General features: G+C 36.5%; 63 protein-coding genes and 6 tRNA genes (2 of these 69 running past the window's edge). 58 read left to right on the forward strand and 11 right to left on the reverse strand.

The window, feature by feature from the left end:
- The 3 genes from BN1208_RS02195 to BN1208_RS02205 form a co-directional block, all read left to right on the forward strand.
- A protein-coding gene (locus BN1208_RS02195; protein ID WP_231854586.1) for a queuosine precursor transporter crosses the window boundary here: on the forward strand, positions 1-171 show its 3' portion. 540 nt of this gene lie to the left of the window's left edge; the window shows 171 of its 711 coding nt (coding positions 541-711); its start codon lies off the left edge, out of view; the stop codon is at positions 169-171.
- A gap of 21 nt (positions 172-192) precedes the next feature.
- On the forward strand, positions 193-1,212 hold the full coding sequence (nagZ, locus tag BN1208_RS02200) for a beta-N-acetylhexosaminidase (RefSeq protein WP_046487460.1): 1,020 nt from the start codon (positions 193-195) through the stop codon (positions 1,210-1,212).
- Positions 1,213-1,294: 82 nt separating this feature from the next.
- Positions 1,295-1,981 (forward strand): Bax inhibitor-1 family protein, encoded by a 687-nt coding sequence (locus BN1208_RS02205; protein ID WP_046487462.1) that lies wholly within the window; start codon positions 1,295-1,297, stop codon positions 1,979-1,981.
- Positions 1,982-2,013: 32 nt separating this feature from the next.
- Here the strand turns inward: BN1208_RS02205 and tadA are convergent, their stop codons facing one another.
- Both tadA and BN1208_RS02215 read right to left on the reverse strand, forming a co-directional pair.
- A complete protein-coding gene (gene tadA, locus BN1208_RS02210) occupies positions 2,014-2,475 on the reverse strand; it encodes a tRNA adenosine(34) deaminase TadA (RefSeq protein ID WP_046487465.1) in 462 nt (153 codons plus the stop codon).
- Between the two features lie 8 nt (positions 2,476-2,483).
- Positions 2,484-2,951, reverse strand: coding sequence for a phosphate-starvation-inducible PsiE family protein (locus BN1208_RS02215; protein ID WP_046487467.1), 468 nt, complete (start codon positions 2,949-2,951; stop codon positions 2,484-2,486).
- 85 nt (positions 2,952-3,036) lie between these two features.
- Between BN1208_RS02215 and BN1208_RS02220 the strand changes: the two genes are divergently transcribed.
- Both BN1208_RS02220 and BN1208_RS02225 read left to right on the forward strand, forming a co-directional pair.
- Positions 3,037-3,633 (forward strand): nitroreductase family protein, encoded by a 597-nt coding sequence (locus BN1208_RS02220; protein ID WP_046487469.1) that lies wholly within the window; start codon positions 3,037-3,039, stop codon positions 3,631-3,633.
- Positions 3,634-3,663: 30 nt separating this feature from the next.
- Positions 3,664-4,053 carry a thioredoxin family protein gene (locus BN1208_RS02225; RefSeq protein WP_046487472.1) on the forward strand — a complete coding sequence of 130 codons (390 nt, stop codon included), beginning with the start codon at positions 3,664-3,666 and terminating at the stop codon, positions 4,051-4,053.
- Here the strand turns inward: BN1208_RS02225 and BN1208_RS02230 are convergent.
- Genes BN1208_RS02230 through BN1208_RS02255 form a run of 6 tightly spaced genes read right to left on the reverse strand, consistent with a single transcriptional unit; the run spans position 4,031 to position 8,913 of the window.
- Positions 4,031-4,972, reverse strand: coding sequence for a peptidoglycan DD-metalloendopeptidase family protein (locus BN1208_RS02230; RefSeq protein WP_162197756.1), 942 nt, complete (start codon positions 4,970-4,972; stop codon positions 4,031-4,033). The genes BN1208_RS02225 and BN1208_RS02230 overlap by 23 nt on opposite strands.
- A gap of 23 nt (positions 4,973-4,995) precedes the next feature.
- Entirely contained in the window at positions 4,996-5,745 is a 750-nt protein-coding gene (surE, locus tag BN1208_RS02235; RefSeq protein WP_046487477.1) for a 5'/3'-nucleotidase SurE, read from the reverse strand.
- A gap of 1 nt (position 5,746) precedes the next feature.
- Positions 5,747-6,082, reverse strand: a complete 336-nt coding sequence (locus BN1208_RS02240; protein ID WP_046487480.1) for a DUF2069 domain-containing protein — start codon at positions 6,080-6,082, stop codon at positions 5,747-5,749.
- Entirely contained in the window at positions 6,079-6,672 is a 594-nt protein-coding gene (gene wrbA / locus BN1208_RS02245; protein ID WP_046487484.1) for an NAD(P)H:quinone oxidoreductase, read from the reverse strand. Before wrbA ends, BN1208_RS02240 begins: the two co-directional genes overlap by 4 nt.
- Positions 6,672-8,042, reverse strand: a complete 1,371-nt coding sequence (purB, locus tag BN1208_RS02250; protein WP_046487487.1) for an adenylosuccinate lyase — start codon at positions 8,040-8,042, stop codon at positions 6,672-6,674. Before purB ends, wrbA begins: the two co-directional genes overlap by 1 nt.
- Positions 8,043-8,073: 31 nt before the next feature.
- Positions 8,074-8,913 carry a 23S rRNA (adenine(2030)-N(6))-methyltransferase RlmJ gene (locus BN1208_RS02255; RefSeq protein WP_046487489.1) on the reverse strand — a complete coding sequence of 280 codons (840 nt, stop codon included), beginning with the start codon at positions 8,911-8,913 and terminating at the stop codon, positions 8,074-8,076.
- A 75-nt stretch (positions 8,914-8,988) separates the two neighbouring features.
- Between BN1208_RS02255 and BN1208_RS02260 the strand changes: the two genes are divergently transcribed.
- The 41 genes from BN1208_RS02260 (at position 8,989) to pqqA (ending at position 41,913) form a co-directional block, all read left to right on the forward strand.
- Positions 8,989-9,621 carry a uracil-DNA glycosylase gene (locus BN1208_RS02260; protein WP_046487492.1) on the forward strand — a complete coding sequence of 211 codons (633 nt, stop codon included), beginning with the start codon at positions 8,989-8,991 and terminating at the stop codon, positions 9,619-9,621.
- A gap of 2 nt (positions 9,622-9,623) precedes the next feature.
- Positions 9,624-9,803, forward strand: coding sequence for a tautomerase family protein (locus tag BN1208_RS02265; protein ID WP_046487493.1), 180 nt, complete (start codon positions 9,624-9,626; stop codon positions 9,801-9,803).
- Between the two features lie 4 nt (positions 9,804-9,807).
- Positions 9,808-11,604, forward strand: a complete 1,797-nt coding sequence (gene uvrC / locus BN1208_RS02270; RefSeq protein ID WP_046487495.1) for an excinuclease ABC subunit UvrC — start codon at positions 9,808-9,810, stop codon at positions 11,602-11,604.
- A gap of 13 nt (positions 11,605-11,617) precedes the next feature.
- Positions 11,618-12,196: a CDP-diacylglycerol--glycerol-3-phosphate 3-phosphatidyltransferase gene (gene pgsA, locus BN1208_RS02275; protein WP_046487497.1), complete on the forward strand. Its 579-nt coding sequence runs from the start codon at positions 11,618-11,620 to the stop codon at positions 12,194-12,196.
- 69 nt (positions 12,197-12,265) lie between these two features.
- Positions 12,266-12,341: transfer RNA gene (locus BN1208_RS02280), tRNA-Gly, on the forward strand.
- Positions 12,342-12,396: 55 nt separating this feature from the next.
- A tRNA-Cys gene (locus tag BN1208_RS02285) sits at positions 12,397-12,470 on the forward strand.
- Positions 12,471-12,539: 69 nt separating this feature from the next.
- Positions 12,540-12,626, forward strand: a tRNA-Leu gene (locus BN1208_RS02290).
- 22 nt (positions 12,627-12,648) lie between these two features.
- Positions 12,649-13,572 carry a hypothetical protein gene (locus BN1208_RS07185; RefSeq protein WP_156157763.1) on the forward strand — a complete coding sequence of 308 codons (924 nt, stop codon included), beginning with the start codon at positions 12,649-12,651 and terminating at the stop codon, positions 13,570-13,572.
- On the forward strand, positions 13,562-15,244 hold the full coding sequence (recJ, locus tag BN1208_RS02300; RefSeq protein ID WP_046487500.1) for a single-stranded-DNA-specific exonuclease RecJ: 1,683 nt from the start codon (positions 13,562-13,564) through the stop codon (positions 15,242-15,244). Before BN1208_RS07185 ends, recJ begins: the two co-directional genes overlap by 11 nt.
- A 69-nt stretch (positions 15,245-15,313) precedes the next feature.
- Positions 15,314-16,066 carry a triose-phosphate isomerase gene (gene tpiA / locus BN1208_RS02305; RefSeq protein WP_046487503.1) on the forward strand — a complete coding sequence of 251 codons (753 nt, stop codon included), beginning with the start codon at positions 15,314-15,316 and terminating at the stop codon, positions 16,064-16,066.
- Between the two features lie 18 nt (positions 16,067-16,084).
- Positions 16,085-16,435 (forward strand): preprotein translocase subunit SecG, encoded by a 351-nt coding sequence (gene secG, locus BN1208_RS02310; RefSeq protein ID WP_046487505.1) that lies wholly within the window; start codon positions 16,085-16,087, stop codon positions 16,433-16,435.
- A gap of 19 nt (positions 16,436-16,454) precedes the next feature.
- Positions 16,455-16,539, forward strand: a tRNA-Leu gene (locus BN1208_RS02315).
- 39 nt (positions 16,540-16,578) lie between these two features.
- On the forward strand, positions 16,579-16,935 hold the full coding sequence (locus BN1208_RS02320; protein WP_046487507.1) for an NADH-quinone oxidoreductase subunit A: 357 nt from the start codon (positions 16,579-16,581) through the stop codon (positions 16,933-16,935).
- A 3-nt stretch (positions 16,936-16,938) separates the two neighbouring features.
- Entirely contained in the window at positions 16,939-17,415 is a 477-nt protein-coding gene (locus BN1208_RS02325; RefSeq protein ID WP_046487509.1) for a NuoB/complex I 20 kDa subunit family protein, read from the forward strand.
- 3 nt (positions 17,416-17,418) lie between these two features.
- Positions 17,419-18,012, forward strand: coding sequence for an NADH-quinone oxidoreductase subunit C (locus tag BN1208_RS02330; RefSeq protein WP_046487510.1), 594 nt, complete (start codon positions 17,419-17,421; stop codon positions 18,010-18,012).
- Positions 18,005-19,255 carry an NADH-quinone oxidoreductase subunit D gene (locus tag BN1208_RS02335; protein WP_046487512.1) on the forward strand — a complete coding sequence of 417 codons (1,251 nt, stop codon included), beginning with the start codon at positions 18,005-18,007 and terminating at the stop codon, positions 19,253-19,255. The genes BN1208_RS02330 and BN1208_RS02335 overlap by 8 nt, the downstream gene beginning before the upstream one ends.
- Positions 19,256-19,259: 4 nt before the next feature.
- Positions 19,260-19,733, forward strand: a complete 474-nt coding sequence (nuoE, locus tag BN1208_RS02340; protein ID WP_046487515.1) for an NADH-quinone oxidoreductase subunit NuoE — start codon at positions 19,260-19,262, stop codon at positions 19,731-19,733.
- Between the two features lie 6 nt (positions 19,734-19,739).
- Positions 19,740-21,053, forward strand: a complete 1,314-nt coding sequence (gene nuoF / locus BN1208_RS02345; RefSeq protein WP_046489216.1) for an NADH-quinone oxidoreductase subunit NuoF — start codon at positions 19,740-19,742, stop codon at positions 21,051-21,053.
- Positions 21,050-23,440, forward strand: coding sequence for an NADH-quinone oxidoreductase subunit NuoG (gene nuoG, locus BN1208_RS02350; RefSeq protein ID WP_046487517.1), 2,391 nt, complete (start codon positions 21,050-21,052; stop codon positions 23,438-23,440). The genes nuoF and nuoG overlap by 4 nt, the downstream gene beginning before the upstream one ends.
- Positions 23,441-23,453: 13 nt before the next feature.
- Entirely contained in the window at positions 23,454-24,473 is a 1,020-nt protein-coding gene (gene nuoH / locus BN1208_RS02355; RefSeq protein WP_223259258.1) for an NADH-quinone oxidoreductase subunit NuoH, read from the forward strand.
- Positions 24,474-24,965, forward strand: a complete 492-nt coding sequence (gene nuoI, locus BN1208_RS02360) for an NADH-quinone oxidoreductase subunit NuoI (protein ID WP_046487522.1) — start codon at positions 24,474-24,476, stop codon at positions 24,963-24,965.
- A gap of 3 nt (positions 24,966-24,968) precedes the next feature.
- A complete protein-coding gene (locus tag BN1208_RS02365; RefSeq protein ID WP_046487526.1) occupies positions 24,969-25,586 on the forward strand; it encodes an NADH-quinone oxidoreductase subunit J in 618 nt (205 codons plus the stop codon).
- A 5-nt stretch (positions 25,587-25,591) separates the two neighbouring features.
- The gene (gene nuoK, locus BN1208_RS02370) at positions 25,592-25,897 is read left to right on the forward strand and encodes an NADH-quinone oxidoreductase subunit NuoK (RefSeq protein ID WP_046487528.1); all 306 of its coding nucleotides are present in this window, start codon (positions 25,592-25,594) and stop codon (positions 25,895-25,897) included.
- Positions 25,898-25,900: 3 nt separating this feature from the next.
- A complete protein-coding gene (gene nuoL / locus BN1208_RS02375) occupies positions 25,901-27,904 on the forward strand; it encodes an NADH-quinone oxidoreductase subunit L (protein ID WP_046487531.1) in 2,004 nt (667 codons plus the stop codon).
- 1 nt (position 27,905) lies between these two features.
- Entirely contained in the window at positions 27,906-29,408 is a 1,503-nt protein-coding gene (locus BN1208_RS02380; protein ID WP_046487534.1) for an NADH-quinone oxidoreductase subunit M, read from the forward strand.
- Positions 29,409-30,860, forward strand: a complete 1,452-nt coding sequence (gene nuoN / locus BN1208_RS02385) for an NADH-quinone oxidoreductase subunit NuoN (RefSeq protein ID WP_046487536.1) — start codon at positions 29,409-29,411, stop codon at positions 30,858-30,860.
- Positions 30,861-31,148 carry a DUF2818 family protein gene (locus tag BN1208_RS02390; protein WP_046487537.1) on the forward strand — a complete coding sequence of 96 codons (288 nt, stop codon included), beginning with the start codon at positions 30,861-30,863 and terminating at the stop codon, positions 31,146-31,148.
- Positions 31,139-31,987, forward strand: a complete 849-nt coding sequence (locus BN1208_RS02395; protein WP_052734614.1) for a sugar nucleotide-binding protein — start codon at positions 31,139-31,141, stop codon at positions 31,985-31,987. The genes BN1208_RS02390 and BN1208_RS02395 overlap by 10 nt, the downstream gene beginning before the upstream one ends.
- 40 nt (positions 31,988-32,027) lie before the next feature.
- Positions 32,028-32,104: transfer RNA gene (locus BN1208_RS02400), tRNA-Val, on the forward strand.
- 81 nt (positions 32,105-32,185) lie between these two features.
- A complete protein-coding gene (thrS, locus tag BN1208_RS02405) occupies positions 32,186-34,093 on the forward strand; it encodes a threonine--tRNA ligase (protein WP_046487538.1) in 1,908 nt (635 codons plus the stop codon).
- Positions 34,094-34,139: 46 nt separating this feature from the next.
- The gene (infC, locus tag BN1208_RS02410; RefSeq protein WP_082092823.1) at positions 34,140-34,694 is read left to right on the forward strand and encodes a translation initiation factor IF-3; all 555 of its coding nucleotides are present in this window, start codon (positions 34,140-34,142) and stop codon (positions 34,692-34,694) included.
- 55 nt (positions 34,695-34,749) lie between these two features.
- On the forward strand, positions 34,750-34,947 hold the full coding sequence (gene rpmI / locus BN1208_RS02415) for a 50S ribosomal protein L35 (RefSeq protein WP_028817792.1): 198 nt from the start codon (positions 34,750-34,752) through the stop codon (positions 34,945-34,947).
- 10 nt (positions 34,948-34,957) lie between these two features.
- Entirely contained in the window at positions 34,958-35,320 is a 363-nt protein-coding gene (gene rplT / locus BN1208_RS02420; RefSeq protein WP_028817793.1) for a 50S ribosomal protein L20, read from the forward strand.
- Between the two features lie 60 nt (positions 35,321-35,380).
- Positions 35,381-36,364: a phenylalanine--tRNA ligase subunit alpha gene (pheS, locus tag BN1208_RS02425; RefSeq protein WP_046487544.1), complete on the forward strand. Its 984-nt coding sequence runs from the start codon at positions 35,381-35,383 to the stop codon at positions 36,362-36,364.
- 12 nt (positions 36,365-36,376) lie between these two features.
- On the forward strand, positions 36,377-38,728 hold the full coding sequence (gene pheT, locus BN1208_RS02430; RefSeq protein WP_046487546.1) for a phenylalanine--tRNA ligase subunit beta: 2,352 nt from the start codon (positions 36,377-36,379) through the stop codon (positions 38,726-38,728).
- A 35-nt stretch (positions 38,729-38,763) separates the two neighbouring features.
- Complete coding sequence (locus tag BN1208_RS02435) at positions 38,764-39,066, forward strand: integration host factor subunit alpha (RefSeq protein WP_046487548.1); 303 nt, start codon at positions 38,764-38,766, stop codon at positions 39,064-39,066.
- Positions 39,050-39,490, forward strand: a complete 441-nt coding sequence (locus BN1208_RS02440; protein WP_046487550.1) for a MerR family transcriptional regulator — start codon at positions 39,050-39,052, stop codon at positions 39,488-39,490. The genes BN1208_RS02435 and BN1208_RS02440 overlap by 17 nt, the downstream gene beginning before the upstream one ends.
- 20 nt (positions 39,491-39,510) lie before the next feature.
- Positions 39,511-39,587 (forward strand) — tRNA-Pro (locus BN1208_RS02445).
- A gap of 169 nt (positions 39,588-39,756) precedes the next feature.
- Positions 39,757-40,968, forward strand: a complete 1,212-nt coding sequence (locus BN1208_RS02450; RefSeq protein ID WP_231854587.1) for a nucleoside recognition domain-containing protein — start codon at positions 39,757-39,759, stop codon at positions 40,966-40,968.
- Between the two features lie 19 nt (positions 40,969-40,987).
- Complete coding sequence (locus BN1208_RS02455; protein WP_046487555.1) at positions 40,988-41,287, forward strand: hypothetical protein; 300 nt, start codon at positions 40,988-40,990, stop codon at positions 41,285-41,287.
- 554 nt (positions 41,288-41,841) lie between these two features.
- Positions 41,842-41,913 (forward strand): pyrroloquinoline quinone precursor peptide PqqA, encoded by a 72-nt coding sequence (pqqA, locus tag BN1208_RS07190; RefSeq protein WP_012777389.1) that lies wholly within the window; start codon positions 41,842-41,844, stop codon positions 41,911-41,913.
- A 58-nt stretch (positions 41,914-41,971) separates the two neighbouring features.
- Here the strand turns inward: pqqA and BN1208_RS02465 are convergent, their stop codons facing one another.
- Positions 41,972-42,976, reverse strand: a complete 1,005-nt coding sequence (locus tag BN1208_RS02465; RefSeq protein WP_046487558.1) for a Gfo/Idh/MocA family protein — start codon at positions 42,974-42,976, stop codon at positions 41,972-41,974.
- Positions 42,977-43,095: 119 nt separating this feature from the next.
- On the opposite strand from BN1208_RS02465, the gene BN1208_RS02470 reads away from it, so the two are divergent.
- On the forward strand, positions 43,096-43,476 hold the full coding sequence (locus BN1208_RS02470; RefSeq protein ID WP_046487561.1) for a surface-adhesin E family protein: 381 nt from the start codon (positions 43,096-43,098) through the stop codon (positions 43,474-43,476).
- 4 nt (positions 43,477-43,480) lie between these two features.
- On the opposite strand, the gene BN1208_RS02475 is transcribed toward BN1208_RS02470, so the two are convergent.
- Complete coding sequence (locus BN1208_RS02475; RefSeq protein ID WP_046487563.1) at positions 43,481-43,795, reverse strand: hypothetical protein; 315 nt, start codon at positions 43,793-43,795, stop codon at positions 43,481-43,483.
- Between the two features lie 222 nt (positions 43,796-44,017).
- Here BN1208_RS02475 and BN1208_RS02480 point away from each other — a divergent pair, with 222 nt between their 5' ends.
- From BN1208_RS02480 to BN1208_RS02500, 4 genes are all read left to right on the forward strand, one after another.
- Positions 44,018-45,250: a tyrosine-type recombinase/integrase gene (locus BN1208_RS02480; protein WP_046487565.1), complete on the forward strand. Its 1,233-nt coding sequence runs from the start codon at positions 44,018-44,020 to the stop codon at positions 45,248-45,250.
- A 956-nt stretch (positions 45,251-46,206) separates the two neighbouring features.
- Positions 46,207-47,229 carry a DNA cytosine methyltransferase gene (locus BN1208_RS02490; protein ID WP_052734616.1) on the forward strand — a complete coding sequence of 341 codons (1,023 nt, stop codon included), beginning with the start codon at positions 46,207-46,209 and terminating at the stop codon, positions 47,227-47,229.
- A complete protein-coding gene (locus tag BN1208_RS02495; protein WP_162197757.1) occupies positions 47,226-48,260 on the forward strand; it encodes a DNA cytosine methyltransferase in 1,035 nt (344 codons plus the stop codon). The genes BN1208_RS02490 and BN1208_RS02495 overlap by 4 nt, the downstream gene beginning before the upstream one ends.
- Entirely contained in the window at positions 48,241-49,395 is a 1,155-nt protein-coding gene (locus tag BN1208_RS02500) for a hypothetical protein (RefSeq protein ID WP_156157765.1), read from the forward strand. The genes BN1208_RS02495 and BN1208_RS02500 overlap by 20 nt, the downstream gene beginning before the upstream one ends.
- Positions 49,396-49,421: 26 nt before the next feature.
- Here the strand turns inward: BN1208_RS02500 and BN1208_RS02505 are convergent, their stop codons facing one another.
- Complete coding sequence (locus BN1208_RS02505) at positions 49,422-51,365, reverse strand: DUF2779 domain-containing protein (RefSeq protein WP_046487573.1); 1,944 nt, start codon at positions 51,363-51,365, stop codon at positions 49,422-49,424.
- An 882-nt stretch (positions 51,366-52,247) separates the two neighbouring features.
- On the opposite strand from BN1208_RS02505, the gene BN1208_RS02520 reads away from it, so the two are divergent.
- The 7 genes from BN1208_RS02520 to BN1208_RS02550 all read left to right on the forward strand — a co-directional run.
- On the forward strand, positions 52,248-52,439 hold the full coding sequence (locus BN1208_RS02520; RefSeq protein ID WP_046487577.1) for a hypothetical protein: 192 nt from the start codon (positions 52,248-52,250) through the stop codon (positions 52,437-52,439).
- On the forward strand, positions 52,432-53,400 hold the full coding sequence (locus tag BN1208_RS02525) for a helix-turn-helix transcriptional regulator (protein ID WP_046487579.1): 969 nt from the start codon (positions 52,432-52,434) through the stop codon (positions 53,398-53,400). Before BN1208_RS02520 ends, BN1208_RS02525 begins: the two co-directional genes overlap by 8 nt.
- Before the next feature lie 192 nt (positions 53,401-53,592).
- Positions 53,593-54,501 carry a tetratricopeptide repeat protein gene (locus tag BN1208_RS02530; protein ID WP_046487581.1) on the forward strand — a complete coding sequence of 303 codons (909 nt, stop codon included), beginning with the start codon at positions 53,593-53,595 and terminating at the stop codon, positions 54,499-54,501.
- Between the two features lie 19 nt (positions 54,502-54,520).
- Entirely contained in the window at positions 54,521-54,712 is a 192-nt protein-coding gene (locus BN1208_RS02535; RefSeq protein WP_046487583.1) for a hypothetical protein, read from the forward strand.
- 2 nt (positions 54,713-54,714) lie between these two features.
- Complete coding sequence (locus BN1208_RS02540) at positions 54,715-54,894, forward strand: hypothetical protein (protein ID WP_156157766.1); 180 nt, start codon at positions 54,715-54,717, stop codon at positions 54,892-54,894.
- A 21-nt stretch (positions 54,895-54,915) separates the two neighbouring features.
- Positions 54,916-56,103, forward strand: a complete 1,188-nt coding sequence (locus tag BN1208_RS02545) for a DNA cytosine methyltransferase (RefSeq protein ID WP_046487586.1) — start codon at positions 54,916-54,918, stop codon at positions 56,101-56,103.
- Positions 56,104-56,106: 3 nt separating this feature from the next.
- Positions 56,107-56,931 carry the 5' portion of a Bpu10I family restriction endonuclease gene (locus tag BN1208_RS02550; protein ID WP_046487589.1) on the forward strand. The gene runs 45 nt beyond the window's last position, so the window shows 825 of its 870 coding nt (coding positions 1-825); it begins with the start codon at positions 56,107-56,109; the stop codon falls past the right edge of the window.

The following is a 56,931-nucleotide window of genomic DNA, read 5'->3' on the forward strand; positions in this document are numbered from 1 at the left end:
ATTCCAAATGACAAAATCATCCTAGTAGTGATTGCACAGTTCGTTGCCAAAACGCTGATAGAAATTTTATTTACCCCAGGGATATATAAGATTGTTGCTTTCTTAAAAAAGAAAGAAAATCTAGATCATTTTGATACACGCACCAATTTCAATCCTTTTATTTTTAAATGATATGAACGTTATTCAATCAAAATGAAGCTGGGCCCATTAATGATTGATGTTGAAGGGCTTGTATTAAGCGATGCGGACATTAAAAGAATTTCGCACCCCTTGGTTGGCGGACTTATTTTATTTTCAAGAAACTATCAAGACACTGCTCAATTAAAGACATTAACAGATGCTATTAGAAAGATAAGGGGCCATGACTTCTTAATCGCTGTCGATCATGAAGGTGGCCGCGTCCAAAGATTTAGAGAAGGCTTTACTGCGATCCCTGCTATGAGAAAGTTAGGCGAAATTTGGGATAATGACCCCAAAAAAGCAAATCACTTAGCTTTTTTAATTGGCCAAATTATCGCGATTGAATTAAGAATATTTGATATCGATTTTAGTTTTACACCGGTTTTAGATATTGATTACAGCGAAAGTACCGTAATTCGAGATAGAGCCTTTCATGGCGATATTGAAGCCATTAAAGCTTTGGCATCTCACCTTTTGGAAGGTTTAAACGAAGGCGGCATGCATGGCGTTGGAAAACACTTTCCAGGGCATGGGTATATAAAGGCCGATTCACATCTAAGTATTTCGGAGGATACGAGAACGCTCGACGAGATTGGGTCTAAAGATATGAGTATTTTTATATCATTAATCAAGCATGGATTAAATGCAGTGATGCCTTCCCACGTTCTATACTCTGCCGCAGATAAAGATCCGGCTGGGTTTTCGCAATTTTGGCTTAAAAATCAATTGAGAGAAAAAGCTCATTTTAAAGGCGCTATTTTTAGCGATGATATGAGTATGAAAGGGGCTGTTCTTGGTGGTGAAATGAAGGATAGAATTATCAAAGCGCTTGAGGCTGGCTGTGACATGGTTTTGTTATGTAATAGCCCGCAATTGGTAGATGAAGTTTTACTTCAATTAGACTGGAAGATGTCATCTGAAAGTATTGAAAGGCTTCTTAAGATGAAAGGCTTTAAAGAGCCTCATATAGCCCTAAAAACATCACAAGAAAAAGGTTTCAAGGGTATGACAACTCAAATTATGACTATGTAAAAAAATTTAAATGAATATTGAAACTATTTGGTAAGTTATATAATCTATTACATGTATTAAAAACTTTATAAAAGGAAAACATATGCAAGAAAATATAAGAATTGAAAGCCAGTCGCAATCAGTATTAGCGACAAACAAAGTCCTTAGAAATACTTATGCTTTACTTGGTTTATCGCTTATTCCAACCGCAATCGGCGCTTACATAGGTATGAGCATGAATTTCTTATTTGCTCAACAGCATCCTATTATATTTGCCATTATGCTTTTAGCAGGTATGTTTGGTTTATTTTTCGCAATTCAAGCAAATCGAAATAACAGCTTAGGCGTTGTTTTCTTACTAGCACTCACTTTATTTTTAGGTGTGATGTTAGGTCCGATTCTTCAAGTAGCTTTTAGTTTAAGTAATGGCGCTCAAATCGTGGGTCTAGCAGCAGGAGGCACAGCTGCAATATTTTTAACGTTAGCTACGATCGCTACTACCACTAAAAAAGATTTTAGCTTTATGGGAAAATTTTTGATGATTGGTATCATTCTTCTCATCTTAGCTTCGCTTGCTAATTTATTCTTCCAAATACCTGCGATGGCTTTAGCATTGTCTGGTGTTGCAGTGTTATTATTCTCAGGATTCATTCTGTACGATGTAAGTCGCATTGTGAATGGTGGAGAAACGAACTACATCATGGCAACGTTAGCGCTTTATATGAATATCTATAACTTATTTGTAAATTTACTCCAGTTATTGATGGCTCTTCTAGGTAACAGAGACTAAATCATTTTTGTTTTTAAAAAAGCCGTAGTTTTCTACGGTTTTTTTCTTTTTGAAAGAAAGAAATCTTTTAGTATTTGGCTGCATTCTTTTTCTAAGACGCCACTCATAGCTTCTGCATGATGGTTAATCTCTTTGATACCTATGAGATCAACCATGCCTCCGCAAGCACCCGTCTTGGGGTCCGTAGCGCCATAGATAATTTTCCCAATACGCGCATGTTGAATAGCGCCTACACACATAGCACAGGGCTCAAGAGTCACATAAATTGAGCAGTCTTTTAATCTATAATTTTTGATGAGTTTAGCCGCTTCTCTTATGGCATTAATCTCAGCATGCGAAGTGGGGTCATGGTCGCCAATTGATGTATTCGTCCCTCTACCAATAACTTCACCATCCTGAACAATGACGGCACCTACCGGCACCTCATCTTTTAATTCAGCTTTTTTAGCTAGCTCTAAAGCTAGCCTCATAAACTTAAGATCTTCATCAGTCATGAAGAAGTTTATTTTCTCTTAAAGTCAGGGATTGTTTTTCTAAAGCGAATCACGAGGATATAAAGAACACCAATTAAAAATGCACCTCCTACCCAAATGCCAACTTCTTCGAGGGTTGGCTTTGCATCCTGAACTGGAAGCACGATGAGCTTTCTGAGAAAAAGCACCATCACAACCTCAATGAAAGTTTCAACTTCCAGTTTACTTCCATTGAGATAGCGCATTACAGCTGAAATAAGAGCCGATATCGACCAAAGCAACATGAGTGTGCCAAGCGCATGAATAAAGCCATGAATGAGATTGTTGGCATGCGCTGCGGCACTGATTTCAACGAAGAAAAGCCAAGTAAACATGATGATAGATGTCGCCAAAGCCAAACCAATCACAATATGAGCAAAGCCGTTTAAATAGAGCATAGCTTTGATAGCAAATCGATTAATGCCTTTGAATTCGGACGGGAGTTCAGTTTGAATCATCATAGAATCCTTATTAATTAAATTTGAAGGAAGTGAAAACTATCTTTATTATAGAGATAACTTTAAATATAAAGATAGTGTCCCAATGAAAAAACCAGCGATTACCGAACAGCCCATTCATGTCATTTTAGCCGACAGATGGAGTTCAAGAGCTTACGATCCAACTCAATTTGTTTCTCAGGAATTACTTTTATCCCTTATGGAAGCAGCGCGATGGAGTCCTTCATGCATGGGAGATCAGCCGTGGCAATTTATTGTATTTAATAAGAAAGATGCAACACCCTGGACGCAGGCACTTAATTGTTTGTCTATTGGTAATCAAAATTGGGCTATGGATGCATCTATTTTAATTTTGGCTTGCGCTCACCAAAACTTCTCGAATAATGAGAAAACTAACCGATGGGGCCAGTACGATACAGGCGCTGCTTCAGAAAATATCTGTCTTCAAGCCACAAGCTTGGGTATGGTGGCTCATCAAATGGGTGGATTTGATGTTGAAAAAACGAGACAATTATTTCAAATTCCAAGCCAGTATGATTTAATGTCCTTTATTGCGATTGGTTACCCACTCGCTATAGAGAAGGTAAATGCTGAAGCATTAGCTAAAGAAAAAGAAGCTAGAAAGCGCAAACCCTTAAGAGAGATTTTTTATACCAATCAATGGGGCGAGCAATCGTTATAGTTTTTCAATCGAATATTACTAGGATACTAGATGGCAACTGTAAAACTTACAAAAAAGAACTTTAAAAAAACAATCGAAGATAATGATTTTGTTATTGTTGATTTTTGGGCGCCATGGTGTGAACCTTGTATTGAATTTACGCCGATATTTGAAGCAGCCTCAGAAAAAAATAAGGATATTTTATTTGGGATGGTCGATATAGAAGCAGATACAGAAATTGGTGAATATTTCCAAGTTGAAAAAATACCAGGCCTTCTTATTATTAGAGAGCAAGCAGGCATTCATACTCAAATCGGTCAAATTGGCGCCTCGGCCCTTGATGAAATTATCAAGTGGGCAAGAGAACACGATATGTCAACTGTCAGAGATTATTATGAAAGAGAAGCTAAAGGCGAAATTAAGGCTGCCCAAGAAAAGTAGTCGGATCAACTGACTGACCTTGTTTTCTAATTTCAAAGTGAAGCTTCACTTTGTCAGCTCCAGAGTCACCCATCGTTGCGATCTTTTGCCCCTTCATAATGATCTGACCTTCTTTGACGAGAAGTTCTTTGTTATGAGCATACACAGACAAATAAGAGTTATTGTGTTTAATGATCACAAGCTTGCCATACCCTTTTAAATCTTCTCCGCTGTAAATAACCTTGCCCGGACCAGCTGCTTTAATTTCTTGACCGAGCGTTCCTACAATATCAATTCCCTTTTGACCTTGCGCCTCATTAAAAAGATTTTCTAACTTACCTTTAGCGGGCCATTGCCAATCTAATTTATCTTCTAAAGCAATAGGTGTAATTTCTTTAGATGTTATTGATGGAACGTTATTTGTAGTTTGCGGTGTTGTCGTCTTAAGGTTATAGGCTTCATCTGTATATTTTTCTCTAAAAGCTTTTGGGTTATCTAAATGACTGATACCACTTGTGACTGGTTTTGTTTGAGGCTGGGGTGAGGTTTCCGTATTGGCAGCTACTTCTTCATTATTTTTTAATGGTGTAGTGACGACATCTTCGTTTTTTTTCATTTCATTTGTAGTGACAACAGGATTGTTTGATTTAACTTGATCGAATTTTATTTTTTCGCCTACTTTAATCGCATAAGGCTCTTTAATATCATTTGCCTGAGCAACTTCTTTGTAATAAAAACCACAATCAAGACTTAAGCTATAAAGGGTATCGCCTGGTTTGACAATATAAACATCTGGGCATGGCTGAGTCGAGTCTCTTTTGGCTCTCGCGACAGATTTATTTTTTTGTATTGTAGTTGATTTATCTGCAGGAATTTTTTTCTCAGTGACTGGCGCTGGCGCATTGGATGCGCAACCAGCTATCAAAGAAAATAGTGCCATATTTATAATAAAAAAATTCAATCTCATTTAAAGTTATTCATCCAAGTTTTTAAATCATTAATTTGATTATGTCTTGTAAGGTCTGCATGAATAGGTGATACAGATACAAAGCCACGGCCAACTGAATAGAAATCAGTACCTTCTCCTCCATCATTTGGTAAGCCGGCAGCACCGACCCAATAAGAAGTATTGCCATCAACATCTTGTGTTTTATTGACAGGCTCAGCTTTATGTCTTTTTCCAAGCCTTGTGATATGTATACCTTGAATTTTTTCTAAGGGCACATCAGGTACATTAATATTTAAGAGCATAGCTTCTTTGGGTTTATTATTTTGGTAATGCAAAATAAGATCATTTGTAATAGATGCGGCCGTTTCAAAATAGGTTGCATCGTTTTGTGACATTGAAATAGCAAAGGAAGGAATGTCCAGTAAGAAGCCTTCCATAGCAGCTGCTACCGTACCAGAGTAAATGGTGTCATCACCCATGTTGGCGCCATTATTAATACCAGAAATCACCATATCTGGCACCTTATCTAACAGCCCTGTTAATGCTAAATGCACGCAGTCTGTTGGCGTGCCATTAATATAGTAATAATCTTTTTCAACTTCCGTAACTGTCAATGGACGATCAAGCGATAAAGAGTTACTCGCGCCACTTCTGTTTCTATCAGGCGCGACAATAGTCACATGTGCTATTTTTTTTAAATAGCTTGCAAGCTTTTTAATACCAGGTGCGTTGTATCCGTCATCGTTAGATAAAAGAATATTCATATTACGGACGACTGACTTTCAGATAAAACGTTACACATAGAAAAAATACAACACTTAAAAAAACTTCAAGGAGTGCTATTTTAGATGATAGACCGAGATCGGAATAGGCTCTTACAACACCTTCAATAAAATAAATGAATATGAGTAAGCCAGACCATTTATAAGTATAAATTTTTCCTTTAAGAATACCCATCATTGAAATGAGAAGAGGGACGACTTTAAGGACCAGCCACGAACTCTGGCTTTTAAAGGGCGCCAAAAATAACTCCCAAGAGCACAAAAGAAAAATAAGACAAATAAGACTAACGGAAGCTCCTAATTGGAGATAATTTTTCATGCTGAAAGTTTAAGCGCGGTTTCAGCTAGTCGCTTACCCATAGCAAGACATATTTTTTTCTCGTCCTCAGATATTGGTGCTTTATTAGATTCACCAGCCACATGAGAAGGTCCATAAGGCGTGCCCCCTGTTTTGGTGCTACTTAATTCTGGAACTGAGTAAGGCACACCCATAATCACCATGCCTAAATGAAGTAGTGGAAGTTGCATGCTAAGAAGTGTTGATTCATTACCGCCATGAAGAGAACCTGAAGAAGTAAATACACAAGCAGGTTTTCCAATAAGGTTTCCACTTAACCATAAAGATATAGTGCTATCGATGAAATATTTAAGAGGCGCTGCCATATTACCAAATCTCGTAGGACTTCCCATGGCTAGACCTATACATTCTTCAAGATCTTTGTGGTCCACATAAGGAGGGCCTTCGCTTGGGATACTGTCTTCCAGAGCCTGAATGGTGGATGTCACTTTAGGCACAGTTCGAATTCTAGCTTTAACACCAGGAATGGATTCAATACCTCTCGCAATAAATGTGGCCATTTCTCCAACCGCACCCCCGTGAGAGTAGTAAAGAACTAAAACTTCTTTCATTAGATTTTTTTTGCCAACTGAGAAGCGTCACCGACATAACTTGCCGGTGTTAATCGAAGCAATCCATCTTTGGCTTCTTGAGGAATTTCAAGTTGCTGAATGAAAGTTTGAATGACTTCTTTAGTTATATGATCTTTTCCACGCGTTAACTCTTTAAGTTTTTCATATGGATTTTCAATGCCATACCTTCTCATGACAGTTTGAATGGGTTCTGCTAAAACTTCCCAAGCGTGATCTAAATCATCAGATAATTTTTTTGCATTAATTTCTAATTTATTAAGACCTTTAAGACAAGAGTCAATAGCAAGGATTGTATAACCAAAACCTAGACCAATATTTCGAATGACAGTAGAGTCAGTTAAGTCTCTTTGCCATCTTGAGATAGGAAGCTTTTCTGAGAAGTGGGCTAACAATGCATTTGCAATACCAAGATTACCTTCTGAATTTTCAAAATCAATAGGATTCACTTTATGAGGCATGGTAGATGAGCCTACTTCATTTTTTTTTAATTTTTGTTTGAAATAACCAAGTGAGATATAACCCCAAATGTCTCGATTGAGATCGATCAGAATCGTATTCATTCTTATCATATTTTGAAAGAGCTCTGCCATGTAATCATGCGGCTCAATCTGTGTTGTATAAGGATTGAAAGTAAGACCAAATGACTCTACAAATGTTTTTGAAAATGCCTGCCAATTGAATGTAGGATAAGTTGTGATATGTGCATTGAAATTACCTACAGCACCATTTATTTTACCTAGAATCTCTTGTGCTTTAAATTGATCTATTTGTCTTTGCAGCCTATAAGCGACATTAGCCATTTCTTTACCCATCGTTGTTGGGCTTGCAGCTTGACCATGGGTTCTGGCCAACATAGCGTGATCACTTAAATCATGTGCTAGATCTTTTAATTTTTTAATGATGTTTTCAACGCTGGGTGTTAAAACAGTTTCCTTGGCATGTTTAATCATGAAGGCATGGGATAGATTATTAATATCTTCAGAGGTGCATGCAAAATGAATAAATTCTGAAATGCTTTTAATTTCTTGATTGTCTTTAAATTTATTTTTTAACCAATATTCAACTGCTTTTACATCGTGATTTGTTGTCTCTTCAATTTTTTTAATTTCAGCGGCATCAACTTCGCCAAAGGATTGAATAGTTTTTTGGAGTGATTCTCTTGCGGATTTGCTTAGAGCTGTAACTTCTTTAATGGCTTTTTCATCAGACAATGAAATGAGCCATTTAATTTCAACTTCAACACGGAATTTAATGAGAGCAAACTCACTAAAGTACTGGCGCAAATTATCGACTTTTTTAGCGTATCTTCCATCTAAGGGAGACAGGGCATTCAGCGTTGATAATTGCATGTAAAAATCCTATGAGACATATACTGTTATTTTAACTCGTTTTTACATCAATTTCATAAGAACCGTGGCCATTAAGACCTAATTGCTGGGTTAAATACGGCATGATTTCTTGTAATTGTTCTTTGAGTTTCCATGGTGGATTAATGATAAAAAGATAGCTACCGAACATCCCAATATCATCACTTGATTTAGCAATCGAAAGGCTTACATAAAGCCATTCTCTAACGTTCAATTTTTGAAGTTGTTTGAGCATTGTTAAGGGTTCAGGTCGATCAATCAAAGGGCACCAAACCATATAGATACCTGTTTCAAAACGTTTTAAACTGTCTTTTAAGGATTCCACCACTTTAAGGTAATCGTTTTTAATTTCGTAAGAGGGATCGGTTAAAACAAGTCCTCTTTTTGGGGGTGGCGGAATAAGGGCTTTTAATCCATTAAAGCCATCCTCACCATAGATTTTGGTATTCGGCTTTTTACCTAAAGTATGAAGAAGCGAAGTTAAGTCGGTAGGGTGTAATTCAAAGAGCCTAATTCTGTCTTCATGAGATAACATCTGACTCGCGATCCAAGGGGAGCCAGGATATTGTTTCAACTGATCGCCACCATTGAGCTTTCGAATAACTTCAGTATATTTTGCTAAAGCTAATGGTTTTTTTTCGTCATGAAAGATTTTTTTAATACCATCTAGATGTTCGGATGTTTTATTAGAAAACTCACTTTCAAGCGAATACTTTCCCGCCCCTGCGTGCGTATCAATAAACCAATAAGGTTTATTTTTTTGTTTAAGGTAATCTAAGATCAGTGTAAGCACAATATGTTTTAACACATCTGCATGATTACCTGCGTGAAAGCCGTGTCGATAACTAAGCATGGATAGAGGACATGATGAACATGGGCTATTATAGAGTTTATAAATAAAATACGTGAATTCTCACGATATAAAATAATGACACAATATAAAGAAGACTGCAGAGAATGTCCTCGACTTGCTACATTTCTAGATCAAGTTAAATTAGAGCAGCCTAATTATTTTTGTAAGCCTGTACCGCCTTTTGGCGATACATCGATTCGTTTATTGATTGTAGGTTTAGCCCCCGGTATGCACGGAGCAAACAGAACAGGTAGGCCCTTTACTGGCGATTTCGCAGGGATTCTTTTATATAAAGCCTTGTTTCACTTCGGATTTTCGAACCAACAAGAGTCAATCGCAGCTGATGATTCATTAAAGCTCATTCATTGTAGGATTACAAATGCTGTTAAATGTTTGCCTCCACAAAATAAACCCGAACCTAAAGAAATAAAACAATGTAATCACTATTTAAAGTCGGAATTAGATTTACTTCAGCCTCGCACATTAGTATTGGCTTTAGGAAGTATTGCGCATCAATCTGTTTTATCGGCCTTTCAATTGAAAAAATCTGATTATGTGTTTTCACATGGCGCTCGTCATGATTTACCTAATCAGTTAGTTTTGTATGATAGTTATCATTGCAGTCGATACAATACGCAAACAAAAAGACTTACCGAAGAAATGTTTTTTAGTGTTTTTCAATCAATCAAAAAAGAAATGGAGAATTAAAAATGCCTTACATTAATATTAAATTAGCAGGAACCTTAAACCGCGATCAAAAAGAAACTATCGCAAAAGAAATCACAGTGCTTATGGAAAAAGTAGCTCATAAACCAGCGTCGTATACCTACATTGTATTTGATGAAGTTAAAGGTGAGGATTGGTCAGTAGGGGGTAGTTTGTTAGGCTAGTTAGATGGACATTAAACCCTTTTTAAAAACACTCCCTAATTTACCTGGTGTATATCGAATGATTAATCAGGCTGGGGAAGTCATTTATGTCGGGAAAGCCAAAGACCTAAAGAAAAGGGTTTCATCTTACTTTGTTAAAACGATTGCAAGTCCTAGAACAAAAATGATGGTGGGTCACATTGACCATATTGAAATCACAGTGACGCACTCGGAAACTGAGGCTTTGATCTTAGAAAATAATATGATTAAGTCTCACATGCCGCGTTATAACGTTATTTTTAGGGATGATAAGTCTTACCCATACATTGTTCTCACTGGCGAAAAATATCCGCGTTTAGCTTTTCATCGAGGCGCTCAGAAAAAAGGAAACCAATATTTTGGACCCTTCCCGAATACAAATGCAGTAAGAGAGAGCATTCAGCTCTTACAAAAAGTTTTTAAATTAAGAACATGCGAAAACTCAGTATTCAAAAATAGATCAAGACCGTGTCTTCAATATCAGATTCATCGCTGCACTGCACCATGTGTCGATCTTATTCGAGAGGATGAGTATAAAAATGATATTAAACATGCATCACTTTTTCTAGAAGGCAAGGACAGTGAAGTTATAAGCCAACTTACAAACCAAATGAATGAAGCAGCTACTTCACACGCATATGAACATGCAGCTTTATATCGCGATCGCATTCAAAGTTTAAGACAAGTTAGAACAAAACAATTTGTCAGTGACTTTAGTGCTAGCGATGCTGACATTATTGCTTGTGTTGAAGAAGAAGGTGAATATTGCCTGAACTTAGTCATGATTCGTGCAGGCAGACATTTAGGTGACAAAAGTTTCTTTCCAAAAAACGCTACGGATGTTGAAACTCAAGATGTGATTGAAACCTTTATTGCTCAATACTATACAAATCAAACTATACCTAAATTAATCGTGACCCAAGAACATGTGAATCAATCGCTTATGTCTGAATTTTTTAAATTAAATTACGACATCGAAGTGAAGGTGATTAATAAAGCAATCGGTGATAAACGTGTATGGCTCACTATGGCGCAAAAGAATGCGCAGATTGCTTTAAAACAAAAACTGATGCAATCAGAAAGCCAGGAAAATAGGGTGGAAGCATTGAAAGCTATTTTCAATCTATCGGACTCATTTTCCAGAATCGAATGTTTTGATATTAGCCATACCATGGGCGAGGGCACGGTAGCTTCTTGTGTAGTGTTTGATAAAGGTAATCTTCAAAATAAAGAATATAGACGTTTTAATATTGAAGATATTACGCCAGGCGATGATTATGCCGCCATGCGAGAAGTATTAATGCGTCGCTACAAAAAAATTGCAACAGGTGAAGGTGTGAAGCCTGATCTTATTTTTATTGATGGGGGCAAGGGCCAGCTCAATATAGCCATTGAGGTGATTCAAGAATTAGGCTTGAGCGATATTATGCTTGTGGGTATTGCTAAAGGTGAGGGGAGAAAGCCAGGATTGGAACAACTTTTTTTAGAAGGTAAAACTGATCCCATCATTGTAAAAAAAGATAATGTTGGATTTCATCTAATCCAGCAAATAAGAGACGAAGCGCATCGTTTTGCTATTTCAGGCCACAGAGCGAAGCGTGCTAAAAAAAGAATTACTTCATCTCTAGAGGATATTGAGGGTATTGGTGCACAAAAGAGAAAAAATCTACTCGTCTATTTTGGCGGTATAGAGCGTATTAAAAATGCTAGTATTGAAGAAATTATCATGGTTGATGGTATTAATAAGAAATTAGCTGAAAAAATTTACGACTACTTTCATTGAAAAATAAATACATATGAAAATTAATGTTCCTAATGCACTTACTTTTTTCAGGGTGTTTTTGATTCCTTGTTTTGTGGGTATTTATTACCTACCTCATACTTTAATTGGTCAGCCTTTAATGAATTGGATAGGTGCTGGCATTTTCTTATTTGCGGCAATCACAGACTGGTTAGATGGATTCTTTGCGCGGTATTTAAATCAAGTCTCTAAATTCGGTGCTTTTTTTGATCCCGTAGCAGACAAATTGATGGTAGTGGCTGCCCTTCTTGTGTTGGTAGAGCTTGATCGGGTCAATGCGATTATCTCTTTAGTGATCATTGGTCGCGAGCTCTCCATTAGTTCTTTACGCGAATGGATGGCAACAATTGGCAAGCCAGGTGGTATGGCGGTAATGTTTGTAGGTAAGCTTAAGACTACGATCCAAATGATTGCTATTTTAATGCTCCTTTACTGGGACAATCTATGGTTTATCAATGTAAAGTGGATAGGTAATATATTGATTAATATAGCCGCACTGCTTACTGTAATTTCGATGGGTTATTACATTCGCATGGCATGGCCTACCTTGAGAAAGAGTATTAAAATAAGGTAAACCTCAGGGTTTGGACGAGACTTTAAATTGACACTAGCTCAAAAAACGCTAAAATACTCGCTTCTTTACGCGGGAATAGCTCAGTTGGTAGAGCGCAACCTTGCCAAGGTTGAGGTCGCGAGTTCGAGACTCGTTTCCCGCTCCAAATCAAAATCGGGGAAGCATCGTCTTCCCCTTTTTAATTTTGGAGATATTGATGTGGCGCGATAGCAAAATGGTTATGCAGCGGCCTGCAAAGCCGTAGACGCCAGTTCGATTCTGGCTCGCGCCTCCACTTATTAGTAGTTAAGCCTATTTGAGAATAATTTAGTGATAAAATTCGCTCTTAGTTTTATTTCAAAAGGCCCGGGTGGTGAAATTGGTAGACACAAGAGACTTAAAATCTCTCGCTCGCAAGGGCGTGCCGGTTCGATTCCGGCCCCGGGCACCACATTTTATTATTTCCTTGTAGTTTGAATACAACACTTCTTTGCAAAGCTTCTCTTGAGCGTGATCATCCAATACTTGATCGGTTTTTAACGATAGGAGATGTGGAGTTTTTAAATTTTTCCTACGAAGAATTTTTATGCCATTTATTGGGCATAAAGCCTAATCCAGATTACCCATTAGCTTCGATCGATTATCAGAAAAATCAAACACTTTATTATCTTTATGCAGACCCTGTGTATTTAAGTCTTCAAAGAGATACATTTTTTTTGGAAAAAAAATTAACAGGTAATTTTACTCAAAACGAAATCGAAAGTTTATGCGATGCCCTTAATGAAACATTTAAGGATGACGCTCGTGCATTTGTTTTCAATGATCAAGGGCAGTTATTTCTTGAGTTAAAAAAACAGCCTCATATTAAAACGACATCGATTGCACATATCAAGCGTCAGTCAATTGAATTATTTATGCCGCAGGGTAATGAAGCTATGACATGGCATGCATTTATGAATGAAATTCAAATGTTTCTTTTTGATCATCCTATAAACCAAGATAGGCTTCGTCGAGAACTTCTGCCATCTAATAGTATTTGGTTTTCAGGGGGCGGTGTCATACCTCAAGTGATTAAAAATTCATATACAACTATTTTTTCTAATACTGAATTTTTAAAGAAAGTACTATCGATTGGTATAAATACCTCTCTTCAGTCTTTAGATAATTTTCATCAAGATGATGTCAATCAAGACGCATTAATTGCTTTTGAAGATGATGGGGAAATAGATCACATTTTAGAAGTGATATGGAACAATTTTAAAAAACGAAAAATAAAGAATTTGAATATTTATTTGAATTACCAAGATCAGCTTTTGCATATTAACAATCGATTCATACAGCTATTTAAAGTATGGAAAAAAACTCACACAGTAAAAAACTATTTCAATGTTCATTAAATCAAAAAAAATTGACCATACTGCTTTAAATGCCCTCGTTAATTCAGGACTTAATCGTCATTTGGCAAAGTTTTATTCAGCCCGCGGTATTAAGCATATAGATGACGCCACACTCTTAATTGAGAAAATTATTCCTCCGGAAGCTTTAACCAATAACACATTGATGGCATCTATCTTAGCGGACGCTATCTTACAAAAACATAAAATTCTTATCATTGGTGATTATGATACGGATGGTGCAACCTCAACGGCTGTCGGGGTAAGGGCGCTTAAGATTATGGGCGCTGATGTAGATTATCTGGTTCCTAATCGATTTGAATTTGGTTATGGTTTGACGCCTGAAATTGTTGATTTAGCAAAAGAAAAAAATCCTAAAATTATTATTACTGTCGATAACGGCATCGCAAGTGTAGAGGGTGTAAATCAAGCAAATCAATATGGTATTGATGTATTGGTTACAGATCATCATCTTCCTGGCGAAACATTACCTAGTGCTAAGTGTATTGTGAATCCTAATCAGCATGGTTGTGACTTTCCAAGTAAATATTTATGTGGCGTAGGCGTTATTTTTTATGTGATGCTAGCCTTGAGAGCTGAACTTAGAAAACGAGATTATTTTAAAGATAATATAGAGCCTAACCTAATGCAGTTAATCGACCTTGTAGCTCTAGGTACGGTTGCAGATCTAGTACCTTTAGATCGTAATAATCGTACTTTAGTTGAATATGGTATTCGAAGAATCAGGTCAGGTCAGGCCAATCCTGGTATTCGAGCACTGATGGCATTAGCTAAAAAAAATCCATCGCAATTTCATACTTCTGATCTTGCTTTTAGTATTGCACCAAGACTGAATGCTGCAGGAAGATTAGATGATATGACTTTAGGTATTCAATGTCTTTTATCTGATAGTTATGAGGATGCTCGATTTATTGCATCATCACTCGAAGCTTTAAATCTTAAAAGAAGATCAATTGAGTCTGAAATGAAAGATGGCGCCTCCATTCAATTACATGATTTAAATTGTGAGGCTCAATTTAGTATTGCGCTCTATGACCCTTCGTGGCATCAAGGTGTGATTGGAATTATCGCTTCTCGAATTAAAGACAAATATCATCGTCCCGTCATTGTATTTGCTAAGTCTGAAGAAGGAATCCTCAAAGGCTCAGGGAGATCCATTCAATCACTCCATTTAAGAGATGCTCTTGATCTTATTTCAAAAAAGGATCCAAGCATTCTTATCACATTCGGTGGTCATGCCATGGCTGCTGGGCTCACTATAAAAGAAAAGGATTTTGATCGCTTCGTCCATTTCTTTGAAGAAACAGTCAGAGGTTTAATTACATCAGACGACCTCGAATTAACTATTGAAGTTGATGATGCGCTTAATTTTTCAGAAGTGACTTATGAAGATGTAGAGCACATTAATTCGCAAGTTTGGGGGCAAGGTTTTCCTCTTCCTATTTTTGAAGGTGAATTTGAAGTTGTTGAGCAAAGAATCCTTGCAGATAAACATTTAAAGTTAAATCTCTTATTACAAAACAAGGTATTTGAAGCTATTTATTTTAATCACAGTGAGCACCTCCCTCGTAAGATAAAAGCGATCTATCAGGTTGATTCTAATGAGTTTAATGGCAATAAAAAAATTCAAATTCAATTAAGGATGTTGACCTAAAGATGACATCCTTAATTGCCCATCCTGCCCCAACAAAGTAAAATTCAACAAACTATTTAAGAGACTGTCATGAGACGTAAAATCGTTGTTGGTAATTGGAAAATGAATGGTTCTTTGGCGTCTAATGAAAGACTTCTTAAAGCCTTGGTAGAAAAGATACCCCAAGCAATTTCGGTCGATATTGTCGTCTGTGCCCCTTATCCTTATTTGTTTCAAACACAATCCCATCTAAAGCATTCACCTATTTTTTGGGGCGCCCAGAACGTGGCTAAGTATGAATCAGGCGCTTTTACAGGCGAAGTGAGTGTTTCCATGCTCAAAGAGTTTGGTGCAAGCTATGCGATTATTGGCCACTCAGAGAGAAGTACGGCTTATTGCGAGTCCGATGAAAATATTGCTACCAAATTTATGATGGTTAAAAAAGCAGGTATGACGCCGATTCTATGTGTGGGTGAAACTTTAATTGAGAGGGAAGCTGGCATCATGGAAAAAGTAGTATCTAAGCAGCTTGATACGATTATTGAAATGTACGGCGAAGAAATTTTTGATGAGACCGTAATTGCTTATGAGCCTATATGGGCTATTGGCTCTGACTTAGCAGCCTCTCCTGAGCAAGCGCAAGCAATGCATCAATTTATTCGTGAGAAATTATCCTCAAATACTGAGGTCATAAAGAGCCTCAAAATCATCTATGGAGGAAGCGTAAACCCTCAAAATGCGATACAATTATTCTCTATGCCAGACGTAGACGGCGGACTCGTAGGACGAGCATCTTTAAATGCAAGTGATTTTGAGTCTATTTGTCATTCAGCCGAAATATAAATCAAAGAAAATAGGACTATGGAAAATTTAGTAACAATTATTCATGTGATTGCATGCTTAGGCGTCATTGGTTTGGTGCTGATGCAACACGGTAAGGGCGCGGATATGGGTGCGGCTTTCGGAAGCGGATCATCAGGTAGTTTATTCGGCGTAAGTGGCTCATCGAATTTTTTAAGTAGAACAACAGCAATATTTGTTTTAGTCTTTTTTCTGACCAGCATTTCCTTGGCGTTCATCGCAGGTCAAAAATCAGGCACCGGAAGTGTGGTGAAAGAAACTGAGTCATCAGAAGTGCAAAAATCTTCTGAAACTAAAAGCAGCGAAGCTCAGTCAAATTCATCAAGTGGCGCTCAAAATATCCCAAAATAGAGACTGTTAAATCTATAAAGCCGTCGTGGTGGAATTGGTAGACACGCTATCTTGAGGGGGTAGTGACGAAAGTCGTGAGAGTTCGAGTCTCTCCGACGGCACCAAATTAAGAAAATCATGTGGTATTTGTTTAAGGAATCGCTGTGCTGGAAAATTATTTTCCAATTTTATTGTTCATATGCGTAGGACTTGCGGTTGGTGCAGGGCCTCTTCTCATCGGCAGCATTCTCTCACCTAATAAACCTGATAGCGAAAAAAACTCTCCATACGAATGTGGCTTCGAAGCTTTTGAAGATGCGCGTATGAAATTTGATGTGCGATATTATCTTGTCGCCATTCTCTTTATTTTATTTGATCTTGAAATAACATTTCTTTTTCCCTGGGCAGTCGTCATTCAAAAAATTGGTATGTTTGGATTTCTTGCCATGATGATTTTTCTAGCTATTTTAGTAGTTGGATTTATTTACGAATGGAAGAAAGGGGCCCTTGATTGGGAATAGCGAATGAGCATTGAAGGCGTTATGGAAAAAGGATTTGTCACTACAAATCTAGATACCCTTATTAATTACACACGCACAGGCTCTTTATGGCCTATGACTTTTGGCTTGGCTTGTTGCGCTGTTGAAATGATGCATGCGGGTGCGGCTCGATATGACCTAGATCGATTTGGTGTTGTATTTAGACCAAGTCCGAGGCAGTCAGATGTCATGATCGTGGCAGGAACATTAGTGAACAAAATGGCACCTGCACTAAGAAAAGTCTACGATCAGATGGCAGAGCCTCGCTGGGTGATTTCGATGGGCTCTTGTGCAAATGGCGGTGGTTACTATCATTATTCTTATTCAGTTGTTCGTGGTTGTGATCGCATTGTTCCTGTTGATGTGTATGTACCTGGTTGCCCACCCACAGCTGAAGCTCTTATGTTTGGCATTATTCAGCTTCAAAATAAAATTAAACGAACCAATACGATTGCACGTTAATCCATGAGCTCAGTTGAAACTTTACTTAAAGAAACAAAATCTATTTTTGGTAAAGAAATAACTCGTGCATCCATTGAGCATAATGAACTCACAATTGAAGTAAAGATCGACGATCTCCTAATAACTTTAAAAACCTTAAAACAACACAAAGCATTTGAATTCGTTCAGCTCATTGATCTTTGCGGTGTTGATTACAAAGATTATGGTGAGGGTACTTGGACGAAATCTCGCTTTGCCGTTGTTTATCATTTTTTGTCGATAGAACATAATCATCGGATTCGCGTAAGAACTTTTTCTAAAGAAGAAGACTTTCCATTATTTCCATCGATTATAGATTTATGGCCAGCTGCTAATTGGTATGAGCGTGAAGCTTTCGATTTATTTGGTTTTATGTTTACCGACCACCCTGACCTAAGACGCATACTGACTGATTATGGATTTGTAGGTTATCCATTCCGTAAAGATTTTCCGATGATTGGTAAAGTTGAAGTGCGTTATGACGATGTACAAAAACGCGTGATTTACCAACCTGTTTCGATCGATGAAAGAAATAACGTCCCAAGAATCATTCGTGAAGAAGGTTTCCACAATGGCTGAGATTCGAAACTATACGATGAATTTTGGCCCCCAACACCCTGCAGCTCATGGCGTGTTGCGATTAGTATTAGAGCTTGATGGCGAAGTCATTCAGCGTGCAGATCCTCATATTGGATTACTTCATCGCGGCACAGAAAAGTTAGCTGAGAATAGAACGTACTTACAAACCGTTCCTTATATGGATCGTTTAGATTATGTATCCATGATGGCGAATGAGCATGCTTATGTTTTGGCTATTGAAAAATTATTAAATATAGATGTGCCACTTCGTGCTCAATATATCCGCGTGATGTTTGATGAAATTACACGTATCTTAAATCATTTATTATGGTTAGGCGCGCATGCACTTGATGTAGGCGCTATGACTGTTTTCTTATATGCATTTCGAGAAAGAGAAGATCTCTTTGATTGTTATGAAGCGGCATCAGGTGCCAGAATGCATGCAGCATATTATCGTCCTGGCGGTGTTTATCGTGATCTCCCTGATCGCATGCCTCAATTCGAATCTAGTTTGAAAAACAAAAAAGAATTAGATGGTTTAAATCAAAATCGTAGCGGTTCACTTTTAGATTTTATTGAAGATTTTTCAAATCGCTTTCCAACATATGTAGATGAATATGAAACGTTATTAACAGATAACCGTATATGGAAACAGCGCACAGTTGGTATTGGTGTTGTGGATCCTGATCGAGCAATAGCGCTTGGTATGACAGGACCTATGTTAAGGGGATCAGGTATTGCATGGGATCTAAGAAAAAAACAACCTTATGAAGTATACGACCGGCTTGATTTTGATATTCCTATTGGTGTTAATGGAGATTGTTACGACCGATACCTCGTTCGTATAGAAGAATTTAGACAATCTAATCACATTATTAAGCAATGCATAGACTGGTTAAGAAAAAATCCAGGCCCTGTAATTAGTGATAATCATAAAGTAGCACCTCCGACCCGATCTGCTATGAAGGAAGATATGGAAGCTATGATTCACCACTTTAAATTATTTACAGAAGGTTTTCATATCCCAGCAGGTGAGGCATACGCTGCAGTCGAACACCCCAAGGGTGAATTTGGTATCTATTTAATTTCAGATGGTGCAAATAAGCCTTATCGGTTAAAAATACGGGCCGCAGGATTTCCGCATTTGGCAGCATTAGATGAAATGACACGTGGTCATATGATATCTGACTTGGTTGCCATTATTGGCACGCAAGATATTGTGTTTGGTGAGATTGATCGGTAAAAAAATGATACACACTGACGATATTAAATTAATTGATAAAGAGTTAAAGAAATTTCCGGACAACCAAAAACGATCTGCAGTCATCTCCGCATTGCGCATAGTTCAAACGAGACATGGTTGGTTGTCGCATGAACATATTTCTGATGTGGCTCATTACCTTGAAATGCCAGAAATCGCAGTGATGGAAGTTGCAACTTTTTATAATATGTTCAATTTAGAATCAAAGGGTAAGTATCAAATCACTATATGTACCAATATTTCATGCATGTTAAGAAATTCTGATGAAATTGTGCAGCACTTAGAAAAAAAATTGGGCATTAGTTTTGGTGAGTTAACTAAAGATAAAAAGTTTTCACTGAAAGAAGGGGAGTGCATGGGAGCATGCAGCGGCGCACCCTTATGCTTAATTAACAATCACACCATGCATGAGCATTTGACTACTGAAAAAATTGACAAGCTTATAGCGAGCCTTAAATAAATGGTAATGCAAATAGATACTATTAAGCCCCATAAAATTTTTCCTAATCAAGATTTGGTTTGTCTAAGAACTATGGTTCATGACGACCCAGGTTCAATAAGCACCTATTTGAAATTAGGTGGGTATGAACAATTTAAAAAAATTCTTAAAAATAAAATAAAACCCGAAGCAATTCTTGCTGAATTAAAAACTTCAGGATTAAGAGGTCGCGGTGGTGCAGGATTCCCAACTGCTATTAAATGGTCTTTTATGTCTCGCGATTATGATGGGATTAAATATCTTGTATGTAACTCAGATGAGGGTGAGCCTGGCACATTTAAAGATCGTGACATTCTTAGATACAATCCACATCAACTTATCGAAGGCATGCTGATAGCTGCTTATGTGATGGGCACTCGCACTGGTTATAACTATATCCATGGTGAGATCTGGCGTGAGTACGAGATTTTTGAAAAAGCACTCGATGAAGCAAGATCCCATGGCTTTTTAGGTGAAGATATTTTGGGCTCACATTTTAGTTTTGATTTGTATGCAGTGCATGGATATGGTGCTTACATATGTGGCGAAGAAACAGCTCTCATTGAATCGATTGAAGGTAAAAAGGGACAGCCGCGATATAAGCCACCTTTTCCAGCAACTTATGGTATTTATGGCAAACCTACTAATGTGAATAATACTGAAACATTTGCATCAGTACCTTGGATTTTAGAGCATGGTGGCCAGGCATTTCAAGATTTAGGCGTTGAAAACTCAGGCGGTGTTAAATTATTTTCTGTTTCAGGCCACGTTGAAAGGCCAGGTAATTATGAAATTAAAATGGGTACACCTTTTAGTGAATTATTAAATATGGCTGGCGGTATTTGGCATCGAAGGAAATTAAAAGCAGTGATTCCTGGCGGGCCCTCCACAGCCCTTGTTCCAGCAGCACTCATTGAAAATGCAACGATGGATTATGATGGACTGCAAAAAATTGGGTCGAGTTTAGGAGCTGGCTCCGTGATTATCATGGATGATTCTACTTGTATGGTCACCGCTTTAAAGCGTCTTTCTTATTTCTTTTATGAAGAGTCTTGTGGTCAATGCACACCTTGTCGTGAAGGAACAGGTTGGGTTTATCGAGTCATCAAAAGAATTGTGGATGGCAAAGGCACCATGGAAGATCTTGATCTTTTAACGGATGTTAGTAAAAAAATTTCTGGCAGAACAATATGTGCTTTAGGCGACGCAGCCGCGACACCTGTATTAAGTTTTATTAAACACTTTAGACCTGAGTTTGAATATTTTATTGAACATGGTCATTCTATGATTAAAGCTAAATGACAATCACAATTGAAATTGATGGCAAGAAAATAAAAGTAGAAAAAAATACGACGATCATTGCCGCTGCAGATAAAGCAGGCATTCCGATTCCTCGTTTTTGCTATCACAAAAAATTATCGATCGCAGCAAATTGCCGTATGTGTTTGGTGGAAGTAGAAAAATTTAATAAACCATTACCCGCATGCGCTACCCAGGTTGCAGATGGAATGAAGGTTTCAACAAAATCTAAAATTGCTGTCGATGCACAGCAAAGTGTCATGGAATTCTTACTTATTAATCATCCTCTAGACTGCCCAATTTGCGATCAAGGCGGTGAGTGCGAGCTTCAAGATACTGCTGTTGCATTCGGTGGCGGTCAAACGCGTTATAAGGAAGAAAAACGTGTGGTATTTAATAAAAATATAGGCCCACTCATTTCAACAGATATGACCCGATGTATTCAATGCACGCGATGTGTGAGATTTTTGCAGGAAGTCGGCGGAATGATGGAGCTAGGCATGGTCGGTCGAGGCGAGCATTCTGAAATTACCGCTTACGTTGATCGCTCCATTCAATCAGAACTCTCTGGCAATATTATTGACTTGTGCCCTGTAGGCGCACTTACAAGTAAACCATTTAGATATAAAGCGCGTACATGGGAGTTAATTAGAAGACCAACCTTTGCTCATCATGATAGTCTTGGCTCACCTCTTGAAGCGCATATTAAACAGAACAAAGTGATTAGAGTGCTGCCTCGTGAAGAGGAGTCAATTAATGAATGTTGGATTTCTGATCGTGATCGTTTTTCATATGAAGGCTTGAATAGTGAAGATCGCTTACAAGTTCCTATGATTAAAGAAAAAGGCCAATGGAAAGAGTCAGATTGGGAAACCGCTCTAGCACTTGTAAGTGAAAAATTAAAACATATCGTAGACCATCACGGCCCTGAGGAATTAGGTGTCTTAATATCGCCTCAAAGCACAATTGAAGAGGGGTTACTTGCTAAGAAAATAAGTAGCACATTAAAGTCACCTCATATTGATCATCGTATGCGTCAATCTGACTTTTCAATAAAACATCAAAACTCTCCCTGGTTAGGAAGTCGGATTGATGCAATCGGTCTCTTTGATCAATACCTTTTAATTGGCAGCAATATAAGAAATGAACAGCCACTTTTAGCATCAAGAATTCGTAAGGCTGTGAATCATGGTGCCAATCTTTTTATAGTCAACTCAATAGATGCAGATCCTCTTATGACTGTGTCTGAGAAAATGATTCAGGCCTCGCACATACTCCCTCAAGCCCTTGCAAAAATTTTAAAATCGATGACAGAAATAAAGGGTGTATTAAAAAAAGATATTAAATTTATTAAAGCTGATATTGAAAAAGTTAAAACAGATAAAACAAGCGACGCAATAGCCGAGCATTTAATGAAAAATGTTTTAGCAGGTAAAAAAAATAATACATCTTTGCTTTTAGGCCAGGTAGCAGAAGAACATCCAGACTTCTCAACCATCTATAAACTTGCTTTTGAAATTTCAAAATTATCTCAGGCTACTTTCGCTGTTTTACCCAGTTATGCAAATAGTGTCGGACTTCATGCCGCTAATGTTCTCCCTGAAGAAGATGGCTTAAATGCACGTTCGATGTTGGAGAAAAAATTAAAAGCTTATGTTTTCTTAAATATTGAGCCTCAATTAGATGGATCAAGTGCTCAGCTAATAGAAAATGCCATTGTTTCTTCAGATTTTACTGTTGCATTAACCTCATACAATTCGGAATACCTTAAAAATGTGGATGTGCTTCTGCCCATCTCACCATTTACAGAATCATCAGGTACGATCGTTAACATGGAAGGACGAGTTCAAAGCTACGCAGCGGTTACCCAGCCTCTAGGTCAATCGAGACCTGCCTGGAAAGTACTAAGAGTGCTAGCTAATCATCTTGATTTAAAAGGTTTTGATTATGAATCTAGTTTAGATGTCAAAGAAGCTCATATTAAATTTAAAAAACAATTTATCTCAAAAGAGCTTTCTAATGAAATTGATATCGTAAGTGATTACAAAATACGTAACACTAAACCTAAGCAATTTTCGCGTATTGGTGAAATGCATCAATACCTTATAGATCCAATTGTAAGACGAGCGCCCTCACTTCAAACAGCAATTAGAAAATCAAAAGCATTTGCAAAGCTGCATCCACTAGAGATGAAGACGTTAAGACTTAAAGAGAATGACAAAATTAAAGTCATGCAAGGTAACCAATGGGTAAATCTTTTAGTCATTGAAGATATAAGTATCCCGGAAGGATCTATTTACATACCAAGTGGTATTGATGAAACAGCCAATCTGTCTGATATTTATGGCGATATCACAGTTAAAAAAGTAATTTCAAAGGGCGCATCTTAAGATGGATGGTTTGATGACATCCACATTTGGAGTTTGGTGGCCTGACATTGCCAAAACATTATGGATACTCTTAAAAATTGTAGCTGTCGTTTTGCCTTTAATGATATCTGTGGCTTACCTTACTTATTTCGAAAGGAAAGTTATTGGATACATGCAAGTTCGTATCGGACCTAATCGTGTCGGTTATTTTGGATTGCTTCAGCCTATTGCGGATGCATTAAAGCTTTTATTCAAGGAAATTATTCTTCCTACAGCCTCAAATAAAGTTTTATTTTTCTTGGCGCCAATTTTGGCCATTGCTCCAGCTTTTGCAGCCTGGGCTGTGATCCCTTTTGATCTCAATTTGGTGATCGCAGATATTGATGCAAGTCTTTTGTATATCTTAGCCATGACATCTATCGCCGTGTATGGAGTTATTATTGCTGGTTGGGCTTCAAATTCTAAATATGCTTTTCTAGGAAGTTTACGTTCCGCAGCTCAGATTGTGTCTTATGAAATTGCAATGGGATTTGCTTTAGTAGGCGTTTTAATGTGTGCTAATAGTTTAAATCTAGGAAAAATTGTCATGGGACAAGAGGGTGGATTTTGGCATTGGTATATTTGGCCTTTATTTCCTTTATTTATCATCTACTTTATTAGTGCTGTAGCCGAAACAAATCGAGCGCCTTTTGATGTGGCTGAAGGTGAGTCAGAAATTGTGGCTGGATTTCACGTAGAGTATTCAGGCATGGGCTTTGCAGTTTTTTTCTTGGCAGAATATGCAAATATGATTTTAGTATCGATGCTTGCAGCATTGATGTTCTTAGGTGGATGGTTATCACCTATTCCATTTATTCCAGATAGCTTCTTATGGCTTTTAGTAAAAGTTGCATTTTTATTATTTTTCTTCTTATGGTTTAGAGCGACATTTCCTCGTTATCGATATGATCAGATCATGCGACTGGGTTGGAAAATCTTTATTCCAATCACTATTGCCTGGATTGTATTTATTGGAGGCATGATGCAAACCTCATGGGGATATTTATTTCACTAAATGATTAAAAAAACCAAACAATTCTTATCAAGTTTGATGCTCATTGAGCTTCTTAAAGGCATGCTCCTTACTGGCCGCTATTTCTTTGCAAGAAAGATTACCGTGCAATATCCGGAAGAAAGAACGCCCCAATCAAATCGCTTTAGAGGTCTTCATGCACTTCGTCGTTATGCAAACGGAGAAGAGCGATGTATTGCATGTAAATTATGTGAAGCAGTGTGCCCTGCCATGGCAATCACTATTGAATCCGAAGAGCGCGAAGATAAGACGAGACGTACGACACGTTACGACATTGATCTTACTAAATGTATCTTTTGTGGTTTCTGTGAAGAATCTTGCCCAGTAGACTCGATTGTTGAAACAAGAATTTTTGATTATCACGGTGAATCGCGAGGCGATTTGCTTTATACAAAAGAGATGTTACTTGCGGTGGGCGACAAATATGAAAAACAAATTGCAGAAGACCGTGCTCAAGATGAGAGGTTTCGATAAATTATGATTGAATTTAAGAGTCTTGTATTTTACGTTTTGTCTTTTGTTCTTATAGCTTCAGGACTCAGTGTAATTACTTCTAGAAATCCAGTCACTGCAGCACTTTCTTTGGTTCTAGCATTTTTTAATGCCGCAGGCATTTGGCTTCTTTTGCATGCTGAATTTTTAGCGATTGCGTTAGTGCTTGTTTATGTTGGCGCTGTGATGGTCTTATTTCTTTTTGTGGTCATGATGCTTGATATTAATCTTGATAAATTAAGAGAAGGCTTTTGGGATTATCTTCCGATGGCAGGATTTATTGGTGTCCTTATGATGATTGAAATGGTTATGGTATTTAAAACTAAACAATTTAATCTTTTGCCTGTGACAGAACCAATTTCTAATACATCGAATACGGAAATGATAGGGAATACCCTGTATTCAGATTATGTGCTTCCTTTTGAGTTAGCTTCTGTCGTATTGCTTATTGCAATTATTTCAGCGATAGCTTTGACGCTTCGCGATCGCAGGGATAGTAAGAAGACAAATCCTGCTGATCAGGTGGCCGTTAAACGTGCAGATCGTGTGCGAATAGTTCAAATGAAGTCGGAAGAAAAGTATCTAAAGCCTAAAAGGAGGTAGAGAACATGATTGGTTTATCGCATTATCTCATCCTAGCCGCGATTTTATTTACAATCAGTGTGGTAGGTATTTTTCTTAATCGAAAGAATATCATTATTTTACTTATGTCGATTGAGCTTATGTTGCTCGCAGTTAATATTAATTTTATTGCTTTCTCACATTATCTAAATGATATTACGGGTCAAATTTTTGTTTTTTTTATTTTAACTGTCGCGGCCGCAGAATCTGCCATAGGTTTAGCAATCATCGTTTTAATTTTCAGAAATACACGTTCTATCAACGTAGACGATTTAAATCGTCTAAACGGATAATCATTGAATTCTATCTATGCATATCTAGCCGTTCCTTTACTACCCCTCATAGCCTCTTTTTGCGTGGGTATTTTGGGTCGAAAATTGCCAGAGGTTTTTGCTTCGAGCATGACGATCACGTCTGTCTTCTTTGCATTTGTGCTCTCATGTATCACTTTAAACCAGACTTTAAGTGGTTTAGTTTTAAATCAAACTATATATCAATGGCTTCTCACAGGCCACTATCAATTTGAAGTCGGGTTCTTAATTGATAATTTAACAGCCATGATGATGGTGGTCGTGACTTTTGTATCACTGATGGTTCATATTTATACGATGGGCTATATGAAAGGGGATCCAGGCTACCGAAGATTTTTTAGTTATATCTCCTTGTTTACCTTTTCAATGTTGATGTTAGTCATGAGCAATAACTTTATGCAGCTCTTTTTTGGATGGGAGGCTGTAGGCCTGGTGTCTTATCTTCTTATTGGATTCTGGTTTGAGAGACCCACCGCAATCTATGCAAACTTAAAAGCCTTTTTAGTAAATCGTGTTGGTGATTTTGGTTTTATTTTAGGTATTGCTTTGATTCTCTATTGGACTGGCTCTCTCGATTATGTAACTGTATTTAAAAGTACTGGCATTATGGCGGCGCACACAATGGAGTTATTTGGCCAGCCTGTTAATGTGGTCACCGTCATATGTATTTTGTTATTTATTGGAGCTATGGGCAAGTCCGCACAAGTACCACTTCATGTGTGGCTTCCAGATTCGATGGAAGGTCCGACGCCTATATCAGCGCTGATTCATGCTGCAACGATGGTGACCGCTGGTATTTTTATGGTCGCACGGACATCGCCTTTATTTGAGCTTTCTGACACAGCACTTTCATTCGTAATGATTATTGGTGCTATCACGGCTTTGTTTATGGGCTTATTGGGTATCATTCAAAATGATATTAAGCGTGTCATTGCTTATTCAACACTTTCGCAATTGGGTTATATGACAGTGGCATTAGGAGCTTCAGCTTATTCGGTGGCTATGTTTCATTTAATGACACACGCATTCTTTAAAGCCTTACTTTTTCTAGGGGCTGGTTCAGTCATTATAGGGATGCATCACGATCAAAATATTCAAAATATGGGTAACTTAAAAAAATATATGCCTATTACTTGGATAACTTTTTTAATTGGCTCCCTAGCATTAATAGGCACGCCGCTATTTTCAGGATTCTATTCAAAAGATAGTTTGATCGAAGCTGTCAAATTGTCCGACATTTCAGGAAGTCACTTTGCTTACTTTTCCGTATTGGTAGGTGTCTTTGTAACAGCTTTTTATTCATTTAGACTTTATTTCCTTGTGTTCCATGGCAAAGAGAAATGGCGTCTTCAAAAACTTACACATCATGACGATCACCATCATGGCTTAACGTCAAAAGACAATCCACACGAAAGTCCTCTAAGCGTCACCTTACCTTTAGTGCTCCTTGCTATTCCTTCCGTTGTGATTGGCTTCATGACAATCGAACCAATTTTATTTGGTAGTTTTCTTTCAAAAAGCATTTTCCTGGATATTGAAGCGCATCCAACGATGGAATTACTAAGCCATCACTTTCACGAAATTTATCATGGGCCTTTTGGCATGGCATTGCATAGCATCACAAGCCTACCTTTCTTATTTGCATTGAGTGGTGTTGCCTTTGCTTATTACTGTTATGAAGTGAATTTAAATTTACCCAAAACTATTTTTAATCGCACACAGACGATTTACCGCGTATTAGAAAACAAATATGGCTTTGATTCATTTAACGAAAAGTTTTTTGCATTCGGCAGTCGCTTCTTAGGCGACAAATTCTGGCAAATAGGGGATGTCAAAATTATTGATGGATGGCTTGTTAATGGAACAGCTAAATCAATTAGTAAGCTTGCAGAAAAAATACGTGTTATTCAATCAGGCTATATTTATCACTATGCTTTTGCAATGGTCATAGGTGTATTTTTATTCTTAACTTTTTTTATAAAAATATAAGATGAATTTAACCCACATATTAAGTTTCTCAATTTGGACACCTATCTTTTTAGGCGGCCTTATACTTTTATTAAGTGGAAAAATAAGCGATACACAAGCCAAATGGTTTTCACTTATCAGTAGCCTGATTTCATTTTTAATTACCATCCCACTTTACACAGCATTCGATTTTTCCTTTGGACAGTTTCAGTTCCAAGAATTCTTCCATTGGATTCCTGCCTTTCATATTAATTACCATTTAGGCGTAGATGGTTTCGCAGTCCCTTTAATTCTTTTAACAAGCTTCACAACAGTTATTGTTGTCATGGCTTCATGGCGATCGATTAAAGATAGAGTTGCACAATATATGGCAGCTTTCTTGATAATGTCAGGTCTCATGATTGGGGTATTTAGTGCGCTTGATGCCATGCTCTATTATATTTTTTGGGAGGCAATGCTTATCCCTATGTTCTTGGTGATTGGTATTTGGGGTGGACCTAATAGAATTTATGCCACGATTAAATTCTTTTTATATACTGTTTTAGGTTCTTTATTAATGTTGGTCGCGTTCATTTATCTTTACTTGCAAACTCATTCGTTCGAAGTCGTCAATTTTTATAATGCCGGCCTAGGTCTCTATCCTCAGATCTTCATCTTCTTAGCTTTCTTCATGGCTTTTGCAGTCAAGATTCCAATGTGGCCTTTGCATACATGGCTACCTGATGCTCACGTTGAAGCGCCGACTGGCGGATCGGTCGTTTTGGCAGCAGTGATGTTGAAATTGGGTGCCTATAGTTTTATGCGATTTGCAATGCCGATTGCACCAGATGCCGCGATTTATTTAAAAGATTTTATGGTGACGTTGTCACTGATTGCTATTTTATATATTGCATTGATCGCCCTTGTGCAAAAAGACATGAAAAAACTGATCGCTTATTCATCCATATCACACATGGGTTTTGTCACTCTAGGTCTATTTATGTTTAATTCAATCGGTATTGAGGGCGCATACGTTCAAATGATTTCTCACGGCTTTATTTCTGCAGCGATGTTTTTATCTGTTGGCGTTTTATATGACAGATTGCACACGAGAGAGATTGGAGATTATGGGGGTGTCATGCATACGATGCCTACCTTCGCAGCTTTCGCAGTATTTTTTGCTATGGCCAATTGCGGGCTTCCAGGTACTTCAGGTTTTGTAGGTGAATTTATGGTGATCATGAGTGCGATGCAAAATAATTTTTGGATTGCTTTGATAGCTGCAAGCTCACTCATCTTTGGTGCAGCTTATTCCTTATGGATGGTGAAGCGTGTATTTTATGGGCCACCACGCAATCAAAAAATTAGCGCATTAAAAGATATCTCTTGGCGTGAATTTTCTATTCTTTCTATTTTGGCAGTCCTTATTATTATAGTGGGCGTTTACCCAAAGATTATTACTGATATGACAAATGCCACGACAGTTCAATTTCTAGAGCATATGCACTTAATAAAACCTATCACCTCATTGCCCATGGATGTATAAATGAATCAACTTATTCAATCTGATCTTTTTTTAATCTTGCCAGAAATTCTTGTGCTTTCAATGGCAATGGTTGTGCTTATGACAGATTTATTTATTAAGCCATCTCAACGTTGGATTATTTTTGCTTTATCTCAATTGACTTTATTAGGCAGCGCTTATCTAACTAGTCAGAATTTTAGTCATGAAACGCAATTTGCTTTTTCAAATATGTTTGTGCGTGACAGTTTTGCAGATTTTTTAAAAATGATGAGTTATGTTGGTACGTCACTCATTTTTTTCTATAGCCGGTCCTATATGAAAGACCGTAATTTGTATCGAGGCGAATACTTTGCGCTTGTTCTATTTGCATTGCTTGGCATGATGATTATGATCTCAAGTCATAATATGCTTCTTGTTTATATGGGATTAGAGCTTCTCTCTTTATGTTTATATTCCCTGACAGCGCTTGATCGTGACAACCAAAAAGCCACTGAGTCAGCCATTAAATATTTTGTATTGGGCGCTCTTGCATCAGGCCTTCTTCTTTATGGCATGTCTATGATTTATGGTGCGACCTCAAGTTTAGATTTAAACGTGATTTCAACGACTTTATTGAATCACCCAACAGACCATGCAATTCTTATACTAGGCCTTGTCTTTGTGGTCGCCGGCCTTGCTTTCAAATTAGGTGCAGTACCTTTTCAAATGTGGGTCCCTGATGTATATGAAGGCTCACCTTCATCAATCGCCATGCTGATTAGTTCTGTTCCTAAATTAGCAGCTTTTGCAATTACAGTTCGCATACTAGGTGATGGATTGCAGTCGATGATGGTCGATTGGAAACAAATGATGCTGATTATGGCGGTGCTTTCCATTGGTATTGGAAATGTCACAGCTATCGCACAAACAAATATCAAGCGTATGTATGCATACTCAACGATTTCTCATATTGGTTTTATTCTTTTTGGTTTGATGAGCGGCACACTTAATGGCTATGCATCAAGTTTATTTTATGTTGTGAGTTATATGTTTATGACACTAGTATCTTTTGCAATACTCATGATGATGTCTCGTAAAAATTTCGAGTGTGAAACACTGGAAGACTTTAAGGGTCTGAATAAAAGAAATCCTTGGTATGCATTCCTTATGCTCATCACCATGTTGAGTATGGCAGGTATTCCTCCTACCGTTGGGTTCTATGCAAAATTTATGGTGCTTCAAGCAGCGTTTGATGCAGGCTTTGCAATGTTTGTTGTCTATGCAGTTATGATGGCTTTGGTCGGGATGTTTTATTACATGAGGATTGTAAAACTGATGTATTTTGATGAGCCAAAATTAAAAAGTAAATTAGATGTTTCGATGGATATGCAATGGATTTTGTCGGCCAATGCATTAGCACTTCTACTTGTGGGTTTAGTACCCCATAGATTGATGGAGGCTACAACGCAAGCGGTAGCCTTGAGTCTTCATTAAATGATGCAATCAATACTTATTCTCGTTGCGATTATCATGGCTAATGTGCCTTGGATGTTTAGTGAATTCCTTTTTATCAAGAAATTTCCATCCCACAAAAAACCTTTTTTTTGGGCTTTGTTCGAAGTGGTGATTCTATATTTTGTCACCGGCGGTATTTTACTTTTGGCAGAGTTTAAAATGATAGGACATATTCAACCGCAAGCCTGGGAATTTTATGCAGTGACTTTCTTTTTATTTTTAGTTTTCTCTTTTCCTGGCTTCATTTTTAAAACGCTTTGGAAATAAAATTTCTTAAAGTTTTAATTATAGGTTGTGGCCAACTTGGTTTCTCAATCGTCAATAATGCTGACCCCGATGTATTTAAATTATATGGCTTTAGTCGAAGCTTAAGAAAATCACCCGCTTCTATCGAAATGCATCAAGTTGATATTTTAAAAACCGAAGCTATTGATGTCATTAAATTAATAAACCCTGAAATCATTATCTACGCTGTTTCTGCAGACACACAGTCTATTGAAAGTTATCAAGATCATTATGTAGTCGGCTTAAAAAAAACGTACGAAGCGATTTTGGAGCTGGATCACTTCAAGCATCTTTTCTTTGTTTCAAGCACAAGAGTGTACGGACAAAAAACGACTAAGATTTTAAGTGAGCTTGATATTGCAGAACCTTCTGATTATGGAGGTGAAGCTTTAATGGAAGCTGAAACGGTTGCACGTCAGCTAAAAGATAAAGCCACCATATTACGTTTGTCGGGTATTTATGGCCCTAATCGAAAACGCATGATTCAATTAGCTCAAAGTAATCCGGGTAATTGGCCTGCAACCAATAATTGGTCTAATCGAATTCATGAAGAAGATGCTGCTCGTTTTATTGTATTTCTTATGAAGAGAATTATGATGAATGAATCTATTGAGCCACTTTATCTTGTAACAGATGGCGTGCCTACTAAACAATATGATGTGTTAACGTGGATCAGAAATCGTCTTCAATTAACAACCGATACGATTGAGCTTCCGATTTTGGAAAGTGGCAAGCAATTGCAATCTGTTTTGTTGAATCAAACTGGATTTGTATTAAAGTACCCTGATTTTACGTATGGTTACGAAGCGATCATTGATTAGGGTTCTTCAATAGGATAGAATCCAAATTCCTAAATTCTTTAGGCGCGTAGCTCAGCTGGTTAGAGCACCACCTTGACATGGTGGGGGTCGTTGGTTCGATTCCAATCGCGCCTACCAATTTTTTGTATCATGGCTCAAGCTATCTAGAATGCTGAAAAGCTTATAAAATGGTGCAATCCTTAATAATTCAATTCAACTATGCCTGAAATAAGATTACCAGACGGGTCTAAGCGACAATACGAAAGTGACGTGACCGTTGCAGAAGTTGCACAAAATATTGGTGCTGGACTAGCCCGCGCAGCGCTTGCAGGCCGCGTGAATGATCAACTTGTCGATCTTTCATTCGTCATTCGTGAGGATAGCGATCTTGCGATCATCACTGATAAAAATCCTGAAGGGCTTCAAGTTATTCGCCATTCAACTGCTCATCTTATGGCATATGCTGTTAAAGAGTTATTCCCGGATGCACAAGTAACGATTGGCCCGGTCATTGAACATGGTTTTTATTATGACTTTTCATATACGCGACCTTTCACGCCAGAAGATCTAGAGAAAATTGAAAAGAAGATGACAGAAATTGTTAATCGCGATTTACCCATCACAAGAAAAGTATTGCTGCGTAATGATGCAGTTAAATATTTCAAATCAATTAAAGAAAATTATAAAGCTGAAATTATTGAATCTATTCCAGCAGATCAGGAAGTTTCCTTGTACACCGAAGGTGAATTTACGGATCTTTGTCGAGGCCCACATGTACCATCGACTGGAAAATTAAAAGTATTTAAATTAATGAAAGTGGCTGGCGCATATTGGCGCGGGGATTCTAAAAATGAAATGCTACAAAGAATTTATGGCACTGCATGGACTAATAAAGAAGACTTACAAAACTATCTCTTCATGTTGGAAGAAGCAGAAAAAAGAGATCATCGTAAATTAGGTAAACAACTCGATTTATTCCATATGCAAGATGAGGCACCTGGTATGGTGTTTTGGCATCCCAAGGGATGGTCGATTTGGCAGGAAGTTGAACATTACATGCGCAAGATGTTCTTGGATTATGGATATCAAGAAGTGAGAACGCCAACAATGATGGATAAGACTTTGTGGGAAAAATCCGGACACTGGCAAAACTACCGCGACAATATGTTTACAACGTCGTCAGAAAATAGAGATTATGCAGTGAAGCCAATGAATTGCCCTGGCCACATTCAAATTTTTAATAACACCCTTCATAGCTATCGTGACCTTCCTTTAAGGCTTGCAGAATTTGGTTCATGCCATCGAAACGAGCCATCAGGATCACTCCATGGCTTAATGCGTGTTCGTGGATTTACGCAAGATGATGCCCATATCTTTTGCACGGAAGAACAGATTAAAGATGAAGTCGCTCAATTTATTGTGATGCTTTTTAAAGCCTACCAAGACTTCGGATTTAAGGATGTTTTAGTGAAATTATCGACTCGCCCTGAGAAACGGGTTGGCTCGGACGAAACTTGGGATAAGGCTGAATCTGCCCTTAAAGCTGCTTTAGTTGAAAATAAGCTCGAATTTGACCTTCAGCCTGGGGAAGGGGCTTTTTATGGCCCTAAGATCGAATTTACCCTAAAAGACAGCTTAAGCCGCCTGTGGCAGTGCGGAACGATCCAGCTCGACTTTAACTTACCTGAGCGCCTAGGCGCTGAATATGTCACAGAAGACAATAGCCGCAAACATCCTGTGATGTTACATCGGGCTATTGTAGGTTCTATGGAGCGTTTTATTGGAATTCTTATTGAGCATTACTCGGGTGCTATGCCTCTTTGGATTGCCCCGACACAAGCGGTTATCCTTAATATTGCTGACGCACACGCAAGCTACGCTTCAAAAGTCATGGATGAACTCAAGAAAAACCACATCCGATGCGATTCTGACTTGAGAAATGAGAAAATAACCTATAAAATACGCGAACATAGCTTACAAAAAATTCCTTATCTCTTAATTGTAGGGGAAAAGGAAATGGAAGCTGGGCAAGTTGCCGTGCGAACCCGAAAAGGCGAAGACTTAGGATCTATGTCGATTAAGTCATTGATTGATCGACTAAATCAGGAAGTTCAAACTAAAGTCTAGCAATAAGGTAGCGCGGTTTTTCTTTTATATTTACAGGGGATTTGTTATCGCTCAAGAGAAAGAAGTCAGAATTAACGGAGATATTACAGCTCAAGAAATTCGATTAATTGGCGTAAACGGCGAAGCGCTTGGCATAGTGACACTAGCTGAGGCATTTGCAAAAGCAGAAGAGATAGATATCGATCTAGTGGAAATTGCTCCACAAGCCCTACCACCCGTATGTCGATTGCTTGACTACGGTAAGTTTAAATATGCAGAAAGTAAGAAGCAACACGAAACCCGCTTAAAACAAAAGCAGGTCAAGATTAAAGAAGTGAAGTTTAGACCGGGAACAGATGATGGTGATTACAACATCAAAATACGAAACCTCATTGGGTTCCTTTCAGATGGCGATAAGGCAAAGATCACCTTGCGCTTTAGAGGTCGAGAAATAACGCATCAAGAATACGGTTTAGCAATTCTAAAACGTGTTGAACATGATTTAATGGAATACGCAGTCGTCGAACAATTTCCGAAAATGGAAGGTCGACAAATGGTAATGGTTTTGGCTCCGCAAAAAAAAGTCAAACCCAAAACCACTGAAGCAAAAGTTTCTGAGTGATACGGCTTAAACGGCATGCCTAAGCACTCTTACTACTCTAACTAAGGAGATCAAAATGCCAAAAATGAAAACAAAAAGTGGCGCGAAAAAGCGCTTCAAGTTTTTAGGAAGTGGTATGGTAAAGAGAACACGTTCTCATTTACGTCATATCTTGACCAAAAAAACAACGAAACAAAAACGTAATCTTAGAGGCACTGTCCTCATTTCAGCAACCGATATCAAACGCGTTCGCGCGATGATGCCAACTCAATAAGGAGAATAATATGCCTAGAGTAAAACGTGGTGTCACCGCTAGAGCGAAACATAAAAAAGTTTTAGCACTTGCTAAAGGTTATCGCGGCCGTCGTAAAAACGTATACCGCATAGCTAAACAAGCAGTGATGAAGGCAGGTCAGTACGCATACCGTGACCGTCGTCAGAAAAAACGTCAATTTAGAACACTATGGATTGCGCGTATTAACGCAGCATCTCGTGAATGTGGTCTTACATATAGCCGTTTCATGAATGGCCTTAAGAAAGCTTCTGTTGAAGTGGATCGTAAGGTGTTAGCAGATATGGCGGTATTCGATAAAGCAGCTTTTGCTAAGTTTGTCGAAATTGCTAAATCTGGTTCAGGAGCAGCATAAAAATTATTAATTTTTAAAAGGAGGCTTCTAGCCTCCTTTTTTTTATTAAAATAATAGTTAATGAATAATCTAGAACATACTTTAAAAGAAGCCAGTGAAGATTTTGATCAGTGCCAATCTGTGACGGACCTTGATCAAGCAAAAGCCAAATACTTAGGTAAAAGTGGCGTCTTAACTGAGGCACTTAAATCATTAGGTAAATTATCTGCGGAAGAAAGACCTAAAGTCGGTGCTGAGATCAATGTCGTTAAACAAGGTGTTGAAGAAGTGCTAGAAAAAAGACGAGATGCTATTTTGAATGCCTCACAAGCTAAACAGCTTGCAGAGGAATCATTAGATGTGACTTTACCTTCAAGAAAAGAAGATCGAGGTAGCCTTCATCCAGTCACACAAACACTTCATCGCATTGAATCGCTCTTTCATTCCATCGGTTTCTCAGTGGCACATGGACCACAAATTGAATCTGACTTTTATAATTTCACAGCGCTTAATATTCCAGAGTCACATCCAGCACGTGCGATGCATGACACATTTTATATTGATGAATCCTATGTATTAAGAACACATACATCCCCTGTGCAAATTCGTCATTTAGAAAAAAATAAACCACCATTAAAAATTATTTCGCCGGGTCGCGTTTATCGCGTTGATTCAGATGCCACACATTCACCGATGTTTCATCAAGTTGAAGGTTTGTGGGTTGACCAACAAGTAAGCTTCGCAGACCTTAAAGGTGTCATCGAAGATTTTCTCCAAAACTTTTTTGAGAATAAAGATTTAAAAGTGCGCTTCAGACCTTCATATTTTCCATTTACAGAACCTTCTGCTGAAATGGATATGAGCTGGAAGGGCGGTTGGCTTGAGATTGGTGGGTGCGGTATGGTGCATCCAGAAGTATTTAAACATGTAGGCATCGACTCAAATCAGCACCAAGGATTTGCTTTTGGTTTAGGCGTAGAGCGTTTAACAATGTTACGTTTCGGCGTGAATGATTTACGTCACTTTTTTAATAACGACTTACGTTTTCTTCAGCAATTTATTTAAAGATTTCTCAATATGCAATTTTCTGAAAACTGGTTAAGGTCATATGTGAATACATCACTGGATAGTGATGCGCTTAATTATGTCATGATCATGGCAGGCTTAGATGTTGATGACTCTCATCCCCTAGGGGCCAATTTTAGTCACGTTGTCGTAGGTGAGATTGTGTCGATTAAAAAACATCCTGATGCAGATCGACTTCAGGTATGCGATGTCAATATTGGTGATAAGACATTACAAATTGTATGTGGTGCATCAAATGCAAGACAAGGTATTAAAGTGGCATGCGCATTAGTGGGAGCTAAATTACCTTTAATAGATATTAAGGAAGCAAAAGTGCGTGGCGTTGAATCATTCGGCATGCTTTGTTCATTAAAGGAATTAGGATTAACTAAAGAAGCTGAAGGTATTTTAGAATTGAGTCATGATTTAAAGAATGGCTCTGATTTAAGAGTAGCACTTGATCTTAACGATCAGATTACGACATTAAAATTAACGCCAAACCGAAGTGATTGTTTGAGTCTATGGGGTGTCGCTCGAGAAATCGCTGCCATTACCACATCTTCACTTTCACCCATCGATTATGAAGTGAATCCCATCAAGCAAAGTGAAAAGAAAAATGTTGTTGTTGAAGAAAAGTCAGCATGCCCACGATACTGTGGCCGCATCATTAAGAATGTAGACAACACAAAAACATTGCCTGATTGGGTGGTATCGAGACTCGAACGCTCCAATATTAAATCAATCAGTCCTATTGTTGACATCACTAATTATGTGTTACTTGAAATTGGACAGCCACTTCACGCATTCGATCATGACAAATTGCAAGGTGATATCGTAGTGAGATTTGCCAAGGCTGAAGAGCCTATTCATTTACTTAACGATACAAAAATTAAATTATCTAAAAAAGATTTGGTCATTGCAGACAGTTCAGGTGTGATTGCATTTGCCGGTGTGATGGGTGGGATATCATCGTCGGTGACTGAAACTTCTCAAACTATTTTCTTAGAGAGTGCTTTCTTTGATCCTATCGTGATCGCTGGTAAAGCAAGAGCTTATAATTTATCGACAGATTCATCTTATCGTTTTGAACGAGGCGTTGATTTTGCAAACACACGTCTTGCGTTAGAGCGCGCTTCATCTCTTATGATTGAGTATTGTGGTGGTGAGGCAGGTGAGATCACCGAAGTTTTAAATGTTTTACCTTCGCGAAATGAAATTCATCTCAGACTTAAAAAATTAAATGCTATTTTAGGTATTCAAGTACCGAGCCAAGATGTTGAGCGTATTTTTCATCAGTTAGGTTTTGAGGTCAACAAGACAATCGAAGGATTTAAAGTTATACCACCTTCTTATCGATTTGATATTGCGATTGAAGAAGATCTTATTGAAGAAGTCGTTCGCTTGTATGGTTACGACAAAATACCTTCTCATCAACCTGTCAGTCATCAAACGATGTTACCAACTTCTGGAGTTTGTCAGCGAGACCTTAAAAACGCTCTTACATCTCGCGGCTTTTATGAAGTAGTGACTTACAGTTTCATTGAAAATGATATTGAGAAATCATTGCATGGCAATTCGAATCCCATTCAATTACAAAATCCAATTGCAAGTCAGATGTCAACGATGCGATCATCATTGTGGGGCAGTCACCTAGAAGTATTAACTTACAATTTAAACCGACAAGTATCGCGATTAAATATTTTTGAAATTGCACAAACTTTCCAAGGCACAAAAAAAGATTTTATTGAGACTGAAGTGATATCGGGATTAAGTTACGGTAGCTTTATGCCTGAGCAATGGGCTGACAAGATACGTGATATTGATTTCTATGATATCAAAGCTCATGTTGAAGCATTAACATCCAAACACCTTATATTCCAAAAAACTGACAAAACACCTTTAGCCCATCATCCAGGACAGTCGGCAGAAGTCTTTTTAGAAGGCCAGTCGATAGGTTGGGTGGGTAAATTACATCCGAAATGGCAGCAACACTTTTCTCTTCCCAAGACCCCCTTTATCTTTGAATTAAAAATAGAGAAGCTTTTAGAAGATAAAGCGTTTAAATACGAAGATATCTCAAAATTCTTGCCTGTAAGACGAGATATTGCCGTCGTGGTAGATGAATCAGTTGAAGTAAATTCAATTTTAGATGCAGTGTATAAGGCTAAAATCCCATACTTAAATAGAATAGCTTTATTTGATCTTTACCAAGGGAAAGGCATCGCTGAAAACAAAAAAAGTGTTGCATTTCTGATACTTATGCAGGATACTTCAAAGACATTAGTTGATAGTGAAGCTGATTCTTCTGTATCAAAAATCGTTAAATTACTTGAAAAACAATTTGGCGCAACGCTCCGCAACTAATCCCATATTTAATACCGAATTAAAAGTAGGCCGTTATGACATTAACTAAAGCAGATTTATCTGAAATTCTATTTGACCGGGTAGGTTTAAATAAGCGTGAAGCCAAAGATCTGGTTGAAGCTTTTTTTGAAGAAATTCGCAACGCACTGGAAAATGGCGACAGTATCAAACTATCTGGTTTTGGCAATTTTGAACTAAGAAAAAAATCAGAAAGACCAGGCCGCAATCCTAAAACGGGTGAAGAGATTCCAATCAAAGCAAGACGTGTGGTTACTTTTCACGCAAGCCAAAAACTAAAAAGCAATGTAGAAGAGAACTACTCTGGAAAGAAAGCTTAAATCCCCCGTCTTACCTGAAATACCTTCAAAGAGATATTTTGCAATTGGAGAGGTAAGTGAGCTTTGTCTCGTCAAAGCTCATGTGCTGCGATATTGGGAGCAGGAGTTTGATCAGCTCAAAGATGTCAAGCGACGTGGTAATCGACGTTATTATCAATTACCTGAAGTTCTTCTCATTCGTAAAATTAGAGAACTTCTGCATGACGAAGGTTTTACTATTCAAGGCGCTAAACAGCGACTGAGTGATAAAAATTTTGTTAAAGAAGTAAAGCAAGCTGAGTTGCCTAAAGAGCTTCAAGTGACTAAACAGGGTCAAGTGGAGTTGCCTTTGGAGAATCTCAATCAATCCAATTCTCTTGCCGGCCTTAATTTAAAGTCGATTAAAGACGAATTGCTCAGTATCATAGATCTGCTTAAAAAGTAATTCATCACTGTTTTAATTTTCGGGGCGTAGCGCAGCCTGGTAGCGTACTTGCATGGGGTGCAAGGGGTCGTGAGTTCGAATCTCACCGCTCCGACCAATTAAAGCGATGAATTAGTTTTCAAAAATAGATTTCTTAGCCTTATAATTTTCATACATCATTTTTAAGCCTATTAAATTTTATCAGGTGGCCCATTATAAAATCCAATCAATCCTCTAAAAACAAAAGCACACACCATCGAAATGGTTCGATATTAAATACGTTGTGGGTGAGCTTTTTCTTTATTGCTTTATTAAGTGCAATATGGAGATGGGTGGGTCAAGGTAACGCTGAAGTTTTTGCTCACATGGTGGATAGCCTTTTCTCCATGGCAAAGTTATCCGTAGAAGTAATGGTATTACTTTTTGGAACACTCACTCTTTGGCTAGGTTTTTTAAAGATTGCTGAACACGCAGGTTTAGTTGAAAAGATAGCATCTTGGCTTTCACCGCTTTTTAGGCGACTCATGCCTGAGGTTCCTAAAAATCATCCAGCTGCAGGTCTGATCACCATGAATTTTATTGCAAATGGATTAGGTCTTGATAATGCTGCGACACCTATTGGGTTAAAAGCGATGTGGTCATTGCAATCACTTAATCCGACACCAAAGATTGCAAGTAATGCACAGATTCTTTTTTTAGTTATGAATGCTTCATCACTTACTTTACTTCCCGTGTCGATTTTTATGTATCGTGCACAGCAAGGTGCGTTAGATCCCACGCTCGTATTTTTACCTATTCTTTTAGCGACAAGTGCTTCTACCATGGCCGGCTTCTTCTCAGTTGCTTTCGCTCAGCGAATTAAATTAAACGATCCGGTAGTCATCACATGGATGTTAGCAATTGCAACTTTATTAAGTACGCTTATCTTATTTTTAAGCCACTTATCAGCAGCGGCATTAGGCGCATTCTCATCTTTCTTAGGCAATGCTGTCCTTTTCGGATTGATTATCACCTTTCTACTGATAGGTATTTTAAAACGGGTACCAGTCTATGAGTCATTCATTGAGGGCGCTAAAGAAGGTTTTGATGTCTCTAAAAATTTACTACCTTACCTAGTTGCGATGTTATGTGCAGTTGGTGTTCTTCGAGCATCAGGTGCGCTTGATGTTGTATTAGATATGATTCGTTATCTAGCGAATAGTTTTAACTGGGATACACGTTTTGTAGATGCATTACCTACAGCACTTGTGAAACCATTTTCTGGAAGTGCTGCAAGAGCTATGCTCATTGATACTATGACAACACATGGCGTGGATAGCTTTCCGTCACTTTTAGCAGCAACTGTGCAAGGTAGTACTGAAACTACTTTTTATGTTTTAGCAGTTTATTTTGGTGCAGTTGGTATTCAGCGTGCACGACATGCAGTTACTTGCGCATTATTTGCAGACCTTGTGGGAGTCTTAGCTTCTATTGCTGTTTGTTATTGGTTTTTTGGATAAAATTATTTAATAGGAATAAATGATGAATACATTCATGATGATTATGTATGGCGGTATTTTGTTTTTAATAGCTGCTTTTTCTTTTGCATTCCTTTCTTGGAAAATTTATCAAAAAAATAAAAAAAGTAAGCACTTAAAAAACCTATATTGGGCGCGCGTTATTTCTGCAATCCTTTTAACTCCCTATGTATTTTTCCAATATATATTTTCTGATCTGACCTATCTTCCGATCAGAATTGCTTTTGTAGTTTTTTCTTTTCTCATTCTTTATCTTCTTGTAAGAAGATGGGGCAAACGTGCGATAACAAAACGTAAATGATTACCGTTAAATTAATTAAGGGATCCGATTTTGAAGTAATGGTTGAATCGAACTCAATCACTCATCATAAGGTTCATGTCTCAAATGATTTCTATAAGCTATTAACTGATGGTAAGTTTTCTTGTGAATATTTAATTCAAGCGTCCTTTGAATTTTTGTTAGAGCGAGAATCGAATAACTCCATACTTTCTCAGTTTGATTTAAAGGTCATTTCTCACTATTTCCCCGAGTATGAAAAAGAAATTAAGAAGCGGCTGAAGGCCTAAGCTTTCGTATACAATAATCATTTAATCAACCTATTAAAGAGGCGATATATGGGCAGTAAAGATAAAAGAAAAGAATCTAAAGGTAAAAAACCACAACCTAAACCAGCTAAGGTTTAATTTTATAACCTATTGATTTATATAGTTTTTTTGTAATTTACCCGGTTTAGTGTCATTTCTCTCATGATTTTCATTAGACCTCATTCATGATCCTCAAGGTGTTTACTTTTTAAGTCCGAGTAATATTACATATAAGTACTTTCTCATTAACTTAATAAAAGGATCAACATCATGTGGACAACTCCAGCTGCTACTGAAATGCGTTTCGGTTTCGAAGTTACAATGTATGTAATGAATAAATAATTATTCAGATTTAATAAAAAAGCCCGCTTAATGCGGGCTTTTTTTGTTTTTAATCATTTTAAAAATTAACCCAGGCTTTTGTTTTAATGGAGGCTTGAATTGCTTCTAATACCTTTGTATTCCAAAGCGCATCACCTAGAGAAAGTTTGGGCACAGTGTTATTAATGATGCATTGATTAAAATGATCAATTTCAAGTGTAAAGTGATTAGCTTTTTCAATACGCTCATTCTTTGAGCCATCTGCATCTGTTGTAAGGGTTAATTGTGCCTCATCATTTTCATGTTGCCATACGGTATGGCACATTAGTTTCCCTTTAGACCCAAAGATTTCAAATTGAGAGCGTCTCACACATTCAAAGCTAATATCAAATTGCGCACGTCGATTAAGACCAAAATCAATCATGCCCGAAGTAGTTAAATCTGCCCCATGATCGTTAAGATGGCTTGTTGCAACAACTGATAAGGGGTTCTGATCAAAGCATTGTCGAATTGTATGAATAGCATAGGGCCCAATGTCCCAGAGAGCGCCACCACCATTTTCAATCGATCGATCGATACGATAAAAACGTGCAGGCTGGATTGGAAAAGAAAACATAGAATGCACATACTGAACATCACCTAACAATCCTGAGCTAATGATTTCATTTATACGATCAAACTGTGGATGAAAGACGTACATAAAACCTTCCATTACTTTGACATGATTTTTGTCAGCCGCCTCCTGAATTAATTCAACTTCTTTTGAATGAAGTGTGATCGGCTTTTCTATGAGCACATGTTTTTTATTATTGATTGCTTTAAGAGCGGGCTCGGTATGCTCTTCGTTCGAAAGTGGAATATAAATAGCGTCTATATCAGGATGATTAATTACTTCATCTAATGAATTGAAGGTTTGAACATTACCTACAAGTGCGGGCTGGTATTTTTCCAAGCATTCTGCCGCTGCATTCTGTCTCCTACTTCCAATAGCAACGAGCTCACCAAAAGGACTATTAACAATAGCTGGAAGAAGGCGCTCATTGACTCGCGCAGCTCCTAGAATGCCCCAAAGCACTTTTTCCATTTTTATAATCTTAAATTAAACGATGTTTTATTATGATCAGCCTTCAGTGAATAAACAAGCCATCATTTCTAAGAAATTTCAGGTTGAGAAAAGGGTTATTAAATGAGATCATTTGACCCATGAAATTTATACTTCTTTTCTTATTTCTTTTTCCTATTAAGTCTTTTGCTGATTGGTCTTTAATTCACCAAGATGATGCTGATCATTACATGGATTATGTGCTCATGAGTAAAAGTGGGCACAAAGCGAGAGTCTGGTATTTGCAAAATTATGCTGAACTCCAAACTATAAAAAATATTCAATATCGATCTATTAAAAATAGATCGGAGTTTGATTGTAAAGCTCGAAAAATGAGAATTCTAGCTTATGCTTTGTACCCAGAATCGATGGGCCAGGGTCATGCTTTATTTAATAAGGGGGAGGCGCTCGATTGGCAAGTCATTAAACCTAAAACGCTTAATGATTTATATTTAAAGCGTGTCTGCAACAAAAAGAAATAGAGTTTTATTTACGTCCGCGTTTAGGTAATACAACACCAAGCCTTTGAGCGGCCATTTCATTATTACCTTCAGAGTCTGCTAAGACCCATCCAGTCATAAACATACGTGTCATATATTGTCTGTTGTATAAAAAAGCCACAATAATCTGCCACAGTCCCAGTGTGATAATTGAAAAAAGCATATGAAGTGCCGCAACACCTAATTCACCTCGAAAAAGCGGCACAAACCAACCAAAAAAAAGATATGTCCAACTAAAACCATAGTAACCAATTTTGATCATGCCTGAATTTGGATGTTTAATAATTACGGCAGTAGCCATTGTTGTTCCTTAGTTTACAAGATTAAATTTTAATAGAGATTATGAGAAAAAAACTAATATTAGTGGTGGGGGATGCGAGGGTCGAACTCGCGACAAACGGATTAAGAGTCTTGCTATCAAATTTAATCATATTTAAAATCATATAGTTATAAACATTATACATGTTGCTTTTTGTGTTGTCTAGACATAAAATGTTGTCTATATGTTGTCAATTTATCACTTATGCCAAGCGCTATAAAAGACCCTAAAGTAAAGGGTTTATACCAGCGTAAAAGGGAAAACTCACCCAATGTGTGGGCTGTGATTGCTCGCCAACGTGGCGGTAAAGTTGTTACGCATACCATTGGGAGCATTGAACAATTTACAGTGCAAGATGCAAGAAGAATAGCTAAACAAGTGTTAGCGGAACTTGCATTAGGTAATCGTCCAATCGATGATCGAAGAAAACAAGAAAGATTACGTCAAATAAATTCATTCACATTGCAAGATGCTATTGATGAATATGCAAATACAGTAGATTGGAAACCTAAGACAAAATTAGATGCACTTTCTACATTCAAAAGAAGATTTGGTGATTGGCTTAATAAGCCTTTAGGCAGCATTACAAAAGCCGATGTCTTAAGACGCTTTAAAGATATTAAACAAGATGTGGTGCGGAAAAAGAAAGCTCGAGATAAATTCCGTGATGAGAATGGCATTAAGATCAAAACATATGAAAATGAAATAGGATTGGGTGAGGCGCAAAGAGCCTTTAGATATTTAAGTGCTGTGTTTAATATGTTTACAGAAGATGATATTGATGGAAACTTAATGCTCCCTCATGGTAATCCATGTTCTTATCTTAAGAGAAGAAGAGTAAGAAAAGTACTTAAACCAAGAGAAAGATATTTGAATGGTTTGGAGAGATCTAAACTTTATAATTTCTTTGCAATCCCTGAGGATCCAGATTATCCAATTAAAACTAACAAAGATGATGCTGATCTTATTTTGTTACTCATATACACAGGGTTAAGACTCGATGAAGCACTCTCATTAAAATGGGCTGACGTTGATTTTGAGAATAGAGAATTTACAGCGTTTAACACCAAGAACGGAAAAGATCACACCCTACCAATGACTGATGCTACAGAAGATTTATTTAATAGACGTTTTACTCTGTATGGAACAAAGAAACACGTCTTTCCAAGTTCAATAAACAAACATCAGCATATGACTGCAAGTCGAGTATTTGCAAGGGTTTCTAATCAGGTTGGATTCGACTTCACAGCACATGATCTTAGAAGAACTGTTGCTACAGTTGCTTCAGAACTTAACTACGATATAAATTCAATTGGCTTAGTTTTAAATCACGCTAGAGGAACTGTTACTTCAAGGTACATTCAGGGTGACCCTGAAAGATTGAGAAAGATACTAACGGATATACAAGACGCTTTATTTCCACAAGCTTACAACTAAACTAGATAACGGACATGTCTTAAGTGAAATCTTAAGACAGCTATTATTAATATAATTATTATTAATAATATATATAAATTAATTATTAATTAATAATATATTAGTTTATTAGTTCTATTATTAAATAACTATAACTATTATTAAATAACTATAAATATATTTAATAATAATAATAATAATAATTATATTAATTATTAATTATTAATTATTAATTATGTAATCACATAACTACTTAACTACTATCATCAATAACTAATGCGGACTCTATAGTCCGCTTATTAATCATAATTATTAGAACTTAATCTTCCTTGTAGAAAATCAACAAGGAATTCACGTGTTAACAAAAACTAAAAAAAGACCTCGGTTTTCTATCAAAAGTACCTCTTTGGCTATGTTGGTATTACCCATCAATAGAAAATGCGTTCTAGACCCCTTTACGTGCGTTTTAGAGGCATATTTAGGTACTGTTTTCAGTGCAATATTTAACAATTTATCAAAAAGTTAGTTCATAAGACTGGAGTTATCTATGCATTACATATATAAAACAACAACTTACATAGAACTAAAGACCGTGACAATTGTACAATAAATGAGCTAACTTCATGTAAATTAAGGCATATTTTATATAACTTACAAAAATATATCTTGTATAAGATAAAAAATACAGTTACTATTATAGCATATATTTTGACTATTTGGGGAAATTATGGAGTCTAGAAGCGAGAAATTCAAAAGAGTTGCCACCAAAAGAACAAATGAACTGCTAGAAAAGATTCGTATATTAGGAAATTGCTCCAACAAAAGTACCTACGAATATACAGAGGAAGATGTAATCAAAATATTTAAGAGTTTAGAAAAGCAATTGGAAGCAATGAAAGCTAAATTCTCAAATAAAAAAAGTAAATTTACCCTATAAGTAAAAAATCTCATTAAGAATAAAGAAAGCAATTAAAAAATTGAAAAAAAAAGGAATTAAAGTTATCGATTTGTTCGCAGGCGTTGGTGGGCTAAGCCTAGGTTTTAAAGCTGCAGGTTATGATGTGGTTGGAGCTATAGACATAGACGCTGACTGTAAAAAAACATACAACTTGAATTATCCAAATGTAAATTACATTTGTGAAGACATAAGAAAACTTAACACTAAAGATATATTAAAAACATTTAATGTTAAGAAAGTCGATTTAATAATAGGGGGGCCGCCTTGTAAAGGATTTTCTACTATTGGAGCTAGATCCTCATCAAAAATTGAAATTAGAAAAAAATTCGATGAGAGAAATTATTTATTTAAGGATTTTGTTAGGGTGGTAAATGAAATCAAACCAAGAGTTGTATTATTTGAAAATGTTTCTGGGTTTATGAGCTTTAATAAAGGCAAAGTATTCGAGTTAGTTAAATCATCATTTCAGGATATTGGATACGAAATAGAATCCTACCTACTTGACGCTGTTAATTTTGGAGTTCCACAATTCAGAAAAAGAGTTTTTATTGTCGCAAGGAAAAAAAATATAAGCGAAATTGGCCCACCAAAAAAACTATCAACTAAAGTTAAATTAAAACAAATGCAAACAGTTAAAGAAGCAATTTCAGATTTGGCAGGGAAAGAAAAGCAAATAAGTAATCATGAACCCTTAAATCACGGCGAAAAAAATATCAGAAGGTACAAACTTATTCCTGAGGGAGGACGATTACCAGAAGATAAATTATCCCCTGATATTTATAGAAGAAATTTTGGCAACACATTTAAAAGATTGGATAGAAAAGCACCTTCACTTACTATGGTCCCTGGTCATAACGCTTTTCCTATTCATCCATGGCTTAATCGCTCCTTAACAGTAAGAGAAGCAGCAAGAATTCAAACCTTCCCTGACAATTTTATTTTTACAGGGAATAGACAAAGCCAGTGCCTTCAAGTTGGAAATGCAGTGCCAGTAAATTTAGCTGCAGCATGGGCCTTTCATTTAAAAAGATTTTTAATATGAACTTTATAGATTTATTTTGTGGTGCCGGAGGCTTTTCTATTGGGCTAACAAAAAAAGGGCATAAACTGCTAAAGGGATTTGATAATTGGAAATCTGCTGGGGAAGCTTTTTCAAGTTATTTTGGAAAAAAATACTTTTCGGAAGTTGACCTATCTCAGATCTCATCTGAATTTATCTATGAGCAGATTGGCAATAAAAATGTAAAAATTGATCTAGTTGTCGGAGGTCCTCCATGTCAGGGATTTAGCTCAATGGGCAATCAAAATATAAAAGACCCTCGAAATCAATTAGTTTTAGCTTTTGCAAATATCATTGCTGAAATTAAACCTAAATATTTTATTCTTGAGAATGTTCATGGTATTAAAGGCGAAAAATTCGAAAACACAATAAAAAGACTTTATAAACTTTTTAATGATTTTGGTTATAAAAATATTTGCAGCGGTACATTAGATGCCCAAGATTTTGGGGTGCCACAAAGAAGAAAAAGATTTTTTATGATTGGGTCGTTAGACGATAATATTGATTTGACATTACCATCACCAAAGATTAATCAAAAAACTACTACAGTTGGAGATGCAATTATGGACCTAGTTGGCAAGGAAAATAATTTCCCTAATCATGTCCCTATAAATCATAATGAAATTGTTAAAGGTAGATATGCTTTTATAAAAGAAGGCGGCAAGCTTGATATAAAAGCACTTCCAAAAAAGTTAGCGTACGGTTCAAGGTCTGATTTTAAGGATAATAAAATTAAAAATTTTAGCCATATTTATCAAAGATTATCTCGTTATAAAGTCTCAGGTACAATTGTACCTGGACATAATGCATTTCCTATACACCCAACACAACCAAGATCTCTTACAGTAAGAGAAGCAGCAAGAATTCAAACCTTCCCTGATAGATGTATTTTTTTTGGAACTCGCCAAGAACAGTGTATTCAAGTTGGAAATGCTGTTCCGCCACTTTTAGCCGAATCATTTGGTCAAATATTGAATTTATACGAAAAAAAATATGGCAACACTACACGATAATTTAGCTGGAATTTGTTGCATGCAAATTCTAAAAGATTTAGGACCGTCTGGAAAAGGTGATTTTCAACAGATCTTTTCTAAAAATATTAGAAGGATTGGCACTTCAGGCTGGCCTTTAGCTGATTTCCAATTATTAGATTATGACAACAATTATACTTGGGCGTTTGAATTTAAGCCGCCAGGCCAGCAAAAACGAGAGTATGTAACTGGTCTTGGACAGGCGTATACATATTTAAATTTTGCAGACTATTCAGCCTTGATTGTTCCGGTAATGTCCAATGACAGATTTAGTATTGCAGACTATTTGAGTAAAACGTCCAAACTTGAAGTTCTTTCAAATTCCCCCGTAGCTATTTTTGCTTATGACGAATCGAGACTTTTATCAGGTGATCCGGGTTCTTTAAGTTTAATAAGATCAATTAATAATAAAAGATCTGAAATTCCGCCAAATAAAAAATCTGAAGATTCAGGTGGAGTTTTTTGGACCTGGTGGAGAGATACAAGTGATACTGAGCTCTATAGACTATTAGAATTATCAGATATTCATAGAGGTAAATCACCTGATATTTATACGGATTATGTTTGGCCAGACTTCCAAAAAGAGCTTGCAAATGGAAAAGTTTGCACATGGGAAGGGGAGCCAAGAAGAGTAAATTCTGGATTTTCTCAGCACAAACAAAATTATAAAATCCCATTATTTAGACTAGGGCTCATCGAACAGGATTCTGGAGACCTAACAGAGGAAGGCTATGACTTGCTTAAAATTGGTAAAATTTTCAAACCAAATAGTGCGGTATTTTTGGATGAAATAGCGCGAATTATTTTAACAAGAGGACAGCACCTCGACCTGATAATCCAATTAGAAAATTACCAAAATAGTTTGGCAAGAGATGCTGAAGAATTGCAAAGTAGTAAATCCTTTTTTGGAGGGTTTGAAACCTGGCTCGATAAACAAGGTTTGATTCCCCAAAGAAAGCCAGGAAGAGTTACTACAGGCAATAAAAACTCATTTATAAGAGATGAGCCCAAACTATGGAATAAATTACATTTAACAAATGTAAAAAATGATCAATACTTTGAGAGAGGTTATGGTATTAAATTTAACATATCAAGGATTACATCTCTAATTAGATAATAATTTTCACCAAAACATATTTCGTGTTAAAAACTTTTCCATGCTTGTAAAACCATAATCATTGCTAGAGTATCTAATTCGCAATAACGTAGTAACGAATTCTTAATTCTCTGTCTATTTTCATTATCTAGGTCTTCAAATTGTAACCGTGAATAAGCCATAGCAGCAGCCCCGCCTTCAGCAATAATGCTTGCGTCATTTTCTTCGATATCATCAATATCAACAGGAAGCATGTCTTTGGCTAACTCTTTCAATTGGAAATAAGGGTCATAATTTCCATCATCTCGGATCCAAGTAAAACCCTCTTCTGAATTAAAGTTAATACTATGAATTCCTTTTGGAGATCCATATATAGGCTTGCTGTATATTTCCCTTAAGTTTTGAGATATTTTAAATACTGCCGGAAGCGCTTTCTTTAATGAGTTGCTCCCGTTTGTATCCTTGTAAAAAAAAGCTTTATCAGAAATTTTACATAGGTCAATCATCATTCTTTCACCATCCTTAATGATTGTTTTAATAAAAGATATGAGCTCATTTTTATCTTCAGGTGAATTTTTGTCTTCATTTAATTGGTTCATAATTGCAGTTAGAATAGTATTTTCATGATGGCTCCACATAAATACCGATCCATCATCAACCTCTAAACATTCTTTTAAAGCCCTTACAAATTTATAACTTGGAAAATCACCAGGGTCAGCACATAAAAATTCATTTGCATGCCTGATAGAACCATCTGATTCCATAACATGATGAGAAAATTGAAATGCGAGAGATTGGTAGGGTCTCATACCATTGTAAAAAGGCAATGCTACTTTAGTTGTTTCAAAGTCGATTAAATGGAAGGGATATTTCCAATTAGACATTTGAACTTGAAAATATTCTTTATCAAAATAGAATCCACCATGATCATACCCATCTGGAATTTGGCCTACTTGAAGCCATTGTCTTTGAGGTCTGCTTAATCCTTCTATGCCAGGCTCATCGTCAAAAGATGGAAAATCATCACGTGTAACTTGTTTTAACTTGTAAATGCCTTTACTAATCAAATCATCTTTTTTTCTGTAATCATACAAGTCTAGGACAAGCCCATCATTAAAGTCAGAATCATGCCAATTGAGAGTTTCTTTCCAACATTCATGAAATCCGCTTTTTAATTGATCATTTGGTGAAGCTTTAAACTCACATTTCTTGCAGTGACCTCCCAGGCTAGGAGTTATCTTTAAATCATTTGCATAATGATCTGCCCATAAATATGCTGCCTTCTCAAAGGGTAAGGAGGCTCCTGTAGCTTCAATAACATTTGTAAGAATTTGATTTACATATTTATCTACATTGACTTTTGTAAGGAGATTTTGCGCTTCATTGAAAAGATCGATATCAGGTGGAACCACAATGGAAATTTTATTATCTTGAGAAAGCTTAAATATCTGATTTAATTTATTGATGCGAGTATGTTTAGATTTATCGGGCATTACTAAAAATGAATTAACACTCATTTCTGGATAGGCTTTTTTTAAAACAAATGTTTGAAATGCAACATCTTGTAGATAAGGCAACATCCCTTTTAGTATTCCACCCTTAGCACCTTCAATTTCAGGGGCAATAGAGTTATATGATTTTGCTTTGGCTTCATATATAAAAAATTGATCTCCTTTTTTCTCAAGCGCATCAACACGAATAAAGAAATTATCAAATTTTATAGCGGCTTCAAAAATAACAACTGAGTCAGATTGCAGAAGAGTTGTTGTTTTTAAAATTGCATGCTCATGTTCTCTCTCTGTTACTTCTATTCCATTTTTAAAGAGATACTTAGCTAGTGCTCCTACTTGATAACCGCCTTCAGCTAAAGAAGCAAGAAAAGAATCTTCATTCTTTATGTTTTTATATTCATTTTTATTAACATAGAATAATTTAGTTGGGCAACTGGCAGCTGTAATAAATCTAGATTTTGTTAAATATCGTGGTTTCATAAATTTAAGTATATTCTGTTATTTATAATAAATTAGAAGATATTTGGTTTGTTTTTTTAAAAATTAAATCTTTTTCAGGCGGCTCATGTAAATCTATATATCTTAAGGAAATCATTAGTAAGGTTATTAAATTGAATATAACCATATATCTCAATGCCCAATATACTCTATTAGTTTCACTAGTTTTACTTTCGCCTCTAGCGTAACTAAATATCTTAAGATGTGCTATTGCTATACAAAAAATTGACATGACAGGCATAAAATAGATTAAAAGTTCCCATGTATTTACGTGGGATATGTAATAGAGAATTTGTAATCTTTTCATATAAGCTTTCTATAATCTCCAAAATAATGCCATTCATCTTTTCCCAAAGATCGTATCAACCTATCAACTAAATCAATCTGATTATGTCTATCAGCGAACGAAATGATGATTCTTAAGCGAAATGATTTCTTAAATTTCTCAGCAAAGGGTGATTCAGCTGTTAATACTGGAACTCCTACCCTGCTCTTATTTCTTAAAACCCGAGGTTTTGTGCCCAGATATAGATGATTTAATAGGTCCCATACCTTCCTTTTGGGACAAATTCTCCCTTCAGATAAGCAATAATTAATAAGATCTTCAGCGGTTTTTGAGGGGTTTTTGAGCATAGTTTAAGTCGTCACAATCACTAAAAAAAGACAGCCAATTAATATAACTTCATGAATACTCACGTGTTTCTCCTATAACTTTTTTACCATCTTAAAGCTACAAAGGCTCAATAAATGAGCCTCCTATAAATCAAGCTATTGTTTCGATTCAAAGGAAATATAAAAATTAATTGGCAGGCTCATTCTGTGAGCCTATGATGGTAGAAGATGCTCTTATTAAGGAAAAATCAAATGAAAATATATCAACTAAAAAATGTGGAAGATCCATGTATTCCAGATAAAGATTTAGAAAAGATAGCGATATTAAAACTTTGTGAACCTGGTAAATACATAAAAGGTGTAGGCATTCGTGATGATCGATTTTTTATACTTGCAGAAGATGAGAATGACAAATTGTATCTAGAGGAATCAAAAGATGAGTAATAGAGAGCGTCTATACAAAATTGATCAAATATTGAACAGCAAACAAAATATAAACATGGCTGATTTAATTAAAAGACTTGAGGTTTCTAAATCTACGGTAAAAAGAGATATTCAATTTATGAGAGATAGCTTAAATGCACCAATTATCTTTGATAGAGATAGCGAAACGTACAGATTTGAAACTCAAGGGCCAGGCATTAAGTATGAATTACCTGGATTATGGTTTAGCGCTGAAGAAATTCATGCGCTGATGACAATGCAACATTTGTTAGCTGGTATAGACTCAGGAGGATTAATAGGGCCTCACATAAAACCACTACTATCACGCCTAACAGGAATACTTGGAACAAAAGAAGATTCAATAGATGAAATAAACAAAAGAATAAAAGTTGAAGTTATAGGAAATCGACAATTTAATTTGGAACATTTTCAAGTTATAGGCTCAGCATTATTAAAACGTAAAAGATTGATCATTGATTACCATGCAAGAAGCACAGATGAAACAACGACTCGAGAAATATCACCTCAACGCTTGGTGTATTACAAAGGTAATTGGTATCTAGATGCATGGTGTCATTTAAAGAGTGATATTAGAAGTTTCTCCGTGGACTCCGTCAAATGCAAAGAAACGTTAGAAACTAAAGCCGAAGATATTTCAGACAAGAAGCTTGATGAAACTTTAAGTGAAGGTTATGGAATATTTTCTGGCTCTAATATCAAATGGGTAACTTTAAAATTTACGCCAGAAAGAGCTAGATGGGTTTCATCTGAAAAATGGCACCCTAAACAAAAAGGTGAATTTCAAGACGACGGATCATATCAATTAACATTTCCTTATAGTCAAGACCCGGAATTAATTATGGATATTATGAAATATGGATCTGATGTAAAAGTTTTAGAGCCTAAAGAACTAAAAGAAAAGATTCACAAAATACTCATTGAGGCAGTGAGAAATTACTAAAAAGGAATAGATATGAATTTATTAGAATATTTAAAGAAAGAGTTGTATGTCATTTTCTTTGCAAACCAATACAGCCTTAAACGAATTGAAAGGTCAAACATCAGGGAATATTGGAGAGTAAATAGCAAGCGTATTTAAATAATTTGAAAAAGAATTAAACAGTTTAATTATTAAATTGAAAGTTATTTAGAAATGGGAAGTATACAAACAAAAGAGTTATTTAAAGTTGCAGATAGCAATATAAATTCAATTGATGATGCTTATGAGGACCTTCTATTAAAAGCAAATGAAGGTGATTCTAGAGCTCAATATTTAATAGGTTGTTTTTATTACTACGGAAGAAAAGTAGAAAGCAATCATACTATAGCTAGCCAATGGTTTATTAAATCAGCAAATCAAAATTTAGTAGATGCACAAACAATTCTTGGCTATCAATACATGAATGGGGATGGCGTTTTAAAAGATATTGATAAAGCAATAAAGTTTTTAGAAAAAGCACAAGGTCAAGGAAGTGCTTATGCATGTTTTCTATTAGGAAAGATTTATCAATTTGATAAAGATAAGAAAAATAGATTTACTGCATCTGGATATTATGTATGGGCAATAGAAATGGGCAGTACTGAGGCAAAACGATACCGCGCTGATATGTATATGGAAACTGGCGAATATAAAGAGGCATTAAATTTGTATGTTCAAGCTCTAAAAGAAGGCTGTGTTGAGTCAGCATACAATGCAGCCAACATGTTTGAGTATGGGAGAGGCTGTGAAATTAATGATGAATTAGCATTTAATTTATATAAACATGCTGCTGAAAATGGAATCATGATGGCTCAACATAATTTAGGTGCTTATTACTACAATGCAAAATTTGTTCAAAAAGATATACAAAAAGCTTTTGAATGGTACTTAAAAGCAGCCGAGCAAGGAAGCGCTATGTCGCAATACACCATCGGCCTAATGTATTTTAATGGTGACTTAACTCAAGATTTAGAAGTTGCATTAGAGTGGTTTAAAAAGTCACAAGAAAATGGATATAAAAAATCAAAAATGTATATTCAAGATATTGAGCAAATGCTAAATAAAACATACATAGAGCATTAATAAAAAGAGAGTTTAATAAATGAGCAAATATATATGTCCAGAATGTAAGAAAAAAGAAGCAGTTCAGATATTGTATGGCTATCCTGGCGATGGAATGATGGAGTCAGCTCAAAAAAAAGAAATTGTATTAGGTGGATGCATTATTTATCCAGACAATCCAAATAGACAATGTTTAAAATGTGGTCATCAATGGAAGTCCAAAAAGGGATAATTATGCAAAAATATAAAGTAATGGCTTATGAAGTGTTAGGATATTCAGAAACCATAAAAGCCGAAAGTAAAGATGAGGCCATTCAAATATTTGAAAACCTTCATGCAAAAAGAAAATTAATGCCCAATAGCTCCGAGGGGCTTGATGGAATTGAAGCTCAAGAATTAAAAGATTGGCAATAAATTATGAAATTAAATAATTAAATGAAAAAAAAAGCAAAAGTTTTAGATACTTTTTCTGGTGCAGGCGGTTTTAGCCTAGGTTTTCAAATGGCAGGTGCTGAAGTTATTGGCGCTATTGAATCTGATTTATGGGCATGCGAAACTTTCAAAGCAAACCATCCCAAGGCTAAGGTTATACATTCAGATATAAAAAAATTAAATGACAGTAAGATTAGAGAATTATTTGGAAAGTCAAAAATAGATATTGTTCTGGGTGGTCCACCATGTCAAGGCTATTCGATTGCAAATAAAAAAAGTGGCGATCCAAAAGACCCTAGAAATAGTCTCTTTGAAGAATTTCTGAGGATCGGAAAAATCCTTAACCCTCAAGTAATGATTATGGAAAATGTTCCTAATCTGATTAATTCAAGAACACAAAATGGCGAGTTTGTTTTAACTATCATTACGCAAGAGTTAGAAAAACTTGGTTATGACGTGCAACATAAAGTTCTCGAAGCGACTAGCTATGGTGTGCCTCAAATTAGAAAAAGATTATTTGTTGTTGCATCAAAGATAAAATTAAAGAGTTTTTTTCCAGAACCAACTCATTGTATAAACAATACTAAAGATTTATTTACAAATAAATTAGATTCTTGTCCAACATTATGGGATGCAATTTCAGACCTTCCAGAATTGGAGGCTAGAGAAGGCGGTGAAGTTTTACAATATACATTACCTGCAATAAATAAATTTCAAAAAACAATGAGAATAGGCAGTAAAATTTTATTCAACCATAAAGCCATGAATCACTCCAAACGACTTGTAGAAAGGTTTTCCTCAATGAAGTGGGGCGACTCTTCAAGTGATGCCCCAGATCATTTAAGACCTTTAAAAAGAAATTCATTAGAATTTTCTGAAAAGAGTTTCGATCAAAATAATAGGAGAATGTATCCTGAAAAACCTTGCCATACTATTCCCGCTTCATTTTATGCTAATTTTGTACATCCATACAAAAATAGGAATTTCACTGCTCGTGAAGGTGCAAGAATACAAACCTTTCCTGATTGGTTCGTATTCAAGGGTAAGCCAACTATCGTTAGCCATAAACTTCTTCAAAAAGAGGGTAGGCTTGAGGAAAAGCATTTGTGTCAGTACAATCAAATAGGTAATGCTGTACCACCTTTTTTAGCTAAAGCGATTGCTAAAAATATATTAAAACAAATGGAGTAACTAATGTTAGTTCACGGAAATAATCTGGAACAAAAAGAACAGCATCAAACTAAATATCAAGATAAAGATTCTAAAAAATATTTAGTTGAAATACGAGAGAAATATAATAGTTGGAAAAAAAAGAATGAAACTTTAATTGGACCATTAAATAAAACGGATGAAAAAGATTCAAAGATTATTGAAGATCGTGTTTCTTTGCTAAATGAATATAAAGATTTCTTAGATCAGCAGCATTTTGCTGAAAAATTTGACTCGCGATCAAATTTGCACTCCTCAGTGCTTGAAGAATTTATGTATTACCTTTTTAGAGATTTAGTTGCACATATTTCCCCTTACGCTTTGATTGGAAAGTCTCACTCTTTTAAGGATCTTTTTTTTAGAGCTAATTCATTTGATTCATTAATAAAAAAACCTAATGCTTTAATTGAAAAAAAAGATCATGACTTTGCGATTGGTACAAGCGTTAAGGCAGAAATGAGTTGTCGTGGATCTGACGAAATAGAATTACATGACTGGGATATACCCGCTGTCGCAATTGAATGTAAAACATATTTAGATAAAACAATGTTACAAGACGCTTCTACAGCTGCAGAGCAATTAAAACAGAAAAATCCAAACGCTTTGTATATAGTGGTCGCTGAATGGTTAAAATTAACTGAGTCGGTTAACCTAAAGAAATATAAAATTGACCAAATTTATGTTTTAAGAAAGCAAAAAAATACAGATCGAGAATTTCGGTATGACATTGATTACGTTAAGAATCCAATTTATAGTGATGTAATAGAGCATTGTTTTTTTACTGTTAGGAATTTCTTAATTCATGATTGG

The organism is Candidatus Methylopumilus planktonicus (genome assembly GCF_000981505.1).
Classification (GTDB): domain Bacteria; phylum Pseudomonadota; class Gammaproteobacteria; order Burkholderiales; family Methylophilaceae; genus Methylopumilus; species Methylopumilus planktonicus.

What these genes read in the sequence shown, in the direction of transcription:
- nuoK (WP_046487528.1), top strand. Translation starts at nt 25,592, where the DNA reads ATGATTGGTTTATCGCATTATCTCATCCTAGCCGCGATTTTATTTACA.
- BN1208_RS02205 (WP_046487462.1), top strand. Translation starts at nt 1,295, where the DNA reads ATGCAAGAAAATATAAGAATTGAAAGCCAGTCGCAATCAGTATTAGCG.
- BN1208_RS02465 (WP_046487558.1), bottom strand. Translation starts at nt 42,976, where the DNA reads ATGGAAAAAGTGCTTTGGGGCATTCTAGGAGCTGCGCGAGTCAATGAG.
- BN1208_RS02335 (WP_046487512.1), top strand. Translation starts at nt 18,005, where the DNA reads ATGGCTGAGATTCGAAACTATACGATGAATTTTGGCCCCCAACACCCT.
- BN1208_RS02330 (WP_046487510.1), top strand. Translation starts at nt 17,419, where the DNA reads ATGAGCTCAGTTGAAACTTTACTTAAAGAAACAAAATCTATTTTTGGT.
- BN1208_RS02265 (WP_046487493.1), top strand. Translation starts at nt 9,624, where the DNA reads ATGCCTTACATTAATATTAAATTAGCAGGAACCTTAAACCGCGATCAA.
- secG (WP_046487505.1), top strand. Translation starts at nt 16,085, where the DNA reads ATGGAAAATTTAGTAACAATTATTCATGTGATTGCATGCTTAGGCGTC.
- BN1208_RS02390 (WP_046487537.1), top strand. Translation starts at nt 30,861, where the DNA reads ATGATGCAATCAATACTTATTCTCGTTGCGATTATCATGGCTAATGTG.
- BN1208_RS02220 (WP_046487469.1), top strand. Translation starts at nt 3,037, where the DNA reads ATGAAAAAACCAGCGATTACCGAACAGCCCATTCATGTCATTTTAGCC.
- BN1208_RS02455 (WP_046487555.1), top strand. Translation starts at nt 40,988, where the DNA reads ATGATGAATACATTCATGATGATTATGTATGGCGGTATTTTGTTTTTA.
- pheS (WP_046487544.1), top strand. Translation starts at nt 35,381, where the DNA reads ATGAATAATCTAGAACATACTTTAAAAGAAGCCAGTGAAGATTTTGAT.
- BN1208_RS02255 (WP_046487489.1), bottom strand. Translation starts at nt 8,913, where the DNA reads ATGCTTAGTTATCGACACGGCTTTCACGCAGGTAATCATGCAGATGTG.
- rpmI (WP_028817792.1), top strand. Translation starts at nt 34,750, where the DNA reads ATGCCAAAAATGAAAACAAAAAGTGGCGCGAAAAAGCGCTTCAAGTTT.
- BN1208_RS02435 (WP_046487548.1), top strand. Translation starts at nt 38,764, where the DNA reads ATGACATTAACTAAAGCAGATTTATCTGAAATTCTATTTGACCGGGTA.
- BN1208_RS02500 (WP_156157765.1), top strand. Translation starts at nt 48,241, where the DNA reads ATGGCAACACTACACGATAATTTAGCTGGAATTTGTTGCATGCAAATT.
- BN1208_RS02530 (WP_046487581.1), top strand. Translation starts at nt 53,593, where the DNA reads ATGGGAAGTATACAAACAAAAGAGTTATTTAAAGTTGCAGATAGCAAT.
- BN1208_RS02525 (WP_046487579.1), top strand. Translation starts at nt 52,432, where the DNA reads ATGAGTAATAGAGAGCGTCTATACAAAATTGATCAAATATTGAACAGC.
- purB (WP_046487487.1), bottom strand. Translation starts at nt 8,042, where the DNA reads ATGCAATTATCAACGCTGAATGCCCTGTCTCCCTTAGATGGAAGATAC.
- BN1208_RS02540 (WP_156157766.1), top strand. Translation starts at nt 54,715, where the DNA reads ATGCAAAAATATAAAGTAATGGCTTATGAAGTGTTAGGATATTCAGAA.
- BN1208_RS02225 (WP_046487472.1), top strand. Translation starts at nt 3,664, where the DNA reads ATGGCAACTGTAAAACTTACAAAAAAGAACTTTAAAAAAACAATCGAA.
- BN1208_RS02505 (WP_046487573.1), bottom strand. Translation starts at nt 51,365, where the DNA reads ATGAAACCACGATATTTAACAAAATCTAGATTTATTACAGCTGCCAGT.
- tpiA (WP_046487503.1), top strand. Translation starts at nt 15,314, where the DNA reads ATGAGACGTAAAATCGTTGTTGGTAATTGGAAAATGAATGGTTCTTTG.
- BN1208_RS02215 (WP_046487467.1), bottom strand. Translation starts at nt 2,951, where the DNA reads ATGATTCAAACTGAACTCCCGTCCGAATTCAAAGGCATTAATCGATTT.
- BN1208_RS02325 (WP_046487509.1), top strand. Translation starts at nt 16,939, where the DNA reads ATGAGCATTGAAGGCGTTATGGAAAAAGGATTTGTCACTACAAATCTA.
- recJ (WP_046487500.1), top strand. Translation starts at nt 13,562, where the DNA reads ATGTTCATTAAATCAAAAAAAATTGACCATACTGCTTTAAATGCCCTC.
- BN1208_RS02365 (WP_046487526.1), top strand. Translation starts at nt 24,969, where the DNA reads ATGATTGAATTTAAGAGTCTTGTATTTTACGTTTTGTCTTTTGTTCTT.
- BN1208_RS02545 (WP_046487586.1), top strand. Translation starts at nt 54,916, where the DNA reads ATGAAAAAAAAAGCAAAAGTTTTAGATACTTTTTCTGGTGCAGGCGGT.
- nuoH (WP_223259258.1), top strand. Translation starts at nt 23,454, where the DNA reads ATGACATCCACATTTGGAGTTTGGTGGCCTGACATTGCCAAAACATTA.
- rplT (WP_028817793.1), top strand. Translation starts at nt 34,958, where the DNA reads ATGCCTAGAGTAAAACGTGGTGTCACCGCTAGAGCGAAACATAAAAAA.
- BN1208_RS02240 (WP_046487480.1), bottom strand. Translation starts at nt 6,082, where the DNA reads ATGAAAAATTATCTCCAATTAGGAGCTTCCGTTAGTCTTATTTGTCTT.
- wrbA (WP_046487484.1), bottom strand. Translation starts at nt 6,672, where the DNA reads ATGAAAGAAGTTTTAGTTCTTTACTACTCTCACGGGGGTGCGGTTGGA.
- nuoE (WP_046487515.1), top strand. Translation starts at nt 19,260, where the DNA reads ATGATACACACTGACGATATTAAATTAATTGATAAAGAGTTAAAGAAA.
- uvrC (WP_046487495.1), top strand. Translation starts at nt 9,808, where the DNA reads ATGGACATTAAACCCTTTTTAAAAACACTCCCTAATTTACCTGGTGTA.
- BN1208_RS02380 (WP_046487534.1), top strand. Translation starts at nt 27,906, where the DNA reads ATGAATTTAACCCACATATTAAGTTTCTCAATTTGGACACCTATCTTT.
- BN1208_RS02260 (WP_046487492.1), top strand. Translation starts at nt 8,989, where the DNA reads ATGACACAATATAAAGAAGACTGCAGAGAATGTCCTCGACTTGCTACA.
- BN1208_RS02470 (WP_046487561.1), top strand. Translation starts at nt 43,096, where the DNA reads ATGAAATTTATACTTCTTTTCTTATTTCTTTTTCCTATTAAGTCTTTT.
- pheT (WP_046487546.1), top strand. Translation starts at nt 36,377, where the DNA reads ATGCAATTTTCTGAAAACTGGTTAAGGTCATATGTGAATACATCACTG.
- BN1208_RS02520 (WP_046487577.1), top strand. Translation starts at nt 52,248, where the DNA reads ATGAAAATATATCAACTAAAAAATGTGGAAGATCCATGTATTCCAGAT.
- thrS (WP_046487538.1), top strand. Translation starts at nt 32,186, where the DNA reads ATGCCTGAAATAAGATTACCAGACGGGTCTAAGCGACAATACGAAAGT.
- BN1208_RS02480 (WP_046487565.1), top strand. Translation starts at nt 44,018, where the DNA reads ATGCCAAGCGCTATAAAAGACCCTAAAGTAAAGGGTTTATACCAGCGT.
- BN1208_RS02475 (WP_046487563.1), bottom strand. Translation starts at nt 43,795, where the DNA reads ATGGCTACTGCCGTAATTATTAAACATCCAAATTCAGGCATGATCAAA.
- nuoI (WP_046487522.1), top strand. Translation starts at nt 24,474, where the DNA reads ATGATTAAAAAAACCAAACAATTCTTATCAAGTTTGATGCTCATTGAG.
- tadA (WP_046487465.1), bottom strand. Translation starts at nt 2,475, where the DNA reads ATGACTGATGAAGATCTTAAGTTTATGAGGCTAGCTTTAGAGCTAGCT.
- nuoG (WP_046487517.1), top strand. Translation starts at nt 21,050, where the DNA reads ATGACAATCACAATTGAAATTGATGGCAAGAAAATAAAAGTAGAAAAA.
- nuoN (WP_046487536.1), top strand. Translation starts at nt 29,409, where the DNA reads ATGAATCAACTTATTCAATCTGATCTTTTTTTAATCTTGCCAGAAATT.
- nuoF (WP_046489216.1), top strand. Translation starts at nt 19,740, where the DNA reads ATGCAAATAGATACTATTAAGCCCCATAAAATTTTTCCTAATCAAGAT.
- nagZ (WP_046487460.1), top strand. Translation starts at nt 193, where the DNA reads ATGAAGCTGGGCCCATTAATGATTGATGTTGAAGGGCTTGTATTAAGC.
- BN1208_RS02535 (WP_046487583.1), top strand. Translation starts at nt 54,521, where the DNA reads ATGAGCAAATATATATGTCCAGAATGTAAGAAAAAAGAAGCAGTTCAG.
- BN1208_RS02230 (WP_162197756.1), bottom strand. Translation starts at nt 4,972, where the DNA reads ATGGCACTATTTTCTTTGATAGCTGGTTGCGCATCCAATGCGCCAGCG.
- surE (WP_046487477.1), bottom strand. Translation starts at nt 5,745, where the DNA reads ATGAATATTCTTTTATCTAACGATGACGGATACAACGCACCTGGTATT.
- pgsA (WP_046487497.1), top strand. Translation starts at nt 11,618, where the DNA reads ATGAAAATTAATGTTCCTAATGCACTTACTTTTTTCAGGGTGTTTTTG.
- BN1208_RS02495 (WP_162197757.1), top strand. Translation starts at nt 47,226, where the DNA reads ATGAACTTTATAGATTTATTTTGTGGTGCCGGAGGCTTTTCTATTGGG.